Origin of the sequence: Streptomyces rishiriensis, assembly GCF_003112535.1 — a bacterium.
In the GTDB taxonomy this organism is placed as follows: Bacteria; Actinomycetota; Actinomycetes; order Streptomycetales; family Streptomycetaceae; genus Streptomyces; species Streptomyces rishiriensis.
On sequence record NZ_BEWA01000033.1, the window covers coordinates 1 to 56,610 of the forward strand.

Here is a 56,610-nt window from a genome sequence, read left to right on the forward strand (position 1 = left end):
CCTCTAGGGTTCTCGCGGCGGCGTCCGTCGCCCTCGGCCGTGGACGCCCGGGGCGCCGCGTGCGTCCCGGCCGTCTCCCGGGTCCCGGGTGCCTCCCGGGTCCCGGGCGTCCCCCGCGTCCCCCACGTCCTGGAGCTCGCGGCCGTCCCGGGTGTACCTGCCGTCGCGGGCGTCGGCGGCGGCGAGGGCGTCGGCCGCGGCGTTGACCGGCTGCGGGGCGCCGGCGAGGTCCAGCACGAACAGCGGCACACCCAGCTGGTCGGCGCGGGCGCGGGCGTCGTCGGCATAGCCGGCGAGGGAGAAGTACACGCACTCGGCGGACTCCGTCATGGCCGTCAGCCACAGGCACTCCACGTCCCGCAGCGAGGCCGGGTGCACGCTCGGGTCCACCTGGGCCAGGAGTCCACGGGCGGCGAGGCCGATGCCGGAGGTGGGCCGCTGGTCGGCCCGCCGGATGTCCCCGTGCCCCAGCCAGTGCAGGTAGAGCGCCGCGGCCGTCACCGCGTCCCGCGCGGTACGGATGGCCACGGGCCGGAAGGCGCGCCGAGGCGGCGCCGGGACGGGCGCCGCCGTCCCCGGCTCGGGCCGGGGATCGGCGCCGGGGTCGAGGTCGGTGCCGGGGACGAGGTCGGTGCCGGGGTCGGCTTCCCGCCCGGAACCCGGTTCCGGCTCAGGTCCGGCCGTCGCCTCGGGTGCGTGGTTCGCCCGGGGCGCGTGGTCCGGCCCGGGTGGGTGCTCCGGTGCGGGTGCGTGCTCCGACTCGGGTTCGGCGGGGTGGCCGGCCACCGGGATCCGCAGCGTCCTCCCGCAGGCGCAGCCCAGTTCGGGCTGCGGCCACTGGGCGCGGCGGCCGCAGGCGCGGCAGTCGAGGACGATCCACTCGTCGTCCCACGCCCGGTGCGCGACGGCCGTCGGCGCCGTTCGCCGGTCGAGCACCGGCGTGACCGGCGAACCGCACGCACACGGGTAGGACGGCACGGTGTAGAGGCGCTCGCGCCGACAGGCCGGGCAGCGCACCGGCACGCTCTCGGGCATGGCCCCCATCGTCCTCCTTCGGCCCCCGCTTGTCCGTCTCTTGACGGCCTTTGCGCGCCCACTTACATTGCTTCCAGATAGCAGAAAGTATTTTCCGCAATACGGAAACGCGTGGAAGCGCGGAAACGGGCGGAAACCGTAGGAAGGGCTCACCGCGGGGCGCGCCGGGAGAGCGAATCCGACAGCTGAAGCAGCTGAAGCAGTCGAAGCAGGAGTACTCCATGGCTCGTATGACCGCTGCCCGTGCGGCAGTCGAGATCCTCAAGCGCGAAGGCGTCACGAGCGCGTTCGGCGTCCCCGGCGCGGCGATCAACCCGTTCTACGCGGCGCTCAGGGCCTCCGGCGGCGTCGACCACACCCTCGCCCGCCATGTCGAGGGCGCCTCGCACATGGCCGAGGGCCACACCCGCACCCACCCGGGCAACATCGGCGTCTGCATCGGCACCTCCGGTCCCGCCGGCACCGACATGATCACCGGGCTGTACTCCGCCCTCGGCGACTCGATCCCGATCCTGTGCATCACGGGCCAGGCGCCGACCGCCGTGATCCACAAGGAGGACTTCCAGGCCGTCGACATCGCCTCCATCGCCCGGCCGGTGACCAAGATGGCGGTCACCGTCCTGGAGGCGGCGCAGGTCCCCGGAGTGTTCCAGCAGGCCTTCCATCTGATGCGCTCGGGCCGGCCCGGACCGGTGCTGATCGACCTCCCGGTCGACGTCCAGCAGACCGAGATCGAGTTCGACCCGGACACCTACGAACCGCTGCCCGTCCACCGGCCGCTCGCGACCCGCGCGCAGATCGAGAAGGCGCTCCGCATGCTGAACGCGTCGCAGCGGCCGCTGATCGTCGCGGGTGGCGGCGTCATCTCGGCGGACGCCTGCGAACTCCTGCGGGAATTCGCCGAGTTGACGGGCGTTCCGGTCATCCCGACCCTGATGGGCTGGGGTGCGATCCCCGACGACCATGAGCTGAACGCCGGCATGGTGGGCCTGCAGACATCGCACCGCTACGGCAACGCGACGTTCCTGGAGTCCGACTTCGTCCTCGGCATCGGCAATCGCTGGGCCAACCGCCACACGGGCCGTATCGACGTCTACACGGCCGGCCGCACCTTCGTGCACGTCGACGTCGAGCCCACCCAGATCGGCAGGATCTTCGCCCCGGACTACGGGATCGCCTCGGACGCGAAGGCCGCCCTGCGCCTCTTCGTCGAGGTGGCACGGGAGTCGAAGGCGTCCGGCGCCCTGCCCGACCGGTCGGCCTGGGCGGCCACCGCCCAGGACAAGAAGGCCACCCTCCAGCGCCGTACGCACTTCGACGACGTCCCGATCAAGCCGCAGCGGGTCTACGAGGAGATGAACAAGGCATTCGGCCCGGAGACGCGGTACGTCACCACCATCGGCCTCTCGCAGATCGCCGGCGCCCAGCTGCTGCACGTCCACCGGCCGCGCCACTGGATCAACTGCGGCCAGGCGGGGCCTCTCGGCTGGACGATCCCGGCGGCGCTCGGCGTCGCCAAGGCCGACCCCCAGGCCCAGGTCGTCGCCCTCTCGGGGGACTACGACTTCCAGTTCATGATCGAGGAGCTGGCGGTCGGGGCGCAGCACGAGATCCCGTACGTCCACGTCCTCGTCAACAACTCCTACCTGGGCCTGATCCGCCAGGCGCAGCGGGCGTTCGACATCGACTTCCAGGTCAAGCTGGAGTTCGAGAACATCAACTCGCCCGAGCTGGGCGTGTACGGCGTCGACCACGTCAAGGTCGCCGAGGGCCTCGGCTGCAAGGCGATCCGGGTGACGGACCCCGCCGACCTGGGCGCGGCCTTCGAGGAGGCGAAGAAACTCGCCGCCGAGTTCCGGGTGCCGGTGGTCGTCGAGGCGATCCTGGAACGCGTCACGAACATCTCGATGAGCGTCACCAACGACATCGGCGACGTCGTGGAGTTCGAGGAACTCGCCACCGAGCCGGGACACGCGCCGACGTCGATCAGGACGCTGAAGGTCTGACGACGCAGATTCCGACGTCGGGAAGGGGCGGCCCGCTCGGGCCGCCCCTTCCGTGTCGCCGTGCCGGGGAGGTGCGCGCGCGACGAGTCCCCCGTTCCGTCGCCCTCCCCGGGTGCGGGACCCGCCGCCCCCGTGTCGGCGGGCCCCGCACGCGCGACGAGTCCCCCGTTCCGTCGCCCTCCCCGGGTGCGGGACCCGCCGCCCCCGTGTCGGCGGGCCCCGCGTGAGGACAATGTGCCCTACCCCGGGGGCGGTTGAAGCCTGCTGAACGACGTTCAGAGGTTGATTTGAGGTTGGCGCGCCTCTGCGCCGTTCCTCCGAGTGCCGCTACCGCTCCTCCGGGAGCCGGTCGTGCTCCTCGGACAGCCCGGGCCAGTCGTCGGGCCCTCCGCCCTGCCAGTCGATGAGGTCGCTCTCCTCCACCTCGATCCGGTCCAGGTCGGCCATGCGCAGGATCTCCACGACGTCGTCGAGATGCGAGGCCAGGCCGAGCACCGTGTCACCGGACGTGACCCGGCGGGAACCGTCCAGGGCCGGGGGGTGGACCACGATGTGCGGAAGTCGCGTCTGCGGAGGTCGCGTCGGATCGCCCATGCCCCCAGCCTCCTGCGGACGAGCCCGATCCGCACGTCGGACCCGATTCCCACGTCGGACTCGATGCCCACGTCGGACTCGATGCCCACGTCGGACTCGATCCGTACGTCGGCCCTGATCCCGTACGTCGGACCTGATCCCGTACGTCGGACCCGGTCCCGTACGTCGGTCCCGGTCCCGTACGTCGGTCCCGGTCCCGCACGTCGGTCCCGGTCCCGCACGTCGGACTCGATCCCGCACGTCGGACTCGATGCCCACGTCGGACTCGATCCCTACGTCGGCCCGGTCCCGCACGTCGGCCCGGTCCCGCACGTCGGCCCGGTCCCGCACGTCGGGCCGGATCCGCAGGCCGGCCCCGTGGGTGTGCCGGCCGGGCGGGTGGCCCGGCGTTCCCGGCGTGAAACGCGTGCGGCTCCCGCCGTCGGCGGGCCGACGGGGGAGCGCGGTGACGCGTATGGCCGTCCGACGGCGCGAGGCTGGGCGCGACAGGACGTTCGCGCCGCCGGACGGGGCTCGGTGAGGCGGGGACCGCGGCGGGTGCGACGGAACCGGGCACGCCTTCCCTCTGGTCGGGAAGGGCGGCCCGGGTCCTTCACCACCGCACTGGCTCACACGCCGCCGCGGTCCTCACCGGACCCGCACTCCTCGGATCGGCCGGCTTCATCCGGGCCGTCCCCGTGGTGCGGGCCGCTTGTTCGGTCGGTCCTCGCGCGAGCACGTGGACCGACCCCTCCGCCGGGAAGGGCGGGAAACCGCAGGAAACCGCTTGAGAAACGGCGACCTCGCGTTGCGTGGGTCTGCGGGGGTTTCCGGGCGGCGCCGTCGCCTGGGCGCGACAGGACATATGTCGGCGGCGCCGCCGCCCGGAAGCTTGTGGGGGAGCGGGGTCAGAGCTGTGCGCCCGAGAGCCGCTCGACGGCCCGCAGCAGCGCCGAGTGGTCCAGGCCGCCGTCGCCCTGCGCGCGCAGACTCGCGACGAGCTGGGCGACCACCGCGCCGACGGGCAGGGCCGCGCCGACGCTGCGGGCGGCGTCCGTGACGATCCCCATGTCCTTGTGGTGCAGGTCGATCCGGAAACCGGGCTTGAAGTCACGGGCGAGGAAGTTGTCCTTCTTGCGGGTCAGCACGGTGGAGCCGGCGAGCCCGCCGTTCAGGACGTCCAGCGCGGCCTTCAGGTCGACGCCCGACTTCTCCAGGAAGACCACTGCCTCGGCGCACGCCTGGATGTTCACGGCGACGATCAGCTGGTTGGCGGCCTTCACGGTCTGCCCCGAACCGTGCGGGCCGCACAGGACGACGGTCCTGCCGAGCGCGTCGAAGATCGGCTCGGCGCGGTCGAAGTCCGCCTGGTCGCCGCCGACCATGATGGACAGCACGGCCTCGATCGCGCCGGCCTCACCGCCCGACACCGGGGCGTCGAGCACCCGGATGCCCTTGTCCGCGGCGGCCTTCGCCAGCTCGACCGAGGTCTGCGGAGTGATCGAGGACATGTCGATCAGCAGCGCGCCCGGCCGCGCGTTCTCGAGGACGCCGTCCGGGCCGTAGGCGATCGCCTCGACCTGTGGGGAGGCGGGCACCATGGTGATCACGACGTCGGCGTCCCGCACGGCGTCCGCGATCGAGGCGGCCGCGGTGCCGCCGGCGGCGGCGAGGCGGTCCAGCTTGTCCTGTTCCAGGGTGAAGCCGGTGACGTCGTAGCCCGCCTTGATCAGGTTCTCGGACATGGGGGAGCCCATGATGCCGAGGCCTATCCAGGCGACCTTGGGAAGACTGCTCATGACGGGATGCCTCTCGGTGCGGGGGTGTGTTCGGCGGGCTGCACGGACGGCGGGCTTCAGCGGCGGCGCGGTTCACGGGCGGCTCGGGCGGCGCGGGCTTCGCGGGGCAGCCACGCGAAGGCCTCGGAGCCCGGTCGGTCGCCAGGCTTGTACTCCAGGCCGACCCAGCCGTCGTAACCCGCCTCGGTCAGCCGGTCGAGCAGGTCCTCCAGCGGGAGCGTGCCCGTGCCCGGGGCGCCGCGGCCCGGGTTGTCGGCGATCTGCACATGGCCGGTCTTCGCGGCGTGGCGCTCGATCGCCGACGGGAGGTCCTCGCCGTTCATGGACAGGTGGTAGAGGTCCATGAGGAACCGCGCGTTGCCGAGCCCGGTCGCCTCGTTGACCTTGTCGGCGATCCCGACCGCGGCGGCCGCGCTCACCAGCGGATACAGCGGTGACTCGGGCCGGTTCAGCGCCTCGACGAGCAGGGTCGCGCCGATCCGGTCGGCGGCGCGGGCCGCGAGGACCAGGTTCTCCAGCGCGAGCGCGTCCTGCTCGGCGGGGTCCACGCCCTCGACGCGGTTGCCGTACAGGGCGTTGAGCGCCCGGCAGCCCACGGACTGCGCGAAGCCCGCGGCCACGTCGACGTTGGCGCGGAACCGCTGCGACTCCTCGCCCGGCACCGACAGGGCGCCGCGGTCCGGGCCCGGGAGGCGGCCCGCGTAGAAGTTGAGGCCGGTGAGCTGGACGCCCGCGTCGTCGATGGCCCGCTTCAGGGCGTCGAGCTCGGACTGCTCGGGGGTGGGGGAGTCGGTCCAGGGCCACCACAGCTCGACCGCGTCGAAACCGGCCGCGGCGGCGGCCGCGGGACGTTCCAGGAGCGGGAGTTCCGTGAAGAGGATCGACAGGTTGACGTTGAAGCGCTGGTCTTCGAAGCCCATGGGCCCGCGCTCCCTTCCGTGGCGAGATATTCCGTAATGTGGAAGTTAGTTTCTGCTTATTGGAAGATTGTCGTCGTGGATCGGGGCTTGTCAAGGGGGTCCGCTGCCCGTGCGCCCCGGGCCGGACTCGGCCGGCCGAGGGGGAATCCGGACTCCCGCGTGATCGTCCGCCCGGTCCGTTAAGGTCGGGGTCCGGGCGTCGACGGCCGGGACCCGTTCTGGAAGGTGTGGGGCGCGATGCGACTGAAAGTGGAGTTCACCACCGAGCCCTTCGATCTCGACGAGGCGCCCGCGCACGCGCTGGTCGCCCGTGAGGTGATCGAGCGGGCCGACCTGGACGCGGTGGACGTCGGGCCCTTCGGCAACACCGTCGAGGGCGCCGCCGACGCGGTGCTCGCCGCGGTGGACGCCCTGCTGCGCGAGTCCCTCGGAGCGGGCGCCACCCGTATCTCGCTCCAGGTCAACGTCCTCGGGGAGGGGCAGTGAGCACCGGCGGCGACGCGGCTTTCATCGCGGCCGTGAAGCCGCTGGTCGACGCGATGGGCGCCGAGATGCTCCCGCCGGACGAGGCCGGCGCCGAGGACGTCGTCCTGAGCTGGGAGGGGGTGGAGTCCGTCGCCGTGCGTCTGCCGCAGCTCGCCGACTCCCTCGACCACATCCTGGCCGCGATGGAGCGCAGGAAGGGCAGACCCCTGGCCGACCTGGACCGCAAGGAGAAGCAGGAGGTCGTGCGGATACTCGAGGCGCGTGGCGCCTTCTCCGTGCGGCACGGTGTGGAGACCGTGGCGAGCGCGCTCGGGGTCAGCCGCTTCACGGTCTACAACTACCTCAACCGGGAGAAGGGCGCCTGACGCGCCTGTGGGTACCGGCGGGGTGAGAGAGGAAGTTGCGCGCAGGCATGCGCGGGAGCTCTCGCGTCGAGAATTTTCAACAAAGTGTTGACGTGGTGTCGCGCAGGGGAGTTAGCTGGCCGCAGCCCGCTCACGCACGAAGGCCGTTCTCCGCGGCCACGGAGGCTCCCGTGACTTCGACTTCCCCGCTCCCGGGCCTGGCCCGGTTCAACGCACTCGAGGAGTCCGCGGCCCGCGCCGCGCTCCACGAGGCGTGCGCCGCCACGGCGTGGGCGAACCGACTGCTCGCGGCCCGCCCCTACGCCACCGCCGACGACCTGTACGAGGTCAGCGACGCGGCCATGGCCGAACTGACCGAAGCCGACCTGGCGGAGGCGATGGCCGGACATCCGCCGATCGGCCGCCCGAAACCCGGCGACCCGACCTCGGCGCGCGAGCAGCGCGGCATGGCCGGCGCCTCCGGGCGGCTCAGGGCGGAGATGCTCGAACTGAACCTGGCCTACCAGGAGAAGTTCGGCCATGTGTTCCTGATCTGCGCCACCGGCCGCACCGGCGAGCAGATGCACGACGCGGTCAGAGAACGGATCGGCAATGCGCCGGAGCAGGAGCGCGAGATCGTCCGCGCCGAACTGGGCAAGATCAACCGTATCCGCCTCGCCCGACTCGTCGAAGAGGACCGAGACACCCCATGAGCACCAGCACCACCGCATCGGTGTCCACGCACATCCTGGACACCTCCGCCGGCCGTCCCGCCGGGGGCGTTGCCGTCCGGCTCGCGGCCCGTGGCGGCCGGGAGGCGGACTGGCAGGCGCTCGGCGGCTCCGCGACCGACGCGGACGGCCGGTGCAAGGACCTGCCGGCGCTGCCGGAGGGGACCACCCATGTACGGCTCGACTTCGCCGTGGAGGCGTATTTCGAGCACTGTGAGAACAAGCGAGCCGATGCGCAGCAGGACGCCCCCGCGAATCGGGACAGCGGTGCCGCCGGGGTGTTCTTCCCGGAGGTGGCGATCACGTTCGCCGTCGTGCCGGGCGAGCACTACCACGTACCGCTGCTGCTCAACCCGTTCGGCTACTCCGTATACCGAGGGAGTTAGCAGACACATGACCGACACGTCACGCCCCGCCCGCCCTGTGATGCTGGGACAGAACCAGTACGGCAAGGCCGAGAACCGGGTCGTCAGGATCACGCGGGACGGCGCCACCCACCACATCAAGGACCTCAACGTGTCCGTCGCGCTGAGCGGCGACATGGACGAGGTCCACTACTCCGGCTCCAACGCCAACGTCCTGCCGACCGACACCACCAAGAACACGGTGTACGCGTTCGCCAAGGAGCACGGCATCGAGTCCGCCGAGCAGTTCGGGATCCATCTGGCGCGGCACTTCGTGACCTCGCAGGACCCCATCAGGACCGCGCGGATCCGTGTCGAGGAGTACTCCTGGGAGCGGATCGAGACGCCCGGCGCGGACGAGCACTCCTTCGTCCGCCGGGGCCAGGAGACCCGTCTGACCCAGGTCGCTTACGACGGCTCGTCCTGGGAGGTCGTCTCCGGACTCAAGGACCTCACCGTCATGAACTCGACGAACTCGGAGTTCTGGGGCTTCGTCAAGGACGCGTACACGACGCTGCCCGAGGCGCACGACCGGATCCTGGCGACCGAGGTGGCCGCCCGCTGGCGCTACCACTGGTGCGACGACGCCCAGGAGATGCCGGACTGGGACGAGTCGTACGCCCAGGTGAAGAAGCACCTGCTGCTGGCCTTCGCCGAGACGTACTCGCTCTCCCTGCAGCAGACCCTCTACGCGATGGGCGCGCGGATCGTCGAACACCGCGACGAGATCGACGAGGTGCGCTTCTCGCTCCCCAACAAGCACCACTTCCTGGTCGACCTGAAGCCGTTCGGGCTGGAGAACGACACCGCCGACGGAGGCGTGTACTTCGCCGCCGACCGGCCGTACGGCCTGATCGAGGGCACCGTCCTGCGGGACGGCTGCCAGGCACGGATACCGGTGGACCTCACCAACCTCTGACGCCCCCTCCGCACCCCCCACCCATCTCTCCTTCGGCACCCGCGGCCGGGGGCCGGGGCCTCGGCCGCGGCACTCGACACCCCGGCCGCGGCACTCACATCCTCCAGGGTCCTGCCGTGCCCGCTCCATCCGGGTCCACCGAGGGTCCACCGAGGAAAAAGGACGAAACCATGGCAGCAGACCGGCGCATCGTCATCGAGAACTGTGCGATCGCGACCGTCGACGCCCGGGACACCGAGCACGCGAACGGACATGTCGTCCTCGCCGGCAACCGCGTCGAGTCGCTCGGCGCGGGCCCGGCCCCCCAGGGCCTGGAGAACGTCGAGCGCCGCATCGACGCCACCGGGCACCTGGTCACCCCGGGCCTGGTCAACACCCACCACCACTTCTACCAGTGGATCACCCGGGGCCTGGCCACCGACCACAATCTCTTCGACTGGCTCGTCGCCCTCTACCCCACCTGGGCGCGCATCGACGAGGAGATGGTCCGCGCGGCCGCCGAGGGCTCCCTGGCGATGATGGCCCGTGGCGGCGTCACCACCGCCATGGACCACCACTACGTCTTCCCCCGGGGCTCCGGCGACCTGTCCGGCGCGATCATCGGCGCGGCCCGCGACATGGGTGTGCGCTTCACCCTCGCCCGCGGTTCCATGGACCGCGGCGAGAAGGACGGCGGTCTGCCCCCGGACTTCGCGGTCGAGACGCTCGACGGCGCCCTCGCCGCCACCGAGGAGACCGTGCACCGGCATCACGACGCCTCCTTCGACGCGATGACCCAGGTCGCCGTCGCCCCCTGCTCTCCGTTCTCGGTCTCCACCGAACTCCTGCGCCAGGGAGCCGAGCTGGCCCGCCGTCTCGGCGTGCGGCTGCACACGCACGGCTCGGAGACGGTCGAGGAGGAGAAGTTCTGCCACGAGCTGTTCGGCATGGGCCCGACCGACTACTTCGAGTCCACCGGCTGGCTCGGCGAGGACGTGTGGATGGCGCACTGCGTCCACATGAACGACTCCGACATCGACGCCTTCGCCCGCACCAGGACGGGCGTCGCCCACTGCCCGTCGTCCAACGCCCGGCTGGCCGCCGGGATCGCCCGGGTCCCCGACATGCTGGCGGCCGGCGTCCCGGTCGGCCTCGGCGTCGACGGGACGGCGTCCAACGAGTCCGGAGAACTCCACACCGAGCTGCGCAACGCGCTGCTCATCAACCGCCTCGGCGCCCACCGGGAAGCCGCCCTGAACGCCCGTCAGGCACTGCGCCTGGGCACCTTCGGCGGGGCCCAGGTCCTCGGCCGGGCCCGCGAGACCGGCTCCCTGGAGCCGGGCAAGCTGGCCGACCTGGTGCTGTGGAGGATGGACACCCTCGCCCACGCCTCCATCGCGGACCCGGTGACCGCGCTGGTCTTCGGCGCGGCCGCCCCCGTCACCGCCTCCTTCGTGAACGGCCGTCAGATCGTCGAGCACGGACGGCTGTTGCACGTCGACGAGGACGCCGTCGCCCGCTCGACCCGCGTACAGGCGCAGCGGCTGGCGCGCATCGCCGCGCAGGGCTGAGCGGCCCCTCGACTCCGGGCCAGGGGGACGGCCCTGGCCCGGACGCCGTGACCGGGGCGCGCGTCACCGCGCGCCCCGGCTCCGGAATGCGTCCACGCCGACGCAGACGTGGAGAACGGCCATGGGCCCGGATGCTCGCAGCTCCCTGGCGCTCCCGGCATCCGAACGGGCCCGCGCCCGAGGAAGGTCAGAGACCGAACAGGCCCGGGTCCGTGGCGAGTTCCTTGAAGACTTCCTGCGGGTTGGCCACCATGCGGCGGGCCGTCAGGTCCAACAGGCCCCCGACGGCGGTGATTTCCGCGGCGACCGTGCCGTCCGCCCTGGTGACGGTCTGCTCGATGCGGAACGTCTTGCCGCCGCCCCACTCGAAGACGCACGACACGTCGACCTCGTCCCCGGCGAGGAGTTCGCGCCGGTAGCGGATGGTGGTCTCCAGGGCGACCGGGCCCACGCCCCTGCCGATCAGGCCGGCCTGGGTGATGCCCGCCGCCTGCAGAAGCGACCAGCGAGCGTGCTCCGCGTAGTTGAGGTACACGCTCTGGTTGAGGTGTCCCTGTACGTCGGTCTCGTATCCGCGGACGGTGACCCGGACGGAAAACGGATCGCTCACGGTCTCCTCTTCTCCTCGACGAGCATCGATGCTCAGGGCATCGATCCTGGCACGTCCCTCAGGTCCGGCGGGGGGATGCCAGCAGATAGCGCGCTCTCGTGCGGGGCTCGGTGTGCTCGCCGGCCTGCCAGCCCGCCTTCTCCAGTGTCGCCGCGCAGGCCCGCAGTGTCGTGTCGTCCGGCCCGTGCACGGCGACCGCCTCGGGCTGCGGGGTCGCCCGCACCCGGTAGCCGTCGGTCCCCTCATGCCCGGCGGGGCGGTGGCCGGCCGCCTCCAGGGCGAGGGCGGCGGCCCGCACGAGATGCGCGCGCTCCCAGCCGCAGGGCCGGTCCGTCTCCCCGCCCGGGTTGGTCATGCGGCGCAGCTCCAGCAGTCCCTGCCAGGCGCTGTGCACCTCGCGGAGCCGGGCGGGGCCCGCCGCCCCGGCGTCCTCCTCGCCGCCGACGCGCGCGGCGAACACGCCGCTGTCCGCGTCCCCCGTGGGGGCCTCGGCCCGAGGCGGGCCGGCCGGCGGCTCGGGCGCGGCCTCCCGTACGCGGTGGCCCGCCGAAGTCAGGAAGCAGTCGTGCGGCGGCCGGGGGTGCCGGAACGCCAGTCCGTGCCGGACCAGGGCCGCGAGCTGCGCCTGTGTGCCCCTCAGCCGCCCGGAGACCGGATCGGCGGCGTCGATCACCCGCCGCTGCGCGGCGGTCGGCGGTCGTGTCACGGCGTGCTCCCTCCCGGCGTCGGGCCACGTGCCCCGGTGCGTCCGAGGCTACGTCGGGGGTCTGACATTCCAGGCGGCGATCACCGGCCGCCCGTGCTCCGTGCCCAGCCGGCACAGCGTCCCCGTCGCCAGCTGGAACAGCGCCCCCGCCGACGGGGGCAGCCCGAGCCGGCGAGCGGTGAGCACCCGCAGGAAGTGCCCGTGCGCCACCAGCACCACGCATCCCTCGTTGTCGGCGAGCGCCGCGTCGGCCCTGGCCAGCACCCGGTCGGCCCGTTCCCCGACCTGCTCGGGCGTCTCTCCGGGGTGCTCGGGCGGCCCGGATGTCACCCCGTCCGTGAACAGGAACCACGTGGGCCTGGTGCGCTGGATCTCGGCGGTCGTGACGCCCTCGTAGCCGCCGTAGTCCCACTCGCGCAGGTCCGCGTCGAGCCGGAATTCGTGCAGCCCGATCAGCTCCGCCGTCTCCCGCGCGCGCTGCAGCGGGCTGACGAGCGCGGCCCCGATCCGGTGCGAGCGGATCAGCGGCGTCAGCGCGCGCGCCTGCGCGCGGCCGCGGTCGGTCAGCGGAACGTCCGTCGATCCGGTGTGCCGTCCGGAACGCGACCAGGAGGTCTCGCCGTGCCGGACGAGGAAGAGATCACCCATGGGCACAGGCTGGCACAGCCGGCGGCCGCTACTGCCGGTACCCGCTGAGGAACCGGCCGATCCGCCCGATCGCCGCCTCCAGGTCGTCCGCGTGCGGGAGCGTCAGGATGCGGAAGTGGTCGGGGGCCGGCCAGTTGAAGCCGGTGCCCTGGACGACCTGGATCTTCTCCCGCAGCAGCAGGTCCAGGACGAACTTCTCGTCGTCGTGGATCTTGTGGACCTTGGGGTCCAGGCGGGGGAACGCGTACAGCGAGCCCTTCGGCTTCACGCAGGACACGCCGGGGATCTCGTTGAGCTTCTCCCAGGCCACGGTGCGCTGCTCGTGCAGGCGGCCGCCGGGCGCGGTCAGCTCGTGGATGGACTGGCGGCCGCTGAGCGCGGCCTGGATGGCGTACTGGGCCGGCGCGTTGGCGCAGAGCCTCATGGACGCCAGCATGGTCAGGCCCTCCAGGTAATTCCTGGCGTGCTGTTTCGGGCCGGTGACCACCAGCCAGCCCGACCTGAAGCCGGCCACCCGGTAGGTCTTCGACAGACCGCAGAAGGTCAGGACGACCAGGTCGGGGGCGAGCGCGGCGACCGAGTGGTGCACGGCGTCGTCGTACAGGATCCGGTCGTAGATCTCGTCGGCGAAGACCATCAGGCCGTGCCGGCGGGCGAGGTCGAGGATGCCCTCGATGATCTCCTTCGGGTAGACCGCGCCGGTGGGGTTGTTCGGGTTGATGATGACCACGGCCTTGGTGCGGTCGGTGATCTTGGACGCCATGTCGTCCAGGTCCGGGTACCAGTCGGCCTGCTCGTCGCAGAGGTAGTGGACCGCCTTGCCGCCGGCGAGTGTCGTGACGGCCGTCCAGAGGGGGAAGTCGGGGGCCGGGATGAGGATCTCGTCGCCGTCCTCGACCAGCGCCTGCACGGCCATCGAGATCAGCTCGGAGATGCCGTTGCCGAGGAAGACGTCGTCGACGCCGACCTCCAGGCCCAGCGTCTGGTAGCGCCCCGCCACCGCACGGCGGGCCGACAGGACGCCGCGCGAGTCGGTGTAGCCGTGCGCCTGGGGCAGCATCCGGATCATGTCCTGGAGGATCTCCTCCGGCGCCTCGAAGCCGAACAGCGCGGGGTTGCCGGTGTTCAGGCGCAGGACGCTGTGGCCCGCCGCCTCCAGCGCGTCGGCGTGCTCGATCACCGGGCCGCGGATCTCGTAACAGACCTCGCTCAGCTTGTTGGACTGCCGGAACTCCATGCGCGCTCGCCCCTCCGGTTGATGTGTTGCTTGGTTTTACCAAGTTCCAGCTTGGAAAGTCCAACGACATGTCTAGACTGCGTGCCATGTCACCTCGCCGAAGCTACGACCAGTACTGTTCCGCCGCCCGCGCCCTCGACGTCGTGGGCGACCGCTGGACCCTGCTGATCGTCCGGGAGCTGCTCGCCGGCCCGCGCCGCTACACCGATCTGCACGCCGACCTGCCGGGCGTGAGCACGGACGTCCTCGCCTCGCGGCTGAAGGACATGGAGCGCGACGGGCTGGCCACCAGGCGCCGGCTGCCCCCGCCGGGCGCGGCCTACGTGTACGAACTGACCCGGCGCGGAGGGCGGTTGCTGCCCGTGCTGCAGGCGCTGGGGGCGTGGGGCGAGGGCGAGCTCGGCGAGCGGCGGCCCACCGACGCGCTGCGTGCGCACTGGTTCGCGCTGCCCCTGGCGCGCGGGCTGAACGGCGAGGGCGTCGTCGAAGTGCGCCTCGACGAGGGCGACTTCCATCTCTTCGTCGGAGCGCAGGACGGCCCGCTGTACGGCTACGGGCCCGCGCCCGTGGAGCCGGACGCACGGCTCGACCTCGACACGGAGACCTGCACCGCCGTCGCGCAGGGGGAGTTGACGGTGCTCGACGCGGTGCGCTCCGGGCGGATCGCGGTGAGCGGCGACGGCCCTCTGGCCAAGGAGCTGCGGGAGGCCTGAGGGCGGGACGTGAGGCGGGGCCGCGCAACGGGCGTCGGGGGTCGGGTGCCGCGAGTCGGGAGCCGGGAGTCGGGAGCCGTGCAGGGTGCGGCGAAGGGCCCGCCACGACGGTGTGGCGAGCCCTTCGGCGTTTCCCCGCAGGGATAGTGACGCGGCGTCAGTTGGTGTCAGGCGCCCGGTGGCACCTGCCGCGGCCGCCCCGATCCGCGCGTCAGCGTGTATCCGCCGATGCCGGCGAGGGCGGCCAGAACGGCGCCGATCGCGGTCCACACCCAGCGGTCGGACCACCAGCCGGACGACCAGCCGTCGTCGGGCTCGATGCTCGACAGCACGGCCGGGCCCGACGAGCCGTCCTTCTCGTCCTTCGCGTCCTGGCCGGTCTTCGACCGGACCGCTATGCCGGGCACCAGCGGCTGAGCCAGCGAACCGTCCACGGCCGCGGATCCGCCGACGTCCTTGGAGTCCACCCGCAGCTCGGCGCCGATCGGCAGGCCCAGGTCGGCCGCGGTGAGGCCGAGGGCCGTCAGGCGGACGTAGTACGTGCCCGGCAGCGGATCGTTCGCCCACGGCTCCGACCAGGCGCGCACCGTGCGCAGCACGCAGGCCAGCTCGACGGAGGCCGCGCCCGCCGCGGCGGTGCGCGTCTGAGCGCCGTACTGGCAGGCCTGACGGCGCCGCAGACCGTCGTACACGTCGACCTGCCAGGTCTGCGAGGTGTGGGACTTCGGCAGCTTCACCGTGGCCTTCACGGTGGGGCGCCGGCCCGAGTCGGCCGGGAACGACCAGTACAGGTAGTCGCCCGCGGAGCCGCTCGCCGTGGCCGTCTGCCCCTGGTCGATCTCCGTCGCCGTACGGAACGACGTGCCGGCCTCGGTGGGCGCGGAGCCGTCGCCCGAAGGGCTCGCGGAGGGGGAGGAGTCGGCCGCGGCCGGCGCGACCGCCGGGCCGAGGGCCAGGCCGACCGCCAGTCCGAGCGCCGGCAGGGCGCCGCTCAACACGCGCGTGATGCTCATCAGTTGGTCCTCCAGACCGCGACACGCCAGCGTGACAGCCAGCCCCACAGCACACCCGCCAGGAAGCCGAACAGCACCAGCGCGCCCAGCAGCCACCAACCGCGTCCGAGACCGAAGGAGGCCACGTCGCTCGCCTGCGAGGGGCCGTCGACCACGTCCACGGTCAGCTCCAGCGGCAGGCCCGGCGTGGTCTTCACGCCGGCGGCCGCCGAGTAGGAGTTGGTCACCTGCACGCACACCGTCTCCGCGGGAGCCTCGTCGTCGTCGGCGTCCGCCTTCGGGTAGCGCAGACCGGTCGAGACGACGTCGGTCCGTCCGTTGCCGGCCGCCTCACCGCGCACGATCTCCCGGCCGTGCGTCGTGACCGCCCGCAGCAGCACCCCGTAGTCGGGGTTCACGGCCCGGTCCGCGGCCACGCTCACCGAGGCGCGCAGCTCCTGGCCCGGCTCGACGTCCACCCGGTACCAGCGCTGTCGGCCGAACTCCTCGCGGTCGGTGTACAGACCCGACTTCAGCGTGGGCGCGGCGGCGCAGGAGGCCGCGCCCTCGGTGGCCACCGGCGTGACCACCGGGTCCGCGGCCCGGTCCACCAACTGGTTGACCCGGTCGGTGAGTTGGTCGGTGTGCTCCACCGAGGTGTAGGTGCCGCCGGTCGCCTCGGCGATACAGCTGAGCTGGCGGCGCATCGTGACGTTGGGCACCAGGCCCAGGGTGTCGATGGTCAGGCCGATGCCCTTGGCCGCGATCTCGCGGGCCACCTCGCACGGGTCGAGCGGAGCGCAGGTGTCCTCGCCGTCGCTGATCAGCACGATCCGCTTGGAGCCGGTGCCGCCGTCGAGGTCGCCGGCCGCCTTCAGCAGCGCGGGGCCGATCGGCGTCCAGCCGGTGGGGGACAGGGTGGCCACCGCCGTCTTGGCCTCGGTGCGGTCCAGCGGGCCGACCGGGTAGAGCTGCGCGGTGTCCTTGCAGCCCGTCTTGCGGTCGTCGCCCGGGTAGCCGGCTCCCAGGGTGCGGATGCCGAGCAGGACGTTCTCCGGGGCCGCGTCCAGCACCTCGTCGAACGCCTGCTTGGCCGCGGCCATCCGCGTCCCGCCGTCCATGTCCTTCGTCCGCATGGAACCGCTGACGTCGAGGACCAGGTCGACCTTGGGCGCGGCGGCGGTGGTCTCGTCGGCGACCGCCCCGGCCGGGAACGCGAGCCCGGCCGTGAGCGCGGCGAGCAGGGCGCAGACGCCCGCCGCCAGCCGTTGTGTTCTGATCATCGGCGGATCCTATTGATCAGACACGCCCCGCCACAAAACGAGATCAGTTTCCTTCCCCGCGCAGCGGGTTGGGCAGCAGCGTCCACTGGTCCCCGGGCGTCCCCGGCGACAACCGCATCAGCGTCAGCGCCTTCGCCGGCAGCGGCTCCTCGCACAGGGCCGCCAGGTCCGGGGTGCGCGGGAGGTCCCGTACCGCCGCCTCCAGGGCCGCCCGCAGGGCCGGGCGGCCGCCCGCCGCCCCGGCCAGCGCGCCGGCCACCAGCGAGCCGAACAGCTTGCGCCGCAGCGCCGTCGTGTCGTCCGTGCGGATCCGGGCGGGCAGGCCCTCCGGCAGCCCGACGCCGTGCCGGGCCAGCCGGGCCGGACTGACGCGGATGTCGGCCAGGTCGCGGTAGACCAGCCGCAACGGGGCCCCCGACGCCGACAGCACGACCAGCAGGTTCTGACCGTGCGCCTCCAGCGCCACGCCCAGCTCCAGCAGCCGCAGTCCCACGCCGAGCGCCAGCCGCGCGAACTGCGCGAGCCAGAGCGGGGACCGAGGCAGCCCCGTCACGTCGAGGGCGGCTACCGGCACGACGTGCTCGCCCGGCGCCCCGTACACGTCCGGCGTCTCGCGCAGCACCGCCGCCAGGTCGGGGGAGTGGGCGGTGGCCGCGCCCAGGCTGCGGGTCAGGTGCAGCAGGCCGTCCGTGTGCGGCGTCAGGCTCTGCGCGAAATCGGACAGAGCCGCCGAGGCGGCGACGGAGGCGACGGAGATGTCCCGCACCGACGACGTCAGCCGGGTGCTCAGCGCCGTCTTGACGTGCGGGCCGCCGGGCAGGGCGAGCGTGCGCAGCGACATCAGCGGATGCGCCGTCACGCCCTGCGCGCAGGAGCGCTTCAGTACGTGCGCCGCCTGCCACGGATGCACCGGGATCATCAGCCGTGTCCCGTCCCTCAGGTGCTCGGGCCATTCGCCCGACACCAGGCACTCGCCGGCCGGCACGGGCAGCAGGCCCAGCCGCACGGCCGGCCGGTGCTCCGGCCCGTACGCCAGCTGTTCGGCGACCGAGAAGCCCGGCCGGGAACGGCAGTTGGGGTGGTAGGGATGGCCGTCGACGACCCGCTGCTCCCACTCCCAGTCCCGCACCGGCCACTGCTTCGGATCGGTCGAGGGGGCGCTGAGGGGGTCCTGCCCGGCCCGGGACAGCGCCGACGAGGCGACGCTGTGGGCGAGCTCGGCGGCGAAGTCCGCACCGTGCGGGACGGCCAGCGCCGCCATCAGGCGGGCGGGGTCGTCGTACGCCGTCCCGTCCAGCCACACCCGCGTCACCTGGTCGGCGCTCGCGTACGGGTCCGAGCGCGGGCCGCGCAGACGGCGGCCGTCGCGCAGCCGGAGCGTCAGCTCCCCCCGCCGCTGCGCGCCGGACCCCCCGCCCGGCTCCCCGCCCGGCTCCTCGCGGCGGTCGATCCAGGGCAGCGGCTCATGGGCGAGCCCCCGCCACAGCCGGGTCAGCACGCCCGCCCGCGCCCCCGGCAGCGCGGCCGCGAACCGCGGGCCGAGAGCGGGGCGCACGACGGCCAGTTCCTCGGCCAGCTCGGCCTCGGCGGTGGGGGGACGATGCACGGGTGGGCTCCTGGGGATACGGGTACGCGTCACGACAGGGGGCGCGACGACAGCGATACTGATCTTCTCCGCCCGGAAGAACCGTAGGGAACCAGGGAACCAGTGGATCGCGTGGACCTCATCCCCCCGCCCGCCCAGGCCGCACCGGCCGCCCAGGCCGAACCGCCCGTGGGGACCGCGTCGCGCGCCGGGGCGGCAGCGGGTGCCGCCGGCGTCGCCGAGTGCGCCGACGCCCTCGCGGCCGCGCCGCTGCTCAACTGTCTGCTGCGGGAGGTCGCCGAACCGCTGCCGCCGGCGCCCTCGGACGACGGCCGGTTCCGGCACCGGCTGCCCGGCGGCCGCCTGCTGCGGGTACGCGGGCGGCGCCGGCCCGCCGAGCCCGAGCTGCTCACGGCGGGGGCCTGGCGTCGCCTGAGCCACGCCGAGCTGGTCGAGCTGGTCGCCGAGACGCTGCAACGGCGCACCGGTGTGGCCAACGCCGGACTGCCCGCCGAGATGACCGACAGCAGGGAGGTGGTCGCCGCACTGCTCGCGGCACGCGCGGAGGCCACCCCGCCGGGCGGCGGCTATCTGCGCTCCGAGCAGTCGCTGCTCACCGGCCATCCCCACCACCCCGCGCCCAAGGCCCGCGGCGGCGGACCGGCCGCCGGCTGGCTGCCGTACGCCCCCGAGGCGCACGCCCGCTTCCCGCTCGTCCTGCTGGGCCTGCGCGAGGACACGGTCGTCGAGGAGGGGGACGTCTCGGCACTGGACGCCCTCGGCGCGGCCCCGCCCGGGTACCGGCTGCTGCCCGCCCACCCCTGGCAGCTCGATCTGGCCGGGCGGCGGCTCGCGCCCGCCTTCGCCGACGGCCGCCTGGTCCGGCTCGGCACGACCGGCTTCGCGGCCTGGCCGACGGCCGCCGTGCGCACCGTCTACGCGCCCGAGCGGGACCTGTGCCTGAAGTTCAGCCTCGACGTGCGCATCACCAACGACGTCCGCCGGCTGTGGCGCCACGACCTGCTGCGCCTGCGCCGGACGGACGCGGCCGCGGCCCGTGCCTTCGAGGCGATCGACGGCCCGGCGGCCTGGCTGAGCGACCGCGGCTACCGCACCGCGGCCTTCGCCTTCGAGGAACTCGCCGTGCTGGTCCGCGACGGCCTGGACGCCCGTCTGACGCCCGGCGCGACCCCGCTGCTCGCGGCAGGCCTGGTGGAGGGCTTCGACGGCAGTCCGCTCGACGCCGTCCAGGATCCGGCCGCCTGGTGGGAGGCGTATCTGCGCGTGGTCGTGCCGCCCGCTCTCACGGCCTTCGCCGACCACGGCGTCGTCCTGGAGGCCCACCTGCAGAACACCCTGGTCGCGGTCGACGCGGACGGCATGCCCGTGCAGGCGCTGTTCCGGGACGCCGAGGGCGTCAAGCTGCTGCCGGACGTGGAGCGGGCGGCCGGCTGGGAGCGGCTGGTGTACTGCCTGGTCGTGAACCATCTGTGGGAGCTCGCCGGGGCCCTGGCCGAGCGGTGCCCCGGGTTCGACCCGTGGCCCGCGGTGCGCCGGGAGCTGGCCCGCCACGACCTCCCCGAGATCGCCGGGCTGCTGGCCTCGCCGACCCTGCCCGGCAAGACCAACCTGCTGCTGCGGTGGACGGGCGCGGACGGCGCCGACGCCCGCTACCTGCCGCTGCCCAGCCCGCTGGCCCCTCCCTGACGCGGACCGCCTCGGCCGACCAGGCCACGCGCTTGACTACTATGTTCACTTCAGGCCGGAGGCCGGAGGCACGGGGCGCGCCGTCCTCGCAGGACGCGGCTCAGAAGGGCTCCGTCCGGATCGCAGCACCTCGGAGGTGGCCGTGGAAGGTGAGGCTGACATGCGACAGGGCCCGCGGACGTGCTGAGGACGGTCACGGCGACCCGCTATGTCGAGCCCCTGCGCTCGGGCGGGTCCGTGCCGGCGGTCGTCGAGGCCGACGACCTGGGCACCTACGTCGTGAAGTTCACCGGTTCCGCGCAGGGCCGCAAGGCGCTGGTCGCCGAGGTCGTCGTGGGCGAGCTGGCCCGCGCCCTCGGCCTCAGGTTCCCCGAGCTGGTGTTCGTGCACTTCGACCCCGCCGTCGCCGAGGCCGAGCCCCACCAGGAGGTGCGCGACCTGCACGGCGCGAGCGCGGGACTCAACCTCGGCATGGACTTCCTGCCGGGCGCGAAGGACTTCACCCCGGAAGTCGCCGGCGGCTTTCCCGTGGACCCGCTGGAGGCCGGCCGGATCGTCTGGCTCGACGCCCTCACCGTGAACGTGGACCGCACGGTCCACAGCTCGAACCTGATGATCTGGCCCACGTTCGGGACCGCGCCGACGCGTCTGTGGCTGATCGACCACGGCGCGGCCCTCGTCTTCCACCACCGCTGGGACACGACCGCGCCCGAGAAGTCCTACGACTTCCGGCACCACGCCCTCGGCTCGTACGCCCCCGACGTGCGGGCCGCCGACGCGGAACTGGCCGGCCGGGTGACGCGCGAGCTGCTGCGGGAGATCACGGCGGTCGTCCCGGACGACTGGCTGGCCGGCGAGGAGGGGTTCGCGAGCCCGGACGACGTCCGCCAGGCGTACGTCGACCACCTCCACGCGCGCGTGCGCGCCTCGGCGGCCTGGCTGCCCACCGACTTCCCCACCCGGGACGAGCTCGCCGCGGAGGAGGCCGTCCGGGCGGCGAGGACCCGGCGGGACCGGCCGGACTGGCTCAAGCGGGTTCCCGACCTGCACGGCAGACCGGCCGCGGAACAGGATTGGTCGGTGCACCTCGGATGAGCGACACGCAGCGCGTCGAGATCGAGTACTGCACCCAGTGCCGCTGGCTGCCGCGCGCCGCCTGGCTGGCGCAGGAACTGCTCACGACGTTCGAGTCCGAACTGAGCGAGCTGTCCCTGCGGCCGGGCACGGGCGGCGTCTTCGTCGTCCGCGTGGGCGACGAGGTGGTCTGGGACCGCCGCGAGCAGGGCTTCCCGGAGCCCACGGCCGTGAAGCGGGCCGTGCGCGACCGAGTGGCCCCGGGCAGGTCCCTGGGCCACTCGGAGCGTCCTGGATCCTGACGCCGGCGCGGCTCAGCCCCTGAGCTGCTCGTAGGCCGGCAGGGTGAGGAAGTCCGCGTAGTCCTCGTCGAGGGCGACCGTCAGCAGCAGGTCGTGGGCCTGCTGCCAGTGGCCTGCCGCGAAGGCCTCCGCGCCGATCTCCTCGCGGATCGCGGCCAGTTCCCGGGCCGCGACCTCGCGGGCCAGCTCCGGCGTGGCCTTCACCGTGCTTCCCTCGTGCGCGAACTCGACGCCGGCGTTGATCCACTGCCAGATCTGCGAGCGGGAGATCTCGGCGGTCGCCGCGTCCTCCATGAGATCGAAGATGGCGACCGCGCCCAGGCCGCGCAGCCAGGCCTCGATGTAACGGATGCCCACCTGCACGGCGTTGACCAGGCCCGCGTAGGTCGGCCGGGCGTCCAGGGAGTCGACGGCGATCAGGTCGGCCGCCTCGACGCGGACGTCCTCGCGCAGCCGGTCCTTCTGGTGGGGTTTGTCGCCGAGGACCTTGTCGAAGGACTCCATGGCGATCGGCACCAGATCGGGGTGGGCCACCCAGGAGCCGTCGAATCCGTCGGCCGCCTCGCGGTCCTTGTCGGCGCGGACCTTCTCGAAGGCGGCCTTGTTGACCTCGGCGTCCCGGCGCGAGGGGATGAAGGCCGCCATGCCGCCGATCGCGTGCGCGCCGCGCTTGTGGCAGGTGCGCACGAGGAGTTCGGTGTACGCGCGCATGAACGGGGCGGTCATGGTGACCGCGTTGCGGTCCGGGAGGACGAACTTCGCCCCGCCGTCACGGAAGTTCTTCACGATGGAGAACAGGTAGTCCCAGCGGCCGGCGTTCAACCCCGAGGCGTGGTCGCGCAGTTCGTAGAGGATCTCCTCCATCTCGTACGCGGCGGTGATCGTCTCGATGAGGACGGTGGCGCGGACGGTGCCCTGCGGGATGCCGAGGTGGTCCTGCGCGAAGACGAACACGTCGTTCCAGAGGCGGGCCTCCAGGTGCGACTCGGTCTTCGGGAGGTAGAAGTACGGTCCCTTGCCGAGGTCGAGCAGACGCCGGGCGTTGTGGAAGAAGTACAGGCCGAAGTCGACGAAGGCGCCGGGGACCGCGACTCCGTCGGCGTCGACGAGATGCCGTTCGGCCAGGTGCCAGCCGCGCGGCCGCATGACGACCGTGGCGAGCTCGCCGTCGTCCTTCAGGGCGTACGACTTGCCGGACTTCGGGTCGGTGAAGTCGATGTCGCGGGTGAACGCGTCGGCCAGGTTGAGCTGCCCGACGACGACGTTCTCCCAGGTCGGCGCCGAGGCGTCCTCGAAGTCGGCGAGCCAGACCCTGGCGCCCGAGTTGAGGGCGTTGATCGTCATCTTGCGGTCGGTCGGGCCGGTGATCTCGACCCGGCGGTCGTCGAGGGCCGCGGGAGCCGGGGCCACCCGCCAGGAGTCGTCCGCGCGGATCGCGGCGGTCTCCGGGAGGAAGTCGAGTGTGCAGGTGCGGGCGATCTCGGCGCGCCGCACCGCACGCCGGGCCAGCAGCTCGTCACGGCGCGGGGTGAACCGCCGGTGCAGCTCGGCCACGAAGGCGAGCGCCGTCTCGGTGAGGACCTCCTCCTGCCGCGGCAGGGGCTCGGCGTCGACGATGGCCAGCGGGGACGGCGCTGGTGCGGACATGAGCGGTCACTTCCTTCAGCGTTGGCACCGGGTGCCAGTCGAACCGGGGAGGGCGGTCCGGGTCCTGGACGGGACCGGATCCTTCTGAACAGTGGATACTAGTTTCCTCATCGTGGAAGTTCAATGGTTTGTTGATGTCGAGATTCTCCGGGTCGAGGCAGGGTGGCGCTCAGTGCCAGGGCCCTCACTCGAGGTGCACGAGATCGTCGGGCGTGTCGATGTCGAACGGCCGGGCGACGTCCCCGCACTCGACGAGCGTGATCGCCTCCGCGTGCTCCTTCAGGTAGGCGCGTGCCCCCCGGTCGCCGGTCGCAGTCGCCGCCACGCCCGCCCAGTGGTCCGCCCCCAGCAGGACGGGATGGCCGCGCACGCCGTCGTACACGGCCGAGACCAGCGAGGACGCGTCCCCGCCGGCGGCGAGCACCCGGGCCACCGCCTCGGGCCCGATGCCGGGCTGGTCGACGAGACAGACCAGCGCGGCCCGCGCCCCCGTCCCGGCGAGCGAACCGAGCCCGGCCCGCAGCGACGTGCCCATGCCCGACTCCCACTCCGGGTTCCTCACGATCACGCACCCGGCGAGCCGCGCCCGCTCCTGTACGGCGTCGGCGGCCGCGCCCAGCACCACGTGCACGCGTGCGCATCCCGCGGCGCGCAGCACCCCCACCGCGTGCTCCACCAGTGGCCGTCCCCGGTGCGCGAGCAGGGCCTTGGGCCGCCCGCCGAGGCGTCGGCCGCCGCCCGCGGCGAGCAGCAGCCCGACGACCTGGTCCCCGCCCCGCGCTTCCTCGTCCGTCATGCGTCCTGCATACCTGACGGGACGTCGGCCGCGCGGCCTCCCAGGGCTGAATTTCCGTACGCGCTGTGGCGCACCCGGCGTCGGGTGGCGTTTACTGACCCGCGCGTCGTCCGGCGCCGACGGCCGTCACGGGGGCGCGGGGCGGGACGAGGCGGGCGTCCACGCGCGCGTGCGCGTGAGGGGGGAGAGCGGTGTTGCGGAGCTTGGGACACAGGACGGTGACCGGCGGCGACGAGGATCAGAGGGTGGCGGAACTGCGGGCCGCGGTGTCCCGGCTGCGCCGTGAACTCGCCGCGCACCCGGCCGAGTTCCCCGACCGGGTCATCGCCGAGGACGAACTCGCCGCCCTTGCCGCGATGGCGGCCCACGGCGTCCCGGAGGTCCCTCGCCTACGGCGCTCCCTGCTGGTGATCGCGGGCGCCATCGGCTCGGTGAGCGCGCTGGCCAGGGGTCTGTCGGACGTGCGTGGCGCGGTGGAGCTGTTCGGGGAACCGCCCCGGCGCTGAAACGCCCGGCGTTGAAACGCCCGGCGCTGAACCGTGCTCGCCCGGAGGCCGCTCGGACGGACCGTCAGGAACCCGGCGGGGTCCGCGCGTTCACGGGTTCCGCGCCTTCTGGGCTCCATGCCTTCGGGGGTGCTGCACGTCCTGCGCGTCCTACGGGTTCGGCGTCCCCGTCCCCTGGTTGGCGAGGGCCTGGGACAGTTCCACCGCCACCTGCTGCAGCACCGGCACGATCCTCTCCGTGGCCGACTCCGTGACGCGGCCCGCCGGCCCGGAGATGGAGACCGCCGCCGCCGTGGGGGAGTCCGGCACGGACACCGCCAGGCAGCGGACGCCGATCTCCTGCTCGTTGTCGTCGACCGCGTATCCGGCCTGCCGCACGTCCGCGAGCGCGGCGAGGAAGCCGTCGGGGGTGGTGATGGTCTTCTCCGTCGCGGCGGGCATGCCGGTGCGGGCGAGCAGGGCGCGTACCTCGTGGTCCGGGAAGCCCGCGAGGAGGGCCTTGCCGACGCCGGTGGAGTGCGGCAGGACGCGCCGGCCGACCTCGGTGAACATCCGCATCGAGTGCTTGGACGGCACCTGCGCCACGTACACGATCTCGTCGCCGTCGAGCAGCGCCATGTTCGCGGTCTCGCCGGTCTCCTCGACGAGGCGGGCCAGGTAGGGGCGGGCCCAGGTGCCCAGCAGCCGGGACGCGGACTCGCCGAGCCGGATCAGCCTCGGGCCCAGCGCGTAGCGGCGGTTCGTCTGCTGGCGGACGTAACCGCAGGCCACCAGGGTGCGCATCAGACGGTGGATGGTGGGCAGCGGGAGGCCGCTGGTCGCGGACAGCTCGCTCAGGCCGACCTCGCCGCCCGCGTCCGCCATCCGCTCCAGCAGATCGAAGGCCCGCTCGAGGGACTGGACGCCTCCGCCGGCGGACTTGGCGGAGTCGGTGGTGCTGGCGCTGGACGTCGGCACGGGCGCGTTCCTTTCGAAACCGGCGGGAAGAGCTGAAGCCTACCGGGGGGTCGGTTGACTCCCCGCTGGTGCGTGGCTACCTTCTGCCTGTCGGAATAGTAATTCCGTCTTGTGGAAACATCCAGAGCGGCGGCGCGGGGTGCACTGTGGAGGAGTGTGCCCTTGACGGCGTGCGGGCGGGAGTGAAGACTCCTTCAACAGAACGTTGAATTCCGTGCAGTGGAAGTCGACGGCGGCAGAGAGGGGTCCCGGTGTCCGAGGTGTCCGAGGTGCCTGAGGCGCCCGAGGTGTCCGCGGCTGAACTGGTGCTGCGCTCGACGCGCGTCGTCACCCCCGAGGGGACGCGTCCCGCCGCGGTGGCGGTCGCCGGCGGCACGATCACGGCCGTTCTGCCCCACGACGCCCCCGTTCCCCGGGGCGCCCGCGTGGCGGACTTCGGCGACGACGTCCTGCTGCCCGGCCTGGTCGACACCCACGTGCACGTCAACGACCCCGGCCGCACCCACTGGGAGGGCTTCTGGACCGCCACCCGCGCGGCGGCGGCGGGCGGCGTCACCACCCTCGTCGACATGCCCCTCAACTCGCTCCCGCCGACCACGACGGTCGACCACCTCCGCGTCAAGCAGCGGGTCGCGGCCGACAAGGCGCACATCGACGTCGGCTTCTGGGGCGGCGCGCTGCCCGACAACGTCAAGGACCTGCGGCCGCTGCACGACAGCGGCGTCTTCGGCTTCAAGGCGTTCCTCTCCCCGTCGGGCGTGGACGAGTTCCCGCACCTCGACCAGGACGCTCTCGCCCGGTCCCTCGCCGAGATCGCCGGGTTCGACGGGCTGCTGATCGTGCACGCCGAGGACCCGCACCACCTCGCCGCCGCCCCGCAGCAGGCCGGCCCCCGGTACGCGGACTTCCTGGCCAGCCGCCCGCGCGACGCCGAGGACACCGCCATCGCCCAGCTCATCGCCCAGGCCCGGCGGCTGAACGCGCGCGTGCACGTGCTGCACCTCTCCTCCGCCGACGCGCTGCCGCTGATCGCCGCCGCCAAGGCCGACGGCGTGCGCATCACCGTCGAGACCTGCCCGCACTACCTCACCCTCACGGCCGAGGAAGTCCCCGACGGCGCCAGCGAGTTCAAGTGCTGCCCGCCCATCCGCGAGGCCGCCAACCAGGACCTGCTCTGGCAGGCCCTCGCCGACGGCACGATCGACTGCGTGGTCACCGACCACTCCCCGTCCACGGCCGACCTGAAGACGGCCGACTTCGCGACGGCGTGGGGCGGCATCTCCGGCCTGCAGCTCAGCCTGGCGGCCGTGTGGACCGAGGCGCGCAGGCGCGGCCACGGCCTGGACGACGTCGTGCGCTGGATGTCCGCCCGCACCGCCGCCCTGGCCGGACTCTCCCGCAAGGGCGGGATCGAGGCGGGCCGCGACGCCGACTTCGCCGTCCTCGCCCCCGACGAGTCCTTCACCGTCGACCCGGCCGCCCTCCAGCACCGCAACCCGGTCACGGCGTACGCCGGCCGGACCCTCTACGGCGTCGTCAAGTCCACCTGGCTGCGCGGCGAACGCATCGTCGCCGACGGCGAGTTCACCGCACCGAAGGGCCGCCTCCTCACCCGCACCCGCTGACGCCGCCCACCGCGACGTCCCCCACCCGTGCCCGCACCGGCCGACCTCCGAAAGGCAGACCTGATCACCGTGACGGCGATACAGAGCTTCACCGGCGACGCGAACCCCTACGGCGGCGGCGACCCGTACGCGGACTACCGCACCGCCGACTTCCCCTTCGCCCGCCACACCGACCTCGCCGACCGGCGGCTCGGCGCCGCGGTCGTCGCCGCCAACGACGAGTTCTTCGCCCAGCGGGAGAACCTGCTGCTGCCCGGCCCCGCCGTGTTCGACCCGGAGCACTTCGGGCACAAGGGCAAGGTCATGGACGGCTGGGAGACGCGCCGCAGGCGCGGCGTCGGCGCCGACCATCCGTGGCCCGCCCCCGAGGACCACGACTGGGCGCTCGTCCGCCTCGGTGCGCCCGGGGTGATCCGGGGCATCGTCGTCGACACGGCCCACTTCCGCGGCAACTACCCGCAGGCGGTGTCGGTCGAGGGCGCCCGGCTGCCCGGCTCACCGTCCCCGCGGGACCTCCTCGGCGACGACGTGAAGTGGACGACGCTCGTCCCGCGCACGCCCGTCGGCGGCCACGCGGCGAACGGGTTCCCGGTGACGGTGGAGCAGTGCTTCACGCACCTGCGGGTCAACCAGCATCCCGACGGCGGCATCGCCCGGCTGCGCGTGCACGGCGAGATCGTCCCCGACCCCGGGTGGCTGGCGGTCCTCGGCGCCTTCGACGTCGTCGCCCTGGAGAACGGGGGCCGCGCGGAGGACGCGTCCAACCTCTTCTACTCGCCCGCCTCGAACACCATCCAGCCGGGCCGCTCCCAGAAGATGGACGACGGCTGGGAGACCCGTCGCCGGCGCGACCAGGGCAACGACTGGATCCGCTACCGCCTGACGGCCCAGGCGCAGATCCGCGCACTCGAGATCGACACGGCGTACCTCAAGGGCAACAGCGCCGGCTGGGCCTCGGTCTCGGTCCGGGACGGCGAGGACGGCGAGTGGACGCAGATCCTCCCGCGCACCCGCCTGCAGCCCGACACCAACCACCGCTTCGTCCTGCCGTCCCCCGCCGTCGGCACCCACGCGCGCCTGGACATCTACCCCGACGGCGGCATCTCCCGGCTGCGCCTGTTCGGCTCCCTCACCGAGGCGGGCACGGCGGCCCTGACCGCCCGCCACCAGGAACTGGGTGGCTGAACAGGCCTCCGCCACCCCCGCACGCCCGCCGGGGCCCGGGACGTTCACGAGCGAACCCGACGGCGGTCCCCTGCGCCGCCCGGTCGGCCCCTGCGCCGCCCACGGCCGAGACCCGCGACGGGCCGCCCCTCCGGGCCCGTCGACCCGGGCTCCTCGACGTCGGATGCGGCCCGGCAGCCCGGGCCGACCTCGGGGCGGCGGCCACCCGGCTCTCACGCCGCGTGGCCGCCGTCCACGGCGAACTCGGCTCCGGTGACGTAGGCGGCGGTCGCCAGGTGGGCGACGGTCGCCGCCACCTCCTCGGCCGTCCCGAAGCGGCCGAGTGCGGTCATCGACGCCTGGCCGGCCGCGTAGGGGCCGGTCGCCGGGTTCATGTCCGTGTCGATCGGGCCGGGGTGGACCAGGTTCGCGGTGATGCCGCGCGGTCCCAGCTCCCTGGCGAGGGCCTTGGTCAACCCGATCAGGGCCGCCTTGCTCATCGCGTAGAGGGCGCCGCCCGGACCGGGCACCCGCTGGGTCATACAGGTGCCGACGGTGATGATCCGGCCGCCCGCGGTCATCCGCGCTGCGGCCGCCTGCGAGGCCAGGAACACACCGCGCACGTTCACGGCCAGCACCCGGTCGACGTCGGCCGGGGCGAACTGCTCCAGCGGGCCGAGGACGCCGATGCCCGCGTTGTTCACCAGCACGTCGAGGCCGCCCAGCGCCCGTGCCGCGCGCTCCACCGCCCCGGCGGCCCCGGCCGGGTCCCCCGCGTCCGCGCGCAGCGCCTGCGCCCGCCGCCCCAGGGCCCGCACGGCCCGTACGACCTCCTCGGCCGCCTCCGCGCCGTTCACGTACGTCACCGCCACGTCCGCGCCTCCCGGGCGAGCCGCAGGGCCGTCGCCGCTCCGATGCCCCGGCTGCCGCCGGTCACCAGGGCGGCCTTGCCGTGCAGCGTGCCGTGGGCCGCGTTCGCGGCGCCGGTGGTCTCCATGGATCCGTTCTTCGTCATGGGTCCATCCCAGCGCCCGGAGCCCCGGGGCACCGGCGGTGAACGGACGTCGAGTTCGCGCGGGGTGCGGAACTCTTTTCTCCGCCTCCCGCGTTCTTCCTCTGTGACCCTTCAGCAAGAGATCGTCGGCAACGCCATGCAGATGGCGGTCGTCAGCCTGCAGCCCGGCCAGACCGTGTACTGCGAGGCCGGAAAGTTCCTGTTCAAGACGGTCAACGTGACCATGGAGACCCGTCTGGGCGGCCCGTCGGGCGGCGGCGGTCAGCGGCCGCAGGGCGGGGGCACCGGGAGCGGCGGCATGGGCGGCATGCTGCGCCAGGCGATGGGCACCGCCATGCAGGTCGGCCAGCGCGCCCTGGCCGGCGAGTCGCTGGCGTTCCAGTACTTCACCGCCCAGGGCGGCGAGGGCACGGTCGGCTTCGCGGGCGTGCTCCCCGGCGAGATGCGGGCGCTGGAGCTGGACGGCACACGCGCGTGGTTCGCCGAGAAGGACGCGTTCGTGGCCGCCGAGTCCACCGTCGACTTCGGCATCGCCTTCCAGGGCGGCCGCACCGGCATGAAGGGCGGCGAGGGCTTCGTCCTGGAGAAGTTCACCGGCCGCGGCACGGTGATCATCGCCGGCGCCGGCAACTTCATCGACCTGGACCCCTCCGACTTCGGCGGCCGCATCGAGGTCGACACCGGCTGCGTGGTCGCCTTCGAGGAAGGCATCCGGTACGGCGTCCAGCGCGTCGGCGGTCTCAACCGTCAGGGGATCATGAACGCGGTGTTCGGCGGCGAGGGCCTGTCGCTGGCGACGCTGGAGGGCAGCGGCCGCGTCATCCTGCAGTCCCTCACCATCGAGAGTCTCGCCAACGCGCTGAAGAAGGCCCAGGGCGGCGACAAACAGGGGCCGACGGGCGGACTGTTCTCCACCGACGCGGGCTGACCCGATGAGCTGCGGCTTCGGGCACGGCGACCGGAGCTTCCCGTACGCCGGCGAGGACGTCGGACGGCGTTCCGACGGACAGGACGACGGACGGGACGGCGGACTGGGCCGGACAGCGCGGGTTCGCGGTGTCCTCCGAGGGGGATGATGCCGGGCGTGACTTCAGAGACGGTCCGTCCCCGATGGTGGTTCGCCCTGCGCGGGTTCGTGTTCTTCCTGGTGGGCGGCGGCCTGGGCGCCTTCGCCTACGCGGCGGTCTCACACCGGCCGGACGGGGTGCCCTGGGCCTGGTTGTTGTTCGGGGCGCTGGTGTGCGCGACGCTCAGCGCGCTGTCTCCGAGGCGCCGTCGCTGAGCCGTGCGCCGTGCCGGTCCGGGCGCGCTCCAGACACGACAGGTCCTAGCCTCGCCGGCCGTGCGAGAGGTCCCTGACGAACACGATCCCGTCGTGCGCGTCGAGGTGGGCCGGGTCGAGGGGGGCGTAGCCGAACCAGGGGGAGACGCGGGCGGCGGGCGGCGGGTCGCCGAGCGAGGCGGCCAGCCGGGAGGCGTCGACCACACAGCGGTCCCGCTCCAGCGCGTACAGGCGGCCTTCGACGGTGTCCGGGGGCGGGGCGTCCACTCCGCGACCCCGGATCGTGCCGACGGCGGTCGTCAGGACGGCGTACTCCTCGCCGAGCCGGGCGCTCACCAGCGCGCCGGCACTCCACCACTCCACCGGCCCCTGCCACATCCGCATCGTGCTCTTCTCCCGCTGGAGGTGGGCGTTGTGGGCGTGGACGAGGACCGGACCCCGGGCGGCGAGGGCGAGGAGGTTGTCGGCCATCATCGCGTCGCGCAGCGCGCACAGCCGGGCCATGCGGGCGGGTGAGGCGTCGGCCATGGCGTGGTGGTAGCGCAGCAGCCCGGTCGCGGTGCGCCCGTACAGGCGCGCCCGGTCCCATTCGTCCCGCGAGGTCGCCGTGATCAGGTGGGGCGACTGCGTGTCGAGCAGGGCGGTCAGGTCGTCGGCGAGCAGCCGCAGCCGGCCGGCCTCGGCCGACGCCCCTGTCGACCGGGACGGGTCCGTCATCGCCGCGGGGTCGGTCCACCGCTCGTCGGCGCCCAGCAGACCGTCGAGCTCATGCGCCCCGCAGGGCAGCAGGTCCGCGTCCACCCGAGCCGCCAGCCAGCCGTGGAGCGCGGTCAGCGCCTGCCGGGGGCTCGCGGCGTGGGTGATCTCCAGCGGTCCGTCGAATCCGGCGAAGCGCAGCCGATCGGACGCGGGCCGGCCGTCGTTGTACCCCCGCATCCAGCGCACGAGCTCGCGGTTGGCCGCAGAAGCGCCCAGCCCCAGGTCGGGGTGGCTGAATCCGCGCTCCATGACCTCGTCGGGCGAGCCGGCACCCGAGGTGACCCAGTCGTCCACGACCAGGCCCTTCAGACAGTCGCTCTCGACCGCGATCGTCCGGTAGCCCTCCTCCTCGACGAGCCGGCGGAAGACGTCGTTGCGTACGTCGAGCAGCGTCTCCTCGCCGTGGGTCGGCTCGCCGAGGGCGAGCAGCCGCGGCCGCGCCGGGAACAGCCCCATGACGGCGGCGGCCTCCAGGGGCCGGGCGAGTTCCTGGATGTCGGCGAAGTCGGCGAAGTCGGCGAAGTCGGTGGAGTCCTCGGAGTCATTGGCCATGCGTAAAACGCTATCGTTGAAGTTTCGGTGGAAACTTTCCCGCGATTTCGGCAGGTCCATGGGATCAAAGCTTCAAACCGGCGAGCGGCTGCGGCCGATCGACCTGGCCCGCGCGCACGGTCTGTCCACGCAGGCCGTCAGGAACTACGAGGAGGCCGGCATCCTCCCGGCCGCAGGGCGCACGCCCCACGGCTATCGCACCTACACCTCGCTGCACGCGGGAGCGCTGCGCGCTTTCGTGGCCCTGGTTCCTGGTCATGGTCACCGGACGGCGACGGCCGTCATGCGGGCGGTCAACGACGGCGCCGTCGACGAGGCGCTGCGGCTCGTCGACGACAGCCACGTCCAGCTCCTGGACGACCGGCGGACCCTGGAGGCGGTGGAGCGGGCCCTGCGCGGCCTGGAGCCGGGCGCCGGAGCCGAGGCGGCGGACGAGCGCGCGGGGGCCGCCGACGGCTCGGCGGCCGCCGGCAGGTTCATCGGGCGGCTGGCGGCCGAGCTGGGAATCCGGCCCGCGACGCTGCGCGCCTGGGAACGTGCAGGGCTGGTGCGCCCGCGCCGCGACGCACGGACCGGCTACCGGGTCTACGACGAGGCCGACGCACGGGACGCCCGGCTGGCCCATCAGCTCAGGCGGGGCGGCTACCTCCTCGAGCAGATCGCCCCGCTGATCGTCCGGGTGCGGGAGGCCGGCGGGACGGAGCCGCTGGAGGCCGCCCTGCTCGGCTGGCGGGCCCGGGTGTCCGCCAGGGGCCGGGCGATGCTGTCCGGGGCGGCCGAGCTGGAGGCGTACCTCCGCGAGCGCGGATGAGGAACCCGCCCGCCGGCATCACGTCCGGTCCCGGCGGTCCGCTCGGGGCGTCCTGCTTCCGGTCCGGCGGTCCGGCGGGCCGCTCGGGCCGGAAGTAGGACGCCCCTGCGACTTCGGTCGCTCCTCGCGTCCCTTCGGTAGGCGATCGCGTCCACAGGGAGGTGACGTGATCGCGCGGTGCGTAGATTTGTCGGCCATGAGGGCTGACGACGAAGCGGCACAGGCGGTGCCCTGGTTCACGGGACGCCGGTGGCTGCTGCCGTCCGCCCTGGTCGCCGGGCTGGACCCGGACGCCGAGCACCCCGGGCGGCCGCACCGGCGCACCGCACGCGACTGGGCCGTGGACACCTGCTGCTTCCTGCTGGCGGTGGCGGTCGGACTGGCGGTGGCGGACTCGTTCCCCGCGGAACGCGACCTCTCGGGCGCCTTCGCCGTGGCGGACGAGGCGCTGGGCGTCCTCGCCTGCGCGGCCGTCTGGCTGCGCCGCCGGTGGCCGTCGGCCCTGGCGGTCACGATGGTCCCCCTCGGCTTCCTGTCGACGACCTCGTCCGGCGCGTGCATGGTCGCCCTCTTCACCCTCGCGGTGCACCGGCCGTTCCGGTACATCGCCTGGGTCGGCGGCGCCGAGATCGTCCTCATCCCGCTCCTCGCCTGGGCACGCCCGGACCCCACGCTCGCCTACGTGCCGTCGGTGGCGTGGAGCGTGCTGTTCACCGTCACCGCCATCGGCTGGGGCATGTTCGTCCGCTCGAAGCGGCAGTTGCTCCTGAGCCTGCGCGACCGGGCCCGGCGCGCCGAGACGGAGGCCCGGCTGCGCGCCGAGCGGGCACAGCGGCTGGCCCGCGAGGCCATGGCTCGCGAGATGCACGACGTGCTCGCCCACCGGCTCACCCTGCTCAGCGTGCACGCCGGCGCACTGGAGTTCCGTCCCGACGCGCCCCGCGAGGAGATCGCGCGGGCGGCCGGCGTCATCCGCGAGAGCGCCCACGAGGCCCTGCAGGACCTGCGGGAGATCATCGGCGTCCTGCGGGCCGGCGAACCCGACGACACGGGACGCCCCCAGCCGACGCTCGCCGCCCTGGACGCGCTGGTCGCCGAGTCCCGCGAGGCCGGCATGAAGGTCACCCTCGACCAGCGGGTCGCCGACGCCGGGGCCGTCCCCGCCTCCGTCGGCCGCACCGCCTACCGCATCGCCCAGGAGGGCCTCACGAACGCCCGCAAGCACGCCCCCGGCGCGGAGGCCGCCGTCACCGTGACCGGCGGTCCCGGCGAGGGCCTCGTCGTGACCGTGCGCAACCCGGCCCCCGAAGGCGACGTGCCGCCCGTCCCGGGCTCCGGGCAGGGACTGATCGGCCTGACCGAACGGGCCACGCTGGCCGGCGGACGCCTGGCGCACGGCCCGTCCCGGGACGGCGGGTTCGAAGTGCGCGCCTGGCTGCCGTGGGGGTGAACTTCCTTGCCCACCGCGGTGCTTGCAGGCCAGGGGGACGGCAACTCGCGGGCCGCAACCGTGATTACGTAGCCCCATGACTGCGATCCGGCTTCTCCTCGTCGACGACGACCCGCTCGTGCGGGCCGGTCTGGCCTTCATGATGGGGGGCGCCGACGACATCGAGATCGTCGGCGAGGCCGCCGACGGAGGCGAGGTCGAGGAGCTCGTGGGGCGCACCCGCCCCGACGTCGTGCTGATGGACATCCGCATGCCGGCCGTGGACGGCATCACCGCCACGGAACGACTGCGTGCCGCCCCGGACGCCCCGCAGGTCGTGGTGCTCACCACCTTCCACGCCGACGAACAGGTGCTGCGGGCACTGCGCGCGGGCGCGTCCGGGTTCGTCCTCAAGGACACCCCGCCCGCCGAGATCCTCGACGCGGTGCGGCGGGTGGCGGCCGGTGACCCGGTCCTGTCGCCCGCGGTCACCCGGCAGCTCATGGCTCACGCGGCGGGCACGACCGCCGACACCCGGGGCGCCCACGCGCGCGTGCGGCTCGCGGCCCTGGGCGAGCGCGAGCGGGAGGTGGCCGTCGCGGTGGGCCGCGGTCTGTCCAACGCGGACATCGCCGCCGAGCTGTTCATGAGCGTCGCCACCGTGAAGGCGCACGTCTCCAGGGCGCTGGCCAAGCTCGACCTCAACAACCGGGTGCAGATCGCGCTGTTGGTCTACGACGCCGGTCTCCTCGACGAGGGGGCGAACGGCCCGACGGGCGAGGAGCGCACGCGCGGCGGACACTAGGCGGACCGGCCGCTCCTCGTACGAGCCCCGGCACCGGGAGGGCCGCGGAGAACGCCGGAGCGCGCCCCCCGTTCACGCCGAGCCGCCGGCCGCCCCTCCCGGTCGGCCGAGCTGCCGCGCTGCCGGGCCGCCCGCGCTGCCGGGCCCCCGCGCTGCCGGGCCCCCGCGCTCCCGGGGCCACCCGCGCTGCGGGTCGTCGGCCGCCGGACGCCGAGCGCGGACCGCCGCACTGCCGGGTTGCCGGGCCGCCCGCGCCGTCAGGTCGCCGGGCTGCGGGTCACCGGCCGCCGCACCCCCGAGCCGCCGAGCTGCCGGGTCGCGGGGTCAGCGAGCCGCCGCGCCACTCGCGTCGCCGCGCCGCCGGAGCCCTGGCTGCCGCGCCACTTGCGTCGCCGCGCCGCCGGAGCACTGGCCGCCGCGCCGCCGCGCCGTCGGGGCGCCGGGGTCACCGGCGGGGTGCGGCCGTCGCGCAACGGAAGCGGTGCCGGTCGATCGGCCGTCTTCGAGGCGGGCTCGCTCACCCCGCCGTCGACGTCGCCGGGATCTCCGCGAGGGCGACCGCCCTGCGCTCGTGCCGGGACACCTCGCACGCCTCCGCGATCCGCAGGGCGTGCAAGGCCTCGCGACCGTCGCAGGGGTTGGCGCGCGTACCCCTGACGACGTCCACGAAGGCGTTCAGCTCCGCCTCGTACGCCGGCCCGAAGCGTTCCAGGAACCCCGACCACGGCTTGTCCGCGGCCGGCGGTCCCGTGGGCTCGGTGGACGCGATCGGGGTGCGGTCGTCCAGACCCACGACGATCTGGTCGAGCTCTCCGGCCAGTTCCATCCGGACGTCGTAGCCCGCGCCGTTCAGCCGTGTCGCCGTCGCTGTGGCGAGCGCGCCGTCGTCGAGGGTGAGCAGCACGGCCGCCGTGTCCACGTCACCAGCCTCGCGGAACATCGCCGGCCCGGCGTCGGACCCGGCGGCGTAGACGTCGACCACGTCCCGCCCGGTCACCCAGCGCAGGCAGTCGAAGTCGTGGATGAGCGCGTCCCGGTAGATCCCGCCGGACACCGGCAGCCAGGCGGCCGACGGCGCCGACTCGTCGGACGTCAGCGCCCGGATCGTGTGCAGCCGTCCGAGCCGGCCCGAGCGCACCGCCTCCCGGGCGCCTGCGTACCCCGCGTCGAAGCGGCGCTGGAAGCCCATCTGAAGGATCGTTCCGGCGGACTCGACCTCGGCGATCGCCTGTAAGGTCCCCGCCAGGTCGAGGGCGATCGGCTTCTCGCAGAAGACCGGCAGGCCCGAGCGTGCTGCCCGACCGATCAGTTCGGCGTGGGCCGAGGTCGCCGTCGTGATCACCACGGCGTCCACGCCCCACCGGAAGATCTCGTCGACCCCGGGAGCGGCCGTCTCGCCCAGACGCAGCGCGAGCTCCTGAGCCCGCGCGTGATTCGCGTCCGTCAGGATGAGGGATCCGACCTCGCGGTGACGGCTGAGTGTGTTCGCATGAATGGTGCCTATGCGGCCCGTCCCGATGACCCCGATGCGCATGAGACCAAAGTGGCGTCGCAGGCCGCGCCCTGTCAATGCGTATGTCCGGACAACCGAACTACACAACTTCCCGTCAACCGGTCCCGGAGCTACGCTCGGGCCGTGCCGAAACCAGAAGTGGACCCGACCGTGCAGCTAGAACTGCGTGTGGACCGAACCTCCCCGGTGCCGTTGTACTTCCAGCTGGCGCAGCAGCTGGAGGCCGCGATCGAGCACGGAACGCTCACTCCGGGCAGCCTGCTGGGCAACGAGATCGAGCTGGCGGCACGGCTCGGCCTGTCCCGGCCGACCGTCCGCCAGGCGATCCAGTCGCTGGTCGACAAGGGACTGCTGGTGCGCCGCCGGGGCGTCGGCACGCAGGTCGTGCACAGCCAGGTCAAGCGGCCGCTGGAGCTGAGCAGCCTCTACGACGATCTGGAGGCGGCCGGTCAGCGGCCCGCGACGACGGTCCTGGTCAACACCGTGGTGCAGGCGTCCGCCGAGGTCGCGGCCGCGCTCGCGGTGGCCGAGGGCAGCGACGTCCACCGGGTGGAGCGGCTGAGGCTGGCGCACGGCGAGCCGATGGCCTACCTGTGCAACCACCTGCCGTCGGGGCTGCTCGACCTGGACACCGGCCAGCTGCAGGCGACGGGGCTGTACCGCCTGATGCGGTCGGCCGGCATCACCCTGCACAGCGCCCGGCAGTCGATCGGGGCGCGCGCCGCCACAGCCGACGAGGCCGAGCGGCTCGCCGAGGACGAGGGCGCCCCGCTGCTGACCATGCAGCGCACGACCTTCGACGACACGGGCCGCGCGGTCGAGTTCGGCGACCACATCTACCGGCCGACCCGCTACTCCTTCGAGTTCCAGCTGCTCGTGCGGCCCTGAGGACCCCTTCCGGCGGCCCCCGGGTTCCCCCGTCTGAGTCCTCTTGTCCTGACAATGTGACCGGATGTCCGGACAAGGTGAGCGGCAGGCGCTCCCCGGCCACGGACCGCGTGGTCCCTGTGTTCGATACTTGGGCGTTTGCGTCCGGTGAGCGGTCACCGGACGTGCGCGTACGGCGGAACACGGCAAGAAGGGCACGGCCTCGTGGCACGATTTCGGACCCGGGCAGGGATCGCGTTGGCGGGGGCACTCACCGTGTCCCTGGCCGGATGCAGCGCGACCGGCGGCAAACGCGCGGAGGACGCCCGAGAGGCAGCGGCCGCCCAGGGCAGGGCGGCGGTGACCACGCCCCGCTGGACGTTCGCGATGATCACGCACTCCGGCGACGGGGACACCTTCTGGGACATCGTCCAGAGCGGCGCCGAGCAGGCGGCCCGCAAGGACAACATCGACTTCCTGTACTCCCATGACGACGAGGGGCAGCAGCAGGCCCAGCTCGTCGACGCGGCGGTGGACAAGAAGGTCGACGCGATCATCGTCACGCTGGCCAAGCCCGACGCGATGAAGGCCGCGCTCGCACGCGCCGCGAAGGCCGGCATCCCCGTGATCACGGTGAACTCGGGCTCCGCCGAGTCCAAGGCGTTCGGCGCGCTCGCCCACATCGGACAGGACGAGGCGATCGCCGGCCGGGCGGTCGGCGAGGAGCTCGACGAGCGGGGCCGCAGGAAGGCGATCTGCGTTCTGCACGAGCAGGGCAACGTCGGCCACGAGCAACGCTGCGCGGGCGTGGCGAAGACGTTCGCGGGCCGCGTCGAGAACCTCTACGTCAACGGCGCGAACATGTCCGACGTGCAGTCCGCGATCGAGGCCAAGCTCCAGGCCGACCCCTCGATCGACTCGGTCGTCACCCTGGGCGCCCCGTACGCCGACGCCGCCGTGCAGGCGAGGCGTGGCGCGGGCAGCAAGGCGGAGATCGACACCTTCGACCTCAACGCCAAGGTCGCCGCGGGACTGCGGAAGGGCGACCTCGGCTTCGCCGTGGACCAGCAGCCGTATCTCCAGGGCTACCAGGCCGTCGACCTGCTGTGGCTGTACAAGTACAACGGCGACGTCCTCGGCGGCGGCGAGCCGGTGCTGACCGGTCCGCAGATCGTCACCAAGGACCAGGCGGCGGCGCTGGCGGCCTACACCGAGCGGGGCACCCGATGAGCGCGATGCCCCACGGCCCGGTTGATGAAAGGTTTCTTCAGGTCTCGCCGCTGCGCAGACTGGCGGCCCGCCCGGAACTGGGCTCGGTCGTCGGCGCGATCGCGGTCTTCGTCGTCTTCGCCCTGGCCGCCGACGGCTTCCTGCGCGCCGGCAGCCTCGGCACCGTTCTCTACGCGTCCTCGACCATCGGGATCATGGCCGTCCCGGTCGCGCTGTTGATGATCGGCGGCGAGTTCGACCTCTCGGCCGGCGTCATGGTCACGTCCTCGGCGCTGATCTCGTCGATGTTCAGCTACCAGGCGACCGCGAACGTCTGGGTGGGAGTCGGGGTCTCGCTGCTGGTCACCCTCGCCGTGGGCGCCTTCAACGGCTTCGTGCTCACCCGCACCCGGCTGCCCAGCTTCATCGTCACGCTGGGCACCTTCCTGATGCTCACCGGCATGAACCTCGGCTTCACCAAGCTCGTCGACGGCACGGTGTCGACGAAGACCGTCGCCGACATGGAGGGCTTCCCCTCCGCCCACGACGTGTTCGCCTCGACCCTGACGATCGGCGGACTCGACCTCAAGATCACCGTCGTGTGGTGGCTCGTGCTGGTCGCGCTCGCCTCCTGGATCCTGCTGCGCACCCGCGCCGGCAACTGGATCTTCGCGGTGGGCGGCGACAAGGACGCGGCGCGCGCGGTCGGCGTCCCCGTCACCAGGACGACCGTCGGCCTGTACACGGGCGTCGCCCTCGGCGCCTGGATCTCGGGCCAGCACCTGCTCTTCTCCTACGACGTCGTCCAGTCCGGCGAGGGCGTCGGCAACGAGCTGATCTACATCATCGCGGCCGTCATCGGCGGCTGTCTGATCACCGGCGGCTACGGCAGCGCGGTCGGCTCGGCGGTCGGCGCGCTCATCTTCGGCATGACGAGCAAGGGCATCGTCTTCGCCGAGTGGAACCCCGACTGGTTCAAGTTCTTCCTCGGAGCGATGCTGCTCCTCGCGACCCTGCTCAACGCCTGGGTCCGCAAGCGCGCGGAGGCCACGAAGTGACACTCGTCGAGCTGACCGACGTCAGCAAGCGATACGGCGCCGCCCGCGCGCTCGAAGGGGTCTGTCTGGAGGTCCACGCGGGCGCTGTCACCTGCGTGCTCGGCGACAACGGCGCGGGCAAGTCGACCCTGATCAAGATCATCTCCGGGCTGCACCAGCATGACGGCGGCGTCCTGCGTCTGGACGGCGAGGAGACGAGACTGTCGTCCCCGCGCGAGGCCCTGGACCGGGGCATCGCCACGGTCCACCAGAACCTGGCGGTCGTCCCGCTGATGCCGGTGTGGCGCAACTTCTTCCTGGGGTCGGAGCCGAGGAAGGGCGTCGGCCCCTTCAAGCGCCTCGACGTCGACCTCATGCGCCGCACCACCCGCGCCGAGCTGCTCCGCATGGGCATCGACCTGCGTGACGTCGACCAGCCCATCGGCACTCTCTCGGGCGGCGAGCGGCAGTGTGTCGCCATCGCGCGGGCCGTGTACTTCGGCGCGAAGGTCCTCGTCCTGGACGAACCCACCGCGGCGCTCGGCGTCAAGCAGTCCGGCATGGTCCTCAAGTACGTGGCCGCGGCCCGCGACAAGGGCCTCGGCGTCGTGCTGATCACGCACAACCCGCACCACGCCCACCTGGTGGGGGACCGGTTCGTGCTGCTGAAAAGAGGCATGATGGTGGGGACCCACACGCGGGACTCCATCACCCTGGAGGAACTGACGCGGCAGATGGCGGGCGGCAACGAGCTCGACGACCTGCGGCACGAGCTGGAACGGACCGGCTGACGATCTGCGGCACGAGCCGGAACGGACCGGCTGACGATCTGCGGCACGAGCCGGAACGGACCGGCCGGGGACACGGGCGGCGTGGGCGTGGGCTTCGTCGCGTGCGCGCCGCCCCGCTCGGCACCCGGCACGACGGTGAGGCAGAATCGGCGGCGATGAGCACCTACGGCAACTTCAGCGCCCCCATCGGCTCCCGCCGCGCCCCCGCACTACGCACGGTGGGCACGAGGGAGCGCCGCTCGCACCTCACCGCGCCCCGTGTGCCGACCGTCGGCATCGACATCGGCGGCACCAAGGTGATGGCGGGCGTCGTCGACGCCGACGGCAACATCCTGGAGAAGCTCCGCACCGAGACCCCGGACAAGTCCAAGAGCCCGAAGGTCGTCGAGGACACCATCGCCGAACTCGTCCTGGACCTGTCCGACCGGCACGACGTGCACGCCGTGGGCATCGGAGCGGCCGGCTGGGTCGACGCCGACCGCAACCGCGTCCTGTTCGCGCCCCACCTGTCCTGGCGCAACGAGCCGCTGCGCGACCGGCTCTCCGGCCGCCTGTCGGTGCCCGTCCTGGTGGACAACGACGCCAACACCGCCGCCTGGGCCGAGTGGCGCTTCGGCGCGGGCCGCGGCGAGGACCACCTCGTCATGATCACCCTCGGCACCGGCATCGGCGGCGCCATCCTGGAGGACGGCCAGGTCAAGCGCGGCAAGTACGGCGTCGCCGGTGAGTTCGGCCATATGCAGGTCGTGCCCGGCGGCCACCGCTGCCCGTGCGGCAACCGCGGCTGCTGGGAGCAGTACAGCTCCGGCAACGCGCTGGTCAGGGAGGCCCGCGAACTGGCCGCCGCCGACTCCCCGGTGGCGTACGGGATCATCGAGCACGTCAAGGGCAACATCGGCGACATCACCGGCCCGATGATCACCGAGCTGGCCCGCGACGGCGACGCCATGTGCATCGAGCTGCTGCAGGACATCGGGCAGTGGCTCGGCGTCGGCATCGCCAACCTGGCCGCCGCGCTCGACCCGTCCTGCTTCGTGATCGGCGGCGGTGTCTCGGCCGCCGACGACCTGCTGATCAGCCCCGCGCGCGACGCCTTCAAGCGCCAGCTCACCGGCCGCGGCTACCGTCCCGAGGCCCGGATCGTGCGCGCCCAGCTCGGCCCCGAGGCCGGCATGGTCGGGGCCGCCGACCTGGCCCGCCTGGTCGCCCGCCGGTTCCGCCGCGCCAAGCGCCGCCGGGTGGAGCGCTTCGAGCGCTTCGAACGGTTCACCGAGGCGGCCCGCCGCACCCAGGACACGGCCTGACCGCCCTGTCGCCCCGCCCCGGCGCCGGCCTGACCGCCGCACCGCTCCGTACGACCTCGGACCTCGCATGACACCCTCGCTGCCCCACCAGGGCGCGTCTCCGGACGAGCCGTCCCGCCCGCCGGAGGACCGCCGGCACGTGATCCGTCGCAGGGCGATCACCCTGCTCATCATCGTGCTGCTCATCGGCGTCCCCGCCGGCTATCTGGTGATCTCCGCCGACCAGAGCCGTGACAGCGGCAAGGACAAGGAGGCCAAGTACTCGGCGACCGGCCTGACCGCGGGCTGGCCGTCGAACGTGCAGCGCCGGCTGTACCAGGTGCCGATCCCGCACCCGTCGAACCAGGTCGCCTACTACGAGACGAACAACTGGAAGACCAGCCGCCTCTACGTCCAGTTCCAGACCACCCACCCGGGCCTCGACGAGTTCCTCAAGAACATCGGCGTCAGCCGCGCGGACCTGAAGAAGGGCGACATCGCCATCAGCGACCGCGACCAGGACATCACTGGCTGGAAGTTCACCGGGGCCGGCTCCCGCCCCGGCGACTATTTCGGGCTCATCCGTGAACAGAAGAACCCCGACCCGACGTTGGACGTGGTGGTGAACACGGGCAACGCGACCTACCCCTTCGTGTACGTGGTCTCGCGCACCGTCCCCTGACCTGACCTGACCTGACCTGACCTGACCTGACCTGACCTGACCTGACCCGACCTGACCCGACCCGACCTGGCCGCGGCTGACCGGAGCCGGATCGGCCCGGATGGGGCTGGATCGGCCCGGATCGGACCGCAGCGGACGGGATGGGACGGGGTCCGGTCGGCCCGGACCGGACCGGCGGGACCCCGTGGGGCAGGTGCCCGGGGGCGGGCCCGGCCGGCCGTCGGGGCCGATTGTCAGAGGCCGCCCGTAGAGTCGGAGACGACTGATCCGACACACGGGCGGGAGGTGGACACAAGGCATGAGCGCGCTGCTCGACGGCCCGGCTCCGGCGGAGCCCGGCTCCGTCTGCGTACGGCTCGCCGCCGTCTTCCTGCCCGCGCCCCTCCCGCGCGAGGGCCGCGTCGCGTTCTGGGATCCGGCGGACGCCCCGCTGCCGGTGGCGGCGGACGCGGAGCGCACGGAACTCACCGTCGTCCGCCGCCACGGCTCCTCGATCCGCCGCAAACAGGCCCCGGCCCTGTCCCTGCCCCTCGACAAGGCACTCCCGCTGCTCGTGCGCGCCCGCCGCGACCCGGCCGCCCACCCGGCCACCGCCTGCTGGGGCGCGGCCGCGCTGCACGCGCTGCGGCTCACCGCCCGAGGCCGTCTGCTGCCCGGCCTGACGCCCACCGGACACGACGCCTGGCGGGCCGGCCCGCTGGACCCGGAGGACGTCGCGCACCTGCGCGCGGTCGCCGCCGCGCTCCCGGCCGAGGGCCACGCCGTGCCGCTGCCCGGCGCCGGCGCGCTGCGGCTGCCGCAGCCCGAGGCCCTCATGCGGTCCTTCCTGGACGCCGTCGCGGACACCCTGCCCCGCACCCCCGCCGCACCGCACGCATGCGGAAGGCCCTTCGCCGACCGACGGCCCCAGCGCCTGCCGGACGCGCACGACTGGGCCGCCGAGGTCGCCGCCGGCATGGACGCGGGCGTGCGGATCTCGCTGCGCCTCGACCTGTCCGCGTACGACATGTTCGACGTCGGCGACGACAGCGGGCGCTCGCGCAGCGCCGGCGCGGCCATCGTCCAGGTGCACAGCCTGGCCGACCCCACCCTGATGACCGACGCGGCGGCCCTGTGGGCGGGCGAGGCCGATGCCGCCTTCGGGGCGCGCGCCCGTGTGGACGCGGCTCTCGCCGTGCGCCGCGCGGCCCGCGTCTGGCCGCCCCTCGCCCGCCTCGCCGAACAGGACGTGCCGGACGTCCTGGCCCTGTCCGAGGACGAGCTGAACGACCTGCTCGGGGTGGCGGCCACCCGGCTCGCGGCGGCCGGGGTCGCCGTGCACTGGCCGAGGGACCTGGCCCAGGACCTCAGCGCGGCCGCCGTGGTGCGGCCCGCCCCCGGCTCGGCGACCGACGGCACCGGGTTCTTCGAGAGCGAGGACCTCCTGCAGTTCCGCTGGCAGCTGGCGCTCGGCGGCGATCCGCTCAGCGAGGCCGAGATGGACACCCTGGCGGAGGCCCACCGCCCGGTCGTCCGGCTCCGCGACCAGTGGGTCCTGGTGGACCCGGCACTCGTGCGCAAGGCCCGCAAGCGCGAACTGGGCCTGCTGGACCCGGTGGACGCCCTGTCCGTCGCCCTCACCGGCACCGCCGAGGTCGACGGCGAGAGCGTCGAGGCCGTTCCCGTCGGCGCCCTGGCCGTCCTGCGCGACCGCCTCACCGCCGGAATCCACCCGGCCGAGCCGCCCGCCGGGCTGGACGCCACGCTCCGCGACTACCAACTGCGCGGTCTGGCCTGGCTCGACCTCATGACCTCCCTCGGCCTCGGCGGCTGCCTCGCCGACGACATGGGCCTCGGCAAGACGATCACCGTCATCGCCCTGCACCTGAAGCGGGCCCGCACCGAGCCGACCCTGGTGGTCTGCCCGGCCTCCCTCCTGGGCAACTGGCAGCGCGAGATCAACCGCTTCGCGCCCGGCGTCCCCGTCCACCGCTTCCACGGCCCCGACCGCAGCCTGACGGACCTGCCGGGCGGCTTCGTCCTCACCACGTACGGCACGATGCGCTCGGCGGCCCCGGCCCTCGCCGGCCGGTCCTGGGGCATGGTCGTCGCGGACGAGGCCCAGCACGTGAAGAACCCCTACTCGGCGACCGCCAGGGCGCTGCGCACGATCGCGACCCCCGCGCGTGTGGCCCTGACCGGCACCCCCGTGGAGAACAACCTCTCCGAACTGTGGGCCCTGCTCGACTGGACGACCCCCGGACTCCTCGGCCCCCTGAAGTCCTTCCGCGCCCGGCACGCGCGCGCCGTCGAGAACGGCGAGGACGACCAGGCGGTGGAGCGCCTGGCCCGTCTGGTGCGCCCGTTCCTCCTGCGCCGCAAGAAGTCCGACCCGGGCATCGTGCCCGAGCTGCCGCCCAAGACCGAGACGGACCACCCGGTGCCGCTCACCCGCGAACAGGCGGCGCTGTACGAGGCGGTCGTGCGCGAGTCCCTGCTGGCCATCGAGACGGCCGACGGCATCGCCCGGCGCGGCCTGGTGCTGAAGCTCCTGGGCGCCCTGAAGCAGATCTGCGACCACCCCGCGCTCTACCTCAAGGAGGCCGACGCCCCTACCGGCGACGCCCTGGCCGCCCGCTCGGGCAAGCTCGCCCTGCTCGACGAACTGCTGGACACCCTCCTCGCGGAGGACGGCTCGGCACTCGTCTTCACGCAGTACGTCGGAATGGCCCGTCTGATCACCGCCCACCTCGCCGCCCGGGCCGTCCCCGTCGAACTGCTGCACGGCGGCACCCCGGTGCCGGAACGGGAACGGATGGTGGACCGCTTCCAGGACGGCGCGACCCCGGTCCTCGTCCTCTCCCTGAAGGCCGCCGGGACCGGCCTCAACCTCACCCGCGCGGGTCACGTCGTCCACTTCGACCGCTGGTGGAACCCGGCGGTGGAGGAACAGGCCACCGACCGCGCCTACCGCATCGGCCAGACCCAGCCGGTCCAGGTCCACCGACTGATCACCGAGGGCACGGTCGAGGACCGCATCGCCGAGATGCTGCAGGCCAAGCGCGCGCTGGCCGACGCGATCCTCGGCTCCGGCGAGTCGGCCCTCACCGAGCTGACGGACCGTGAACTGTCCGACCTGGTCGGGCTGCGGAGGGAGGCGTGATGACGGAGCGGGAAGGCGAGCCGCGTGAGCCGTACGGGGCACCGGCCGACGGCGTCACCGACGAGCCTGTCACCGAGGCCGCCGACGCCGAAGAGACCGCCACGGGCGGGCCCGTCGCTGACGGGATGAGTGCTGACGGGATCGGCGCTGACGAGGGGCGACAGGAACCCGGGTCCAGCCCGGCCGACGAGGTGCGGCGTGCGCTGAGGGCGGCCCGGGAACGCCGGCAGGATCCGCCGCCGGGCCGACCGCTGAAGCACCCGCAGCGGCAGTGGCCGCGGACACCGTCCACGAGGCAACGGACGCCTGAGCAGCCGCAAGGTCGGCAGGCGGAGCCAGGTGCCCGCCGACCGGCGGACGAGCCGTCGCCGCAGACCCTGGCGCGCGCCGACCGGTCGACCGGAGGTTCCGCGACGAGCCCGGCCGACGCGGCCCGCGCGGCCCTGCGACGCACGCCGAGCACCCCCGCGGCGCCGGCCGCGTCTCCCACGGCGGCCACCCCGTCCGCCGTGGAGGCTTCGCCGGCCGCTGACTCCCACTCCGCGACCGCCGCCGAACCCGAGCACACCGCGCCCGAGCTCACCGCGCCTGAGCTCACCGCACCCGAGCTCACGGCGCCGGAGGCGGGTAGCCCGTACGACCCGCCCACCCCGCACGTCCCGCCCACCCCGGACGTCCCGACCGGGCCGCGCCCCGGGGACGTCGCCCGTGAGGCCCTGCGCGCGGCCCGCGCGCAGGCTCGCCGGGATTCGGCCGGGACGGGTGAGCGAGCCGGGCGCGAGAGCGAGCGCAACGGCCCGCGAGCTCCCCGCCGTCCTCACCCCGAGCCCCGGCTCCCCGGAGACCGGCTCCAGAGCCGGGCTCCCGACCCGGTGGCCGGTGAACGCGCGCGTGCGGTGAGGGACTTGCTCGCCGGCGCGTTCCGGATGCCGGCCGACGGGACGACCGGCCCCGACGCCGATCCCCTCACCGCTCCCGAGCCGAACCTCGCGACGCCGGCGGCCTTGGAGGAGACCCCGCGTCCGGCCACCGACCGGCCCGCGACCTCCCCGGCCCCCGAAACGCGTACGCCCTCCCCGGCCGCCGAAGCGAGCGCGGACGGCCCGGACACCCGAGCGAGCGCGGCTCCTCCCGTCACCGAGCCGACCGCGCCTTCGCCGACCGCGCCTTCGCCGACCGCGGCCTCGGCGACCGCGGCCTCGGCGACCGCGGCCTCGGCGACCGCGGCTTCTCCGGCCGCCGTCGAGGGAAGGGCCGGTGCGACGGCCCGAGGCGTCGAGGCAACCCGTGCGCCGCGCTCCATGGCGGCCCCCTCCCGGGACGGCGACCACCGCCGCACCTTCCCCCCGTTCCCGCCCCGTACCGGCGCCGCCTTCGCCGAGACCTGGTGGGGCAACGCCTGGGTCGCCGCGCTCGAAGAGGGCGCCCTGGACCTCAAGCGGCTGGTTCGCGGACGCGGGTACGCCGAGCAGGGAAACGTGGACGCCATCACGGTCACACCCGGGCTGGTCCTGGCGTACGTGCAGGGCAGCCGCCCCCGCCCCTACCGGGTGCAGGTCCGGCTGCGCACGCTGGGAGGCGAGGACTGGGAGCGCTTCCTGGACGCCGCCGTCGAGCGCCCCGGACACATCGCGGCGCTGATCGACAAGGAGATGCCCGAGTCCCTCGCCGACTGCGGGGTGCCGCTGCTGCCCGGTCCCGGCGACCTCGAACCGCAGTGCAGCTGTCCCGACCGCGGTCACCCGTGCAAGCACGCGGCCGCCCTCTGCTACCAGACGGCGCGTCTCCTCGACGCCGACCCCTTCGTGCTGCTCCTGCTGCGCGGCCGGGGGGAACGCGAGGTGCTCGACGCGCTGTCCCGCCGCAACGCCGTCCGTGCGGCCCGCGCCGCGCAGGAGCAGGAACAGCAACCGGAACCCCTGGCGGGCGTCCGGGCCGCGGAAGCCCTCGCCGAGCGCCGGCTCCCGCCCCTTCCCGCCCCGTTGCCCGTGCCGGCGCACCCCGAGCAGCCCCCGGCCTACCCGTCCGCCCCGCACGGCCCCGACTCCTTCGCGCTGGACCATCTCGCGACGGACGCGGCGGCCCGTGCGCACGCCCTGCTGGCCACCGGCCACGACGAGATCGGCGCGCTGACCCTGTGGCAGGACGCCGTACGGCTCGCCGCGTCCCGTCCCGGTTCGGGGCTCACCGCCGCCACCCGCTCCCTCTACGCCTCGCTCGCCTCCGCCGCCGGCCGCACCCCTTCCGAGCTGGCGCGCGCGGTGGCCGCCTGGCGGCAGGGCGGTCCGGACGGGCTGACCGTCCTGGAGGAGTGCTGGGATCCGCCGGCCGGCCGCTTCGACCGGGCCCGCCCGCTCCTCCTCGCCGCCGACCTCCCCGCCTTCCGCCCGCGCCGCAACCACCTCACCCACCCGCGCGGCCACGTCCAGCTCCGCTACGGACAGGACGGGCTGTGGTACGCGTACGAGTCGGAACCGGGCCACGACGACTGGTGGCCCCGCGGCACCCCCGACTCCGACCCGGTGGGCGCGCTCACGGGACTGGGCGTCTCGGACGAACTCTGACCGCGCACCTCGCAAGGGGCAGCGACAGCCCGGCACCCGACCGGGGCCCCTCGCTCGGCCCCGCTGGCAGGGTTGTCGTCGCCGCAAGCGGCAAGGACGTCCCACAACTCCCGCGCGCAGAAGGGGGCTCCTCCCGGCAGGAGGAGCCCCCTTCGCGGGACGTGGGAGGGTTATTCCGTACGCAGGCCCTCCGGGCGCATCATCCGCAGCAGCGGCGGCAGACTGAGCAGCGTCACCACGGCGACCACGGCCGCGCCCACGCCGGTCATGGTCAGGACGCTCGCCCAGTCCATGGTCACCGGTGTACGGGTCATCTTCAGCAGCACCGAGCCGAGGGTGATGCCCACCGTCGCGGCCAGGAGGAGGCCGAGGCCGACCGGGAGGGCCGTCTGCCACAGCACCGACAGGCTCAGCGTGCGGCGCCGGGTGCCGAAGGCGACCAGCGCGGAGAGCAGCTTCCTGCGCTCGCGCAGCTGCTCCAGCTGGGACACCAGCAGACTCGCGCCGATCAGTGCCAGCACGAACGCGGAGCCGACGAACAGGCCGGTGCGGATGGAGGCGTACTTGACGTCCTCCTGGGTCGCCGACCAGCCGTAGGTGTGGGCCAGGGGGTCGATCCGGGCGACGGTGTTGCGTACGTACTCCCGCGACTCCGGCACCGACAGGTCCAGACGCAGGTAGACCCCGTCGGAGAACACCGCGGGTGCGGCCTTGGCGGGCAGGGCGGCGGGGGTCACCAGCAGACTGTTGGCGTTCCCCAGGGAGTCCTTGCGCGCGTCCACCACCCGCAGGTTCGCCGGAACCGTCCAGGGCACCTCGATGCCGCGTTCGGTGGCGTCGCTGAACGACGGGTCGATGTAGAGCTGCCGGCCGGGCTTCACCACGGCGATCTCTTCGGCGTTGTCGGGGTCGTCGTAGCCGGTCCTGGTGCGGGTGACGAACACGTCGCCGTCCTTGCAGGAGGGCAGCGCGGCGACTTCGCGCAGGGCGGTGCAGCTGCCCACCGTCAGGCCGTTGGTGTTCTTCGGGTCGCTGCGCGCGTCCCCGTACTGCGAGATGGCCAGGGCCACCGCGGCCCGCACGCCCTTCGTGCCAGTGAATTCGCGCTCGACGCCGGACAGCGGCTTGCGGTCGCTGAAGTCGACCTGCATCTGGACCCGACCGGGGTCCTTGCCGGTGGCCTTGGTGTACTGGCTCTGCGTCCCCGTGAACAGCATTTGCAGGGCGATGGCTCCGGCCACGGCGACGGCGATGCCGTTGACCATGCGGGCGGCGGTTCCGCTGCTCAGCTGCAGCCGTCGTACCGCGAGCTGCCAGGACAGCGCGCCCTTGCCGAGGCGGACGACGACCGCCTCCACGACCCAGGGGAGCAGCGCGGTGATGCCGATCAGCAGCAGCAGCACGCCGCCGATCACGAGGTACTGGTTGAAGTCGCCGTTCTCGCGGCCCTTGCCGATCAACGGGTAGAGCATCCCGAGGCCGGCCAGTGGCGGAAGCAGCCGCCACCACAGCCGGCGGCGGCGCTGCTTCGTCGCGCGCACGACACCGAGCGGTTCCACCACCACGCCGCGCATCGCGAGCAGCGTGACGAGGACGGCGGCGACCGGGATGGCCACCGCGACCAGCGCGGCGAGCGCGGGGGAGGGGTCGAGGTAGCTGGGCCAGACGCTCATGCCCAGCACCTCGGTGGAGCCCAGCGTCTGACGGCCGATGAGGAAGAAGCCGGTGCCGACGACCAGGCCGAGCAGGGCTCCGGCGAGTGCCTCGCCCGCCGCGATCCGCCGGGTCATGCGGCTGTCCGAGCCGACCAGGCGCAACGCGGCCAGCCGACGGTCGCGGCGCTCGCCGCCGAAGCGGACGGCGGCGGCGATGAACACGGCGACCGGGGTCAGCAGTACCACGAACACGACCAGGATCATGAGCAGCAGCACCGGATCGGTCTTCTCGGACGCCCCGTCCGTCGTGTCCGGTTCGCCGTACCGGGGCAGCCGGTGGACCGGGGAGGTGTCGGTGAGCTTCAGCCCCGACGCGCCCGCGTAGAAGGCCAGTTCGTGGGAGCCGATGAGTCCGCTCTCGCCGATCGTGCCGGTGATCTTGTAGGGCAGCCGCTCCCGCAGCAGTCCGGCGCCGTCGGAGGCGAGCAGTTCCTTGAGCGCGGGGGAGACCACCATCTCGCCCTTGGCCGGGAAGCTGCTCACTCCTGGGGGCAGCGGCGCGCGCTTGCCCTCGGGCTCGACGATCCGGCCGCGGATGTCGTCGTCGTGCCAGGTGGTGTCGGCCTCGGAGATCAGGAAGGTGTCGTCGGCCTTCGCCGGGACCTTGTCGCCGTACAGGAACGTGTTGTCGTAGCGAGCCTCCTCCACCCTGTGGCGGGCGGCGAACACATGGGGCAGGGCGGTGCACAGCAGGAGCAGTGCCACGCCGAGGCCCACGCCGACGGCGGTGAGCGTCATCCGGACCCAGCCCTCGCGTCCGCCGGTGACGGCGAAGCGGGCCCCCATGCCCAGGTCGCGGGCCCACTGACGAGGGTTCATACGGCGCGCTCCACATCGCGGGACTTGCCGTCGCGGACGATGATCTCGCGGTCGGAGTAGGCGGCCACACGGGTCTCGTGGGTGACGAGAACGACGGCGGCGTCGGTCGAGCGGGCCGCTTCGGTCAGCAGCTCCATCACGCGTTGACCGTTGGAGGAGTCGAGCGCGCCGGTGGGTTCGTCGGCGAACAGCAGGCGCGGGCCGGTGACCAGCGCGCGGGCCACGGCGACGCGCTGGCCCTGACCGCCGGAGACCTCGCCGGGACGCTTGGCCGCCAGGTCGTCCACCTCCAGGCGCTCCATCCAGCCGAGCGCGGTCCGCTCGGCGTCCTTGCGGGAGGAGCCGTTGAGCCGCAGCGGCAGGGCGACGTTCTCCACGCAGGTCAGCTCGGGCACCAGCTGACCGAACTGGAACACGAACCCGAACTCGGAGCGGCGCAGCGCGCTGCGCTGGGCATCGCCCATCGTCGAGAGTTCGCGCCCGTCGTAGGAGATCGACCCCGAGTCGGGCGGCACGATCCCCGCGAGGCAGTGCAGCAGCGTGGACTTGCCGGAGCCGGAGGGGCCCATGACGGCGACGACCTCGCCGGGGTGGATGGAGAACTCGGCGCCGTCCAGCGCGTGGGTGGGGCCGTACGCCTTGCGCAGGTCGTGCGCGGTGAGCAGGGGGCCGGGGGGAGAAGTGGTCATCGGGTCACAGCCTCACGGAGTCTGTCGGGTCGGGCGGCGGCCGGCTCCGGCCGGCGCGGGTCGGCTTCCAGGTGGAACAGGGCGTGGCCGCGGATCAGCCGGTCCGCCGGGTCGCCCTTGCGCCTGCGGCCGGTGAGGACCGCATGCTGCGCAGCTGCTCCGAGCGCTGGATGTCGAGGATTCCGGCGGCGTCGCGCCGGGCGGGCAGGGCGGGGGCGACCGTGGCCGTGGCGGTGGCCTTGGCGCGGGTCGGACTCCACGAGCCCCGAGAGGGTGTGACCGATGGACATGATCCGCACTCTACACACCGTGTATACGCGGTGTGTATACACGGTGTGTCTAGGCCGTGGCGGCGTGTACGACAGCGCAGGTGACGGGGCCTGTGGGCCCGATCGTCACAGTACGGAAACAGGCGGCCGCGCGGCCGGGGAAGGCAGGAAGGCCGGGCCGCTGGGTCGGCGCGCTCAAGGCGGACGCGTGGCGGTGGCAGGACGAGGACGACGCCGGCCGCGCCGCCGTCCTCGTCCTCGTCCTCGGCGGCGCGGGGCGTCCGTCTGATCCCGAGCGACGCCGGGGTGTCATTCGGCTCTGATGTCGTCCACGTGCACGACTCCCTTGGTCGCCCCGTCGCTCCCGTGGACGAGGTACAGGCTGAACGCCGCCGTCTTCGCGAGACGGGCCGCGTCGAGTACGGCTCCGGCGTGTGCGGTGTCCCAGGGAGCGGGCGTGAACTCGCTGAAGGGCGCCCGCAACTCCTGCCCGTTCGTGTCGGACAGCGGAAACTGGTACCAGAAGTCGACTCCGTCGGCGGTGATCTGGAGCGCCCCGCCGTTCGCGGAGCCGTCGCCCCGCAGCCACAGCGCGAGGGATGTGAAGGCGGACCAGTCCGCGTCGACCGGCCTGCCCATGCCGGTGTACTCGGCGCCGGAGAAGTCGTACGCGTAGGCCAGTCCGTAGGAGCCCGAGGACTTGTGGCCGGCCGACAGAGTGAGGGTGTGGGAGTTGACGTGCGTGTACGCCTCGTTCAGCGCGGCGTCGTCCCCGGCGTATCCCTCGAAGTCGTCGACCCGGCCGGCGGGCAGCGGGTCGGCCTCGCCGAGGAGGATCACGGCCGAGTCGGTGAGCGTCCGTCCGTCCACCCGTGCGCTCACGGTGAGGGTCACCGGGCGGCTGTCCGGCGAGGCCTGGCCGATCGGCCAGTCGCCCGAGTAGAAGCCGTCCGCGTCGAGGCGGAGCCGTCCGGCGCGTCCGCCGTTCACGGAGAACGTCACCCGGCTCGCCCTCGCCGGCGTCACACGCACCCGGACGGTGGTGCTGCCGGCTGTCACGCGCTGGCGGTCCGTGGGGGTCACGAGGTGCATGAACGGGGCGTTCCTGACAACGGTGGTGCGGGCGGAGTGCACACCCCGAAGATCGGCGGCGAACAGGGTGTAGGGGTCCTGGTGGTACTTGACGAAGTCCGGCAGCAGGACGTGGCCCGGGTACGGCACGTAGGCGCGCTTGGCGCCTCCGAAGTTGGCCCAGGTGAGCATGTAGGTCACCTGACGGGCCAGCGGGTCCGCCTCGAGAGCCTGTGACAGCCGGGTGAACCACTGCGGGTCGCGGACCTCGGTGCCGCCCTCCCCGAACTCCGTGAGGGCAGGAGCCTTGCCTCGCTCGTTCGCCAGCCTGACCACCATCGCCAGGTCCTTCACGAGACCGTCCAGCCAGGGGGTCGGCCCGGCGTTGTCGTCGTAGGAGTCGTAGCCGAGGACGTCGACGAAGCGGTCGCCCGGGTAGGTCCTCAGGTAGCCGGTCGGGTCGCCTCCGAAAGTCGAGTTGGGCGAGTAGGCGTACAGCAGATTGTGGACGCCCCGGGTATCACGCAGGTACTCGACGGTGTAGCGGTACAACTCGATGTACTCGCGTGAGGTCGTGCGCCCGGCGCCCCACCAGAACCAGCCCGCGTTGTTCTCGTGGAAGGGGCGGAAGATCACCGGGATCGCGGTGCCGTCAGGCCGCCGCGCGCCCTTGACCGCCTTCGCGACGCGGTCGAGGAAGGCGTTGAAGGCCGCGTGCTTCGCGCCTCCGGGAAGGATCTGGCCGACCACTCGGCCCGTGGTGTCGTAGAAGTTCTTGCCGGTGACGAAGTTCGGCATGTGGGCGCTGAGGGTGTTGATCCCGCCGAGTGCGTCGCCCTGCCGGATGCACCGGCTGAGCGCAGCCGTGTTCTCGGCTTCGGCTCCGCCCTGGACGCCGGGGCGTTCGTCGCCGTCGAGGATCAGGGTGTCCCAGCCGAAGACGGCGGGGTAATCGCCCACCGCCGCCCTGGTGTCGGACGCCTTGCCGTCGGGAGCGGTGAAGGTGAAGCCGTAGGTGAGGTCGTGCTGGTGACCGAACAGGATGCCTTCGCCCTGCTGCCGCCGCAGGTACGCGAACAGCGCGCGGGTGGCGCAGGTCGCCTCGTCGTCGACGATCCGCACCGGTGTCGGCGCGCCCTCGGGCGCCGGGGAGGCCGCCGCTGCGGCCACCGGAGTCCGGGCGCCGGCGGCCATGGCGACCGTGGTGCCGATGAGCATGAACGTGCGACGCCTCATGGGGGAGTTGGACATGTACGTCTCCTTCGACGTGACGGTCTTTCGCGAGAGGAAATGACTCACCGGGGTGAGGAGGCCGCCCGGGGTGGGTGTGGCGGCCCGGCCGCCGTCGGCGGCGTGGTGTGCGCTCGCACGAAGGCGCCCGCTGGATCTCGCCGGCGGGGATGTCCTCCCGGGGACTGCCGGTCACGTGCGGGGGCTTTCTGTGACGCTGCCGACGGCGACAGGGGCCTTGGCCAGGGGATGCGCGACGCGCGTCAGCCAAGTGACGCTATTCGACTAGGGTTTGAAGAGAATGGAAAGGGGTTGCGTGAGGCTGCGTCACCCCGAAGGAGAGCGCCGAGGGCAGGTCTCGCAGTCGTTCCGGTCCGACTCCTACGGCAGGTGGGCCCGGTACCCGTGGATCACCCGCGAGAGCAGCAGGTCTTGTCGCGGCGCCGGCCTGCGCCATGGACTCTGTCCCGCCGGCCCCAGCGGCTCCGCGGGGTCGGACCGGCACTCGGCCGGAAGACCACCCCGGCGAGGAGCTCCGTGCGCCTCGCAGATCTCGAGGTCGGTCGGTCGAGCTACGGCTTCTCGCCGCAGTGGAGTTGCGCGTCGATCTGCCGGGCGGTCATGGGGCCCTCGCGCGTCCAGTACTTGCCCGGTTCCAGTGTGGCGCTCTCGATCGTGTGCAGGGTGAAGACGTCGCCGCGCCCGTCACCCGCCGGATCCGAGTAGCTCACTCCGATGGTGGGCGGAATGGCCGACTTGACGGGTTTTCCCGAGTGCTTCGCGAATCCTTCCCCGGACCAGAGGGTGACCAGACCCTTCCGGGTCGATGCCGAGGCCGGCCCTGAGGCGGACCACACGATGCGCGGATTCTCGTGCTCCACATCGTCGAAGTCGTAGACCTCGACGCGTCTGATCTCATCCGTGGGGCACATGGGTATCTTGACCACGATCGTGCCCCCGTCGACCCTGGCCCCGAACTGCGGCGGGTCGGCCGGATCCGAGGGGAACATGGCGCAGGCGGATGCCCCCCACAGGGTGATCACGGTCAGGAAACCTGCCGAGGCGCCCTGCCGACGAGCAGAACGGATCGTCGATGACATCGCTTGCATCCTCTCTGTCCCCGGTCGGCCGACCGCTCCCACCGGTTGCGGCAGGGATCGCTGACAGCCCGGCTCGCACAGCGTGGTGTCAGGAAGCGCCCTTGCGCAACGACGCGATGAGGCGGTCCAGTTCCCCGCGTGCCGTGTAGGTACGGATCGGGTCGATGTAGTCGCGTGACTCGATGATCCGACCGTCCCGCACACGCATGACGAAGACGCAGGGCACCTTGGCCAGGGAGTCGTCCGGCAACGTGAACTTGTAGGCGAACTCGGCGACGTTCACCTCAGGATCGGCGGTCTCGTGAACGACGACATCCACGACACTCCTCTTCGGCGACGACTCCCGCACCTCCGGCTCCACCGTGAAGTGCTCCCGGAGCGCACGCCGACTCGTCAACGGCTCGGACTCCGGCGTCGCCATCGGATGCCGGACGTCGGTGGCCTCGCCGTACAGGTCGGGCAACTCGTCGAAGTTCCCGCCGTGGCTGCGACCACCGACCGACCCGGAGTTTCAATGCCCCGTCACCGTGGTGAGGGGGTCGTGCTCATGCGCGCAGCTCTCGCAGGAGCCGTAGGTGTCCCAGGCAGGGAAGGGATCGGGAGCGGGCAGAGCTACGCCTTCCTGCATGAGACAGCCGTTCAGGTCGGCCCGCAGCAGCTCCGCGTCCATCTGGGTGCTATGAAGACGAGTTCCTGCGCATAAGGGCTGGCGGTGTCACGAGCAGAGGAAGGCTCGAAGCGAGCCACCGAACCGGCCTGCGGCCGCAGTCCCGTCACCCAGGGCCGGCTGGCGAGGGTGAAGAAGCCCTTGGATCTGAGGACCTGCCCGTAGGCGCCGCTGCCTGGCGGTGGAAGGACCTTCCGGAGCAGAGGGCGGTCGAGGAGATGGCGTACTGAACGAAGTTTCGAAGGAGGGCGTGAACACCGTGTCGCCGGGCACAAGGGCTATCGCACCGAGATCCTGGCATTCGGAGCTGGTCGGGATCTACCCACCAAGGGACGAACTCAGGCCCTTGTGAAGCTCATACGCACACGCGCCTGAGCCGGAATTGACGATGGGGTTTGAAATGATCATTCTTGGGCTTATTCTGCTGGTCATCGGCCTGCTTGTCGGCATGGGTCTGCTGACGACGATCGGTGGCATCCTCATTCTGGTTGGTGCCATCCTGTGGATCCTGGGTGCGACCGGTCGCGCGGTCGGTGGACGCAAGCACTTCTTCTAAAGTCAGGGCGCCTCACCAACTCTCTGCGACGAGTGACGCGTCCATGACTCACTCCGCGTCGGAAAGTCCACACCGTGAGGAGCTTCTGGACCACTCGAGGCCGGGACGAGGTGAGAGTCCGGCCAGAGAGACAGTTGGGAACCCCGTGGGCGGGGCCATGCGCCGACCCCGCGCTGTCTCGTTGGCGATGAGTTTGCCCTGAGCCGGGCCCTGCCCGCCGGTCGTCGAGCGCAGAGCCTGGCTACGGGGTGAGACGGATGCTGCCGCTTTGGTACAGGAAGCGACGGGCGTGCTGCATCGGTGCCCAGAGTGCCCGCCCGATCAAGCTGAACCCCGTGCAGGAGCGCCTGGGGCGCAGGGTGGAACGAGCTCCGGACCACGGTGCGCTCGGGCCCGTCCAGGAGGAGCGCGCTGTGCACGACGCCGATGCCGCT

General features: G+C 73.0%; 47 protein-coding genes and 5 pseudogenes. 28 read left to right on the forward strand and 24 right to left on the reverse strand.

From position 1 onward, the window contains the following. Positions 1 to 168: 168 nt before the first annotated feature. Positions 169 to 1,044: pseudogene (locus tag Sri02f_RS38560) on the reverse strand (hypothetical protein); the annotation flags it as partial. A 212-nt stretch (positions 1,045 to 1,256) separates the two neighbouring features. On the opposite strand from Sri02f_RS38560, the gene gcl reads away from it, so the two are divergent. Beyond that, the gene (gene gcl, locus Sri02f_RS38565) at positions 1,257 to 3,041 is read left to right on the forward strand and encodes a glyoxylate carboligase (RefSeq protein ID WP_109005962.1); all 1,785 of its coding nucleotides are present in this window, start codon (positions 1,257 to 1,259) and stop codon (positions 3,039 to 3,041) included. Positions 3,042 to 3,368: 327 nt separating this feature from the next. Here the strand turns inward: gcl and Sri02f_RS38570 are convergent, their stop codons facing one another. The 3 genes from Sri02f_RS38570 to Sri02f_RS38585 all read right to left on the reverse strand — a co-directional run bounded on the left by Sri02f_RS38570 (position 3,369) and on the right by Sri02f_RS38585 (position 6,333). Then, entirely contained in the window at positions 3,369 to 3,635 is a 267-nt protein-coding gene (locus tag Sri02f_RS38570) for a hypothetical protein (RefSeq protein ID WP_109005963.1), read from the reverse strand. Between the two features lie 887 nt (positions 3,636 to 4,522). Then, positions 4,523 to 5,413: a 2-hydroxy-3-oxopropionate reductase gene (locus Sri02f_RS38580; protein WP_109005965.1), complete on the reverse strand. Its 891-nt coding sequence runs from the start codon at positions 5,411 to 5,413 to the stop codon at positions 4,523 to 4,525. A 56-nt stretch (positions 5,414 to 5,469) separates the two neighbouring features. Continuing rightward, a complete protein-coding gene (locus Sri02f_RS38585) occupies positions 5,470 to 6,333 on the reverse strand; it encodes a TIM barrel protein (RefSeq protein ID WP_109005966.1) in 864 nt (287 codons plus the stop codon). Positions 6,334 to 6,570: 237 nt separating this feature from the next. On the opposite strand from Sri02f_RS38585, the gene Sri02f_RS38590 reads away from it, so the two are divergent. The 6 genes from Sri02f_RS38590 (at position 6,571) to Sri02f_RS38615 (ending at position 10,767) form a co-directional block, all read left to right on the forward strand. Next, positions 6,571 to 6,819, forward strand: a complete 249-nt coding sequence (locus Sri02f_RS38590) for a hypothetical protein (protein ID WP_109005967.1) — start codon at positions 6,571 to 6,573, stop codon at positions 6,817 to 6,819. Next, entirely contained in the window at positions 6,816 to 7,184 is a 369-nt protein-coding gene (locus tag Sri02f_RS38595; RefSeq protein WP_167467700.1) for a helix-turn-helix domain-containing protein, read from the forward strand. The genes Sri02f_RS38590 and Sri02f_RS38595 overlap by 4 nt, the downstream gene beginning before the upstream one ends. Before the next feature lie 170 nt (positions 7,185 to 7,354). Further along, entirely contained in the window at positions 7,355 to 7,876 is a 522-nt protein-coding gene (uraD, locus tag Sri02f_RS38600; RefSeq protein WP_109005968.1) for a 2-oxo-4-hydroxy-4-carboxy-5-ureidoimidazoline decarboxylase, read from the forward strand. Continuing rightward, positions 7,873 to 8,280 (forward strand): hydroxyisourate hydrolase, encoded by a 408-nt coding sequence (gene uraH / locus Sri02f_RS38605; RefSeq protein ID WP_109005969.1) that lies wholly within the window; start codon positions 7,873 to 7,875, stop codon positions 8,278 to 8,280. The genes uraD and uraH overlap by 4 nt, the downstream gene beginning before the upstream one ends. Before the next feature lie 7 nt (positions 8,281 to 8,287). After that, positions 8,288 to 9,217, forward strand: a complete 930-nt coding sequence (gene pucL, locus Sri02f_RS38610; protein ID WP_109005970.1) for a factor-independent urate hydroxylase — start codon at positions 8,288 to 8,290, stop codon at positions 9,215 to 9,217. Between the two features lie 170 nt (positions 9,218 to 9,387). Next, positions 9,388 to 10,767 carry an 8-oxoguanine deaminase gene (locus Sri02f_RS38615; RefSeq protein WP_109005971.1) on the forward strand — a complete coding sequence of 460 codons (1,380 nt, stop codon included), beginning with the start codon at positions 9,388 to 9,390 and terminating at the stop codon, positions 10,765 to 10,767. 187 nt (positions 10,768 to 10,954) lie between these two features. Here Sri02f_RS38615 and Sri02f_RS38620 read toward each other — a convergent pair whose 3' ends face one another. Genes Sri02f_RS38620 through Sri02f_RS38635 form a run of 4 tightly spaced genes read right to left on the reverse strand, consistent with a single transcriptional unit; the run spans position 10,955 to position 13,968 of the window. Beyond that, positions 10,955 to 11,377 carry an acyl-CoA thioesterase gene (locus Sri02f_RS38620; protein ID WP_109005972.1) on the reverse strand — a complete coding sequence of 141 codons (423 nt, stop codon included), beginning with the start codon at positions 11,375 to 11,377 and terminating at the stop codon, positions 10,955 to 10,957. A 58-nt stretch (positions 11,378 to 11,435) separates the two neighbouring features. Next, complete coding sequence (locus Sri02f_RS38625; protein ID WP_109005973.1) at positions 11,436 to 12,083, reverse strand: hypothetical protein; 648 nt, start codon at positions 12,081 to 12,083, stop codon at positions 11,436 to 11,438. Between the two features lie 48 nt (positions 12,084 to 12,131). Next, positions 12,132 to 12,731: a histidine phosphatase family protein gene (locus tag Sri02f_RS38630; protein ID WP_109005974.1), complete on the reverse strand. Its 600-nt coding sequence runs from the start codon at positions 12,729 to 12,731 to the stop codon at positions 12,132 to 12,134. Between the two features lie 28 nt (positions 12,732 to 12,759). After that, positions 12,760 to 13,968 carry a pyridoxal phosphate-dependent aminotransferase gene (locus Sri02f_RS38635; RefSeq protein WP_109005975.1) on the reverse strand — a complete coding sequence of 403 codons (1,209 nt, stop codon included), beginning with the start codon at positions 13,966 to 13,968 and terminating at the stop codon, positions 12,760 to 12,762. An 86-nt stretch (positions 13,969 to 14,054) separates the two neighbouring features. On the opposite strand from Sri02f_RS38635, the gene Sri02f_RS38640 reads away from it, so the two are divergent. After that, entirely contained in the window at positions 14,055 to 14,681 is a 627-nt protein-coding gene (locus Sri02f_RS38640; protein ID WP_109005976.1) for a winged helix-turn-helix transcriptional regulator, read from the forward strand. 167 nt (positions 14,682 to 14,848) lie between these two features. On the opposite strand, the gene Sri02f_RS38645 is transcribed toward Sri02f_RS38640, so the two are convergent. The 3 genes from Sri02f_RS38645 to Sri02f_RS38655 are packed head-to-tail and all read right to left on the reverse strand — an operon-like array spanning position 14,849 to position 18,562. Then, the gene (locus tag Sri02f_RS38645; RefSeq protein ID WP_109005977.1) at positions 14,849 to 15,694 is read right to left on the reverse strand and encodes a hypothetical protein; all 846 of its coding nucleotides are present in this window, start codon (positions 15,692 to 15,694) and stop codon (positions 14,849 to 14,851) included. Next, positions 15,694 to 16,956, reverse strand: a complete 1,263-nt coding sequence (locus Sri02f_RS38650; protein WP_109005978.1) for a VWA domain-containing protein — start codon at positions 16,954 to 16,956, stop codon at positions 15,694 to 15,696. The genes Sri02f_RS38645 and Sri02f_RS38650 overlap by 1 nt, the downstream gene beginning before the upstream one ends. A gap of 43 nt (positions 16,957 to 16,999) precedes the next feature. Further along, positions 17,000 to 18,562, reverse strand: coding sequence for an IucA/IucC family protein (locus Sri02f_RS38655; protein WP_109005979.1), 1,563 nt, complete (start codon positions 18,560 to 18,562; stop codon positions 17,000 to 17,002). A gap of 102 nt (positions 18,563 to 18,664) precedes the next feature. On the opposite strand from Sri02f_RS38655, the gene Sri02f_RS38660 reads away from it, so the two are divergent. The 3 genes from Sri02f_RS38660 (at position 18,665) to Sri02f_RS38670 (ending at position 21,624) form a co-directional block, all read left to right on the forward strand. Continuing rightward, positions 18,665 to 20,248, forward strand: a complete 1,584-nt coding sequence (locus Sri02f_RS38660) for an IucA/IucC family protein (RefSeq protein WP_174855792.1) — start codon at positions 18,665 to 18,667, stop codon at positions 20,246 to 20,248. Between the two features lie 180 nt (positions 20,249 to 20,428). Continuing rightward, a complete protein-coding gene (locus Sri02f_RS38665) occupies positions 20,429 to 21,343 on the forward strand; it encodes a HipA family kinase (protein ID WP_109005980.1) in 915 nt (304 codons plus the stop codon). After that, a complete protein-coding gene (locus Sri02f_RS38670) occupies positions 21,340 to 21,624 on the forward strand; it encodes an Rdx family protein (RefSeq protein ID WP_109005981.1) in 285 nt (94 codons plus the stop codon). Before Sri02f_RS38665 ends, Sri02f_RS38670 begins: the two co-directional genes overlap by 4 nt. Positions 21,625 to 21,636: 12 nt before the next feature. Here Sri02f_RS38670 and aceB read toward each other — a convergent pair whose 3' ends face one another. After that, on the reverse strand, positions 21,637 to 23,271 hold the full coding sequence (gene aceB / locus Sri02f_RS38675) for a malate synthase A (protein ID WP_109005982.1): 1,635 nt from the start codon (positions 23,269 to 23,271) through the stop codon (positions 21,637 to 21,639). Positions 23,272 to 23,455: 184 nt separating this feature from the next. Further along, positions 23,456 to 24,067 carry a nucleotidyltransferase family protein gene (locus tag Sri02f_RS38680; RefSeq protein WP_109005983.1) on the reverse strand — a complete coding sequence of 204 codons (612 nt, stop codon included), beginning with the start codon at positions 24,065 to 24,067 and terminating at the stop codon, positions 23,456 to 23,458. Positions 24,068 to 24,258: 191 nt separating this feature from the next. Between Sri02f_RS38680 and Sri02f_RS38685 the strand changes: the two genes are divergently transcribed. Next, positions 24,259 to 24,573 carry a DUF5955 family protein gene (locus Sri02f_RS38685; protein ID WP_109005984.1) on the forward strand — a complete coding sequence of 105 codons (315 nt, stop codon included), beginning with the start codon at positions 24,259 to 24,261 and terminating at the stop codon, positions 24,571 to 24,573. Positions 24,574 to 24,723: 150 nt separating this feature from the next. Here Sri02f_RS38685 and Sri02f_RS38690 read toward each other — a convergent pair whose 3' ends face one another. Then, positions 24,724 to 25,530 (reverse strand): IclR family transcriptional regulator, encoded by an 807-nt coding sequence (locus Sri02f_RS38690; protein ID WP_109005985.1) that lies wholly within the window; start codon positions 25,528 to 25,530, stop codon positions 24,724 to 24,726. Between the two features lie 287 nt (positions 25,531 to 25,817). On the opposite strand from Sri02f_RS38690, the gene allB reads away from it, so the two are divergent. Together allB and alc are read left to right on the forward strand one after the other, a co-directional pair. Continuing rightward, entirely contained in the window at positions 25,818 to 27,155 is a 1,338-nt protein-coding gene (gene allB / locus Sri02f_RS38695) for an allantoinase AllB (protein WP_109006016.1), read from the forward strand. Between the two features lie 69 nt (positions 27,156 to 27,224). After that, entirely contained in the window at positions 27,225 to 28,340 is a 1,116-nt protein-coding gene (gene alc / locus Sri02f_RS38700; protein ID WP_109006017.1) for an allantoicase, read from the forward strand. Between the two features lie 212 nt (positions 28,341 to 28,552). On the opposite strand, the pseudogene Sri02f_RS38705 reads toward alc, so the two are convergent. After that, a pseudogene (locus Sri02f_RS38705) lies at positions 28,553 to 29,316 on the reverse strand (SDR family oxidoreductase). Positions 29,317 to 29,437: 121 nt separating this feature from the next. Here Sri02f_RS38705 and Sri02f_RS38710 point away from each other — a divergent pair. Both Sri02f_RS38710 and Sri02f_RS38715 read left to right on the forward strand, forming a co-directional pair. Then, a complete protein-coding gene (locus Sri02f_RS38710; RefSeq protein WP_109005986.1) occupies positions 29,438 to 30,262 on the forward strand; it encodes an AIM24 family protein in 825 nt (274 codons plus the stop codon). Positions 30,263 to 30,418: 156 nt separating this feature from the next. Then, positions 30,419 to 30,616, forward strand: coding sequence for a hypothetical protein (locus tag Sri02f_RS38715; RefSeq protein ID WP_159106859.1), 198 nt, complete (start codon positions 30,419 to 30,421; stop codon positions 30,614 to 30,616). Between the two features lie 45 nt (positions 30,617 to 30,661). On the opposite strand, the gene Sri02f_RS38720 is transcribed toward Sri02f_RS38715, so the two are convergent. Continuing rightward, a complete protein-coding gene (locus tag Sri02f_RS38720; RefSeq protein ID WP_245970990.1) occupies positions 30,662 to 31,927 on the reverse strand; it encodes an erythromycin esterase family protein in 1,266 nt (421 codons plus the stop codon). Between the two features lie 58 nt (positions 31,928 to 31,985). Between Sri02f_RS38720 and Sri02f_RS38725 the strand changes: the two genes are divergently transcribed. From Sri02f_RS38725 to Sri02f_RS38735, 3 genes are all read left to right on the forward strand, one after another. Beyond that, positions 31,986 to 32,738 (forward strand): MerR family DNA-binding transcriptional regulator, encoded by a 753-nt coding sequence (locus Sri02f_RS38725; protein ID WP_109005989.1) that lies wholly within the window; start codon positions 31,986 to 31,988, stop codon positions 32,736 to 32,738. A gap of 196 nt (positions 32,739 to 32,934) precedes the next feature. Then, on the forward strand, positions 32,935 to 34,188 hold the full coding sequence (locus tag Sri02f_RS38730) for a sensor histidine kinase (protein ID WP_109005990.1): 1,254 nt from the start codon (positions 32,935 to 32,937) through the stop codon (positions 34,186 to 34,188). Between the two features lie 76 nt (positions 34,189 to 34,264). Next, on the forward strand, positions 34,265 to 34,972 hold the full coding sequence (locus tag Sri02f_RS38735; protein ID WP_109005991.1) for a response regulator: 708 nt from the start codon (positions 34,265 to 34,267) through the stop codon (positions 34,970 to 34,972). 517 nt (positions 34,973 to 35,489) lie between these two features. On the opposite strand, the gene Sri02f_RS38740 is transcribed toward Sri02f_RS38735, so the two are convergent. Beyond that, the gene (locus tag Sri02f_RS38740) at positions 35,490 to 36,506 is read right to left on the reverse strand and encodes a Gfo/Idh/MocA family protein (protein ID WP_109005992.1); all 1,017 of its coding nucleotides are present in this window, start codon (positions 36,504 to 36,506) and stop codon (positions 35,490 to 35,492) included. Positions 36,507 to 36,635: 129 nt separating this feature from the next. Between Sri02f_RS38740 and Sri02f_RS38745 the strand changes: the two genes are divergently transcribed. The 8 genes from Sri02f_RS38745 (at position 36,636) to Sri02f_RS38780 (ending at position 48,060) form a co-directional block, all read left to right on the forward strand. Beyond that, positions 36,636 to 37,373, forward strand: a complete 738-nt coding sequence (locus Sri02f_RS38745) for a GntR family transcriptional regulator (RefSeq protein ID WP_174855794.1) — start codon at positions 36,636 to 36,638, stop codon at positions 37,371 to 37,373. A gap of 204 nt (positions 37,374 to 37,577) precedes the next feature. Continuing rightward, positions 37,578 to 38,582, forward strand: coding sequence for a sugar ABC transporter substrate-binding protein (locus Sri02f_RS38750; RefSeq protein WP_109005994.1), 1,005 nt, complete (start codon positions 37,578 to 37,580; stop codon positions 38,580 to 38,582). Then, a complete protein-coding gene (locus tag Sri02f_RS38755) occupies positions 38,579 to 39,619 on the forward strand; it encodes an ABC transporter permease (RefSeq protein WP_109005995.1) in 1,041 nt (346 codons plus the stop codon). Before Sri02f_RS38750 ends, Sri02f_RS38755 begins: the two co-directional genes overlap by 4 nt. Further along, positions 39,616 to 40,389 (forward strand): ATP-binding cassette domain-containing protein, encoded by a 774-nt coding sequence (locus Sri02f_RS38760; RefSeq protein ID WP_109005996.1) that lies wholly within the window; start codon positions 39,616 to 39,618, stop codon positions 40,387 to 40,389. Before Sri02f_RS38755 ends, Sri02f_RS38760 begins: the two co-directional genes overlap by 4 nt. A gap of 155 nt (positions 40,390 to 40,544) precedes the next feature. Then, positions 40,545 to 41,693, forward strand: a complete 1,149-nt coding sequence (locus Sri02f_RS38765; RefSeq protein ID WP_069773009.1) for an ROK family glucokinase — start codon at positions 40,545 to 40,547, stop codon at positions 41,691 to 41,693. A gap of 67 nt (positions 41,694 to 41,760) precedes the next feature. Next, positions 41,761 to 42,354 (forward strand): sugar kinase, encoded by a 594-nt coding sequence (locus Sri02f_RS38770; protein WP_109005997.1) that lies wholly within the window; start codon positions 41,761 to 41,763, stop codon positions 42,352 to 42,354. 298 nt (positions 42,355 to 42,652) lie between these two features. After that, entirely contained in the window at positions 42,653 to 45,496 is a 2,844-nt protein-coding gene (locus Sri02f_RS38775) for an SCO1167/SCO6262 family helicase (protein WP_109005998.1), read from the forward strand. Further along, positions 45,496 to 48,060 carry an SWIM zinc finger family protein gene (locus Sri02f_RS38780; RefSeq protein ID WP_307721075.1) on the forward strand — a complete coding sequence of 855 codons (2,565 nt, stop codon included), beginning with the start codon at positions 45,496 to 45,498 and terminating at the stop codon, positions 48,058 to 48,060. Before Sri02f_RS38775 ends, Sri02f_RS38780 begins: the two co-directional genes overlap by 1 nt. 170 nt (positions 48,061 to 48,230) lie before the next feature. On the opposite strand, the gene Sri02f_RS38785 is transcribed toward Sri02f_RS38780, so the two are convergent. The 7 genes and pseudogenes from Sri02f_RS38785 to Sri02f_RS38820 all read right to left on the reverse strand — a co-directional run. Further along, positions 48,231 to 50,594 carry an ABC transporter permease gene (locus Sri02f_RS38785; RefSeq protein ID WP_109005999.1) on the reverse strand — a complete coding sequence of 788 codons (2,364 nt, stop codon included), beginning with the start codon at positions 50,592 to 50,594 and terminating at the stop codon, positions 48,231 to 48,233. Beyond that, positions 50,591 to 51,283, reverse strand: coding sequence for an ABC transporter ATP-binding protein (locus Sri02f_RS38790; RefSeq protein WP_109006000.1), 693 nt, complete (start codon positions 51,281 to 51,283; stop codon positions 50,591 to 50,593). Before Sri02f_RS38790 ends, Sri02f_RS38785 begins: the two co-directional genes overlap by 4 nt. Then, positions 51,280 to 51,494, reverse strand: a pseudogene (locus tag Sri02f_RS43425) (PadR family transcriptional regulator); the annotation flags it as partial. The gene Sri02f_RS38790 and the pseudogene Sri02f_RS43425, both read right to left, overlap by 4 nt. 367 nt (positions 51,495 to 51,861) lie before the next feature. Beyond that, complete coding sequence (locus tag Sri02f_RS38805) at positions 51,862 to 53,874, reverse strand: glycosyl hydrolase (RefSeq protein WP_109006002.1); 2,013 nt, start codon at positions 53,872 to 53,874, stop codon at positions 51,862 to 51,864. A 551-nt stretch (positions 53,875 to 54,425) separates the two neighbouring features. After that, complete coding sequence (locus tag Sri02f_RS38810) at positions 54,426 to 54,953, reverse strand: hypothetical protein (RefSeq protein ID WP_159106860.1); 528 nt, start codon at positions 54,951 to 54,953, stop codon at positions 54,426 to 54,428. An 88-nt stretch (positions 54,954 to 55,041) separates the two neighbouring features. Then, positions 55,042 to 55,422: pseudogene (locus Sri02f_RS38815) on the reverse strand (nuclear transport factor 2 family protein); the annotation flags it as partial. Between the two features lie 42 nt (positions 55,423 to 55,464). Beyond that, a pseudogene (locus Sri02f_RS38820) lies at positions 55,465 to 55,849 on the reverse strand (CobW C-terminal domain-containing protein); the annotation flags it as partial. A 171-nt stretch (positions 55,850 to 56,020) separates the two neighbouring features. Here Sri02f_RS38820 and Sri02f_RS38825 point away from each other — a divergent pair. Continuing rightward, on the forward strand, positions 56,021 to 56,176 hold the full coding sequence (locus Sri02f_RS38825; protein WP_109006019.1) for a hypothetical protein: 156 nt from the start codon (positions 56,021 to 56,023) through the stop codon (positions 56,174 to 56,176). Positions 56,177 to 56,610: the final 434 nt, after the last annotated feature.

Bases quoted from the DNA above. Each gene is read 5' to 3' on its own strand.
- Sri02f_RS38790 (WP_109006000.1), bottom strand. From the start codon at position 51,283: ATGACCACTTCTCCCCCCGGCCCCCTGCTCACCGCGCACGACCTGCGC.
- Sri02f_RS38580 (WP_109005965.1), bottom strand. From the start codon at position 5,413: ATGAGCAGTCTTCCCAAGGTCGCCTGGATAGGCCTCGGCATCATGGGC.
- Sri02f_RS38645 (WP_109005977.1), bottom strand. From the start codon at position 15,694: ATGAGCATCACGCGCGTGTTGAGCGGCGCCCTGCCGGCGCTCGGACTG.
- pucL (WP_109005970.1), top strand. From the start codon at position 8,288: ATGACCGACACGTCACGCCCCGCCCGCCCTGTGATGCTGGGACAGAAC.
- Sri02f_RS38775 (WP_109005998.1), top strand. From the start codon at position 42,653: ATGAGCGCGCTGCTCGACGGCCCGGCTCCGGCGGAGCCCGGCTCCGTC.
- aceB (WP_109005982.1), bottom strand. From the start codon at position 23,271: ATGTCCGCACCAGCGCCGTCCCCGCTGGCCATCGTCGACGCCGAGCCC.
- Sri02f_RS38670 (WP_109005981.1), top strand. From the start codon at position 21,340: ATGAGCGACACGCAGCGCGTCGAGATCGAGTACTGCACCCAGTGCCGC.
- gcl (WP_109005962.1), top strand. From the start codon at position 1,257: ATGGCTCGTATGACCGCTGCCCGTGCGGCAGTCGAGATCCTCAAGCGC.
- Sri02f_RS38680 (WP_109005983.1), bottom strand. From the start codon at position 24,067: ATGACGGACGAGGAAGCGCGGGGCGGGGACCAGGTCGTCGGGCTGCTG.
- Sri02f_RS38640 (WP_109005976.1), top strand. From the start codon at position 14,055: ATGTCACCTCGCCGAAGCTACGACCAGTACTGTTCCGCCGCCCGCGCC.
- Sri02f_RS38825 (WP_109006019.1), top strand. From the start codon at position 56,021: ATGATCATTCTTGGGCTTATTCTGCTGGTCATCGGCCTGCTTGTCGGC.
- Sri02f_RS38615 (WP_109005971.1), top strand. From the start codon at position 9,388: ATGGCAGCAGACCGGCGCATCGTCATCGAGAACTGTGCGATCGCGACC.
- Sri02f_RS38725 (WP_109005989.1), top strand. From the start codon at position 31,986: ATGGGATCAAAGCTTCAAACCGGCGAGCGGCTGCGGCCGATCGACCTG.
- Sri02f_RS38630 (WP_109005974.1), bottom strand. From the start codon at position 12,731: ATGGGTGATCTCTTCCTCGTCCGGCACGGCGAGACCTCCTGGTCGCGT.
- Sri02f_RS38570 (WP_109005963.1), bottom strand. From the start codon at position 3,635: ATGGGCGATCCGACGCGACCTCCGCAGACGCGACTTCCGCACATCGTG.
- Sri02f_RS38770 (WP_109005997.1), top strand. From the start codon at position 41,761: ATGACACCCTCGCTGCCCCACCAGGGCGCGTCTCCGGACGAGCCGTCC.
- Sri02f_RS38805 (WP_109006002.1), bottom strand. From the start codon at position 53,874: ATGTCCAACTCCCCCATGAGGCGTCGCACGTTCATGCTCATCGGCACC.
- Sri02f_RS38810 (WP_159106860.1), bottom strand. From the start codon at position 54,953: ATGTCATCGACGATCCGTTCTGCTCGTCGGCAGGGCGCCTCGGCAGGT.
- Sri02f_RS38635 (WP_109005975.1), bottom strand. From the start codon at position 13,968: ATGGAGTTCCGGCAGTCCAACAAGCTGAGCGAGGTCTGTTACGAGATC.
- uraH (WP_109005969.1), top strand. From the start codon at position 7,873: ATGAGCACCAGCACCACCGCATCGGTGTCCACGCACATCCTGGACACC.
- Sri02f_RS38780 (WP_307721075.1), top strand. From the start codon at position 45,496: ATGACGGAGCGGGAAGGCGAGCCGCGTGAGCCGTACGGGGCACCGGCC.
- Sri02f_RS38735 (WP_109005991.1), top strand. From the start codon at position 34,265: ATGACTGCGATCCGGCTTCTCCTCGTCGACGACGACCCGCTCGTGCGG.
- Sri02f_RS38650 (WP_109005978.1), bottom strand. From the start codon at position 16,956: ATGATCAGAACACAACGGCTGGCGGCGGGCGTCTGCGCCCTGCTCGCC.
- Sri02f_RS38730 (WP_109005990.1), top strand. From the start codon at position 32,935: ATGAGGGCTGACGACGAAGCGGCACAGGCGGTGCCCTGGTTCACGGGA.
- Sri02f_RS38755 (WP_109005995.1), top strand. From the start codon at position 38,579: ATGAGCGCGATGCCCCACGGCCCGGTTGATGAAAGGTTTCTTCAGGTC.
- Sri02f_RS38585 (WP_109005966.1), bottom strand. From the start codon at position 6,333: ATGGGCTTCGAAGACCAGCGCTTCAACGTCAACCTGTCGATCCTCTTC.
- Sri02f_RS38765 (WP_069773009.1), top strand. From the start codon at position 40,545: ATGAGCACCTACGGCAACTTCAGCGCCCCCATCGGCTCCCGCCGCGCC.
- Sri02f_RS38785 (WP_109005999.1), bottom strand. From the start codon at position 50,594: ATGAACCCTCGTCAGTGGGCCCGCGACCTGGGCATGGGGGCCCGCTTC.
- Sri02f_RS38720 (WP_245970990.1), bottom strand. From the start codon at position 31,927: ATGGCCAATGACTCCGAGGACTCCACCGACTTCGCCGACTTCGCCGAC.
- Sri02f_RS38590 (WP_109005967.1), top strand. From the start codon at position 6,571: ATGCGACTGAAAGTGGAGTTCACCACCGAGCCCTTCGATCTCGACGAG.
- Sri02f_RS38740 (WP_109005992.1), bottom strand. From the start codon at position 36,506: ATGCGCATCGGGGTCATCGGGACGGGCCGCATAGGCACCATTCATGCG.